This is a genomic window from Clostridium sp. JN-9 (genome assembly GCF_004103695.1).
Taxonomy (GTDB): domain Bacteria; phylum Bacillota; class Clostridia; order Clostridiales; family Clostridiaceae; genus JN-9.
On sequence record NZ_CP035280.1, the window covers coordinates 1,153,427 to 1,211,097 of the forward strand.

At 31.9% G+C, this 57,671-nt stretch carries 52 protein-coding genes and 1 pseudogene (2 of these 53 running past the window's edge); 30 read left to right on the forward strand and 23 right to left on the reverse strand.

The genetic code is table 11. The features are described 5' to 3' along the window. A protein-coding gene (locus tag EQM05_RS05510) for an HIRAN domain-containing protein (protein ID WP_128749108.1) crosses the window boundary here: on the forward strand, positions 1 to 1,847 show its 3' portion. The gene continues 97 nt to the left of window position 1, outside the view; only the last 1,847 of its 1,944 coding nucleotides appear in the window; its start codon lies off the left edge, out of view; the stop codon is at positions 1,845 to 1,847. Between the two features lie 108 nt (positions 1,848 to 1,955). After that, positions 1,956 to 2,921 carry a hypothetical protein gene (locus tag EQM05_RS05515; RefSeq protein ID WP_128749109.1) on the forward strand — a complete coding sequence of 322 codons (966 nt, stop codon included), beginning with the start codon at positions 1,956 to 1,958 and terminating at the stop codon, positions 2,919 to 2,921. Between the two features lie 100 nt (positions 2,922 to 3,021). Here the strand turns inward: EQM05_RS05515 and EQM05_RS05520 are convergent, their stop codons facing one another. Then, the gene (locus EQM05_RS05520; protein ID WP_128749110.1) at positions 3,022 to 3,471 is read right to left on the reverse strand and encodes a hypothetical protein; all 450 of its coding nucleotides are present in this window, start codon (positions 3,469 to 3,471) and stop codon (positions 3,022 to 3,024) included. A 227-nt stretch (positions 3,472 to 3,698) separates the two neighbouring features. Here EQM05_RS05520 and EQM05_RS05525 point away from each other — a divergent pair, with 227 nt between their 5' ends. The 3 genes from EQM05_RS05525 (at position 3,699) to EQM05_RS05535 (ending at position 5,602) form a co-directional block, all read left to right on the forward strand. Next, the gene (locus tag EQM05_RS05525) at positions 3,699 to 4,124 is read left to right on the forward strand and encodes a thioesterase family protein (protein ID WP_347560230.1); all 426 of its coding nucleotides are present in this window, start codon (positions 3,699 to 3,701) and stop codon (positions 4,122 to 4,124) included. A gap of 86 nt (positions 4,125 to 4,210) precedes the next feature. Next, entirely contained in the window at positions 4,211 to 5,113 is a 903-nt protein-coding gene (locus EQM05_RS05530; protein ID WP_128749111.1) for an alpha/beta hydrolase, read from the forward strand. A 225-nt stretch (positions 5,114 to 5,338) separates the two neighbouring features. Beyond that, complete coding sequence (locus EQM05_RS05535; RefSeq protein WP_128749112.1) at positions 5,339 to 5,602, forward strand: YkuS family protein; 264 nt, start codon at positions 5,339 to 5,341, stop codon at positions 5,600 to 5,602. 102 nt (positions 5,603 to 5,704) lie between these two features. On the opposite strand, the gene EQM05_RS05540 is transcribed toward EQM05_RS05535, so the two are convergent. After that, entirely contained in the window at positions 5,705 to 6,202 is a 498-nt protein-coding gene (locus EQM05_RS05540; RefSeq protein WP_128749113.1) for a hypothetical protein, read from the reverse strand. A gap of 321 nt (positions 6,203 to 6,523) precedes the next feature. Between EQM05_RS05540 and EQM05_RS05545 the strand changes: the two genes are divergently transcribed. The 4 genes from EQM05_RS05545 (at position 6,524) to EQM05_RS05560 (ending at position 13,141) form a co-directional block, all read left to right on the forward strand. Then, complete coding sequence (locus EQM05_RS05545; RefSeq protein ID WP_128749114.1) at positions 6,524 to 7,447, forward strand: transposase; 924 nt, start codon at positions 6,524 to 6,526, stop codon at positions 7,445 to 7,447. A gap of 566 nt (positions 7,448 to 8,013) precedes the next feature. Continuing rightward, positions 8,014 to 9,234 (forward strand): methyl-accepting chemotaxis protein, encoded by a 1,221-nt coding sequence (locus tag EQM05_RS05550; RefSeq protein ID WP_128749115.1) that lies wholly within the window; start codon positions 8,014 to 8,016, stop codon positions 9,232 to 9,234. Between the two features lie 331 nt (positions 9,235 to 9,565). Then, the gene (locus EQM05_RS05555; protein WP_128749116.1) at positions 9,566 to 11,284 is read left to right on the forward strand and encodes an ABC transporter ATP-binding protein; all 1,719 of its coding nucleotides are present in this window, start codon (positions 9,566 to 9,568) and stop codon (positions 11,282 to 11,284) included. A 3-nt stretch (positions 11,285 to 11,287) separates the two neighbouring features. Further along, a complete protein-coding gene (locus EQM05_RS05560) occupies positions 11,288 to 13,141 on the forward strand; it encodes an ABC transporter ATP-binding protein (protein WP_128749117.1) in 1,854 nt (617 codons plus the stop codon). Positions 13,142 to 13,285: 144 nt separating this feature from the next. Here EQM05_RS05560 and EQM05_RS05565 read toward each other — a convergent pair whose 3' ends face one another. Next, positions 13,286 to 14,269: an EamA family transporter gene (locus EQM05_RS05565; RefSeq protein ID WP_128749118.1), complete on the reverse strand. Its 984-nt coding sequence runs from the start codon at positions 14,267 to 14,269 to the stop codon at positions 13,286 to 13,288. Between the two features lie 160 nt (positions 14,270 to 14,429). On the opposite strand from EQM05_RS05565, the gene EQM05_RS05570 reads away from it, so the two are divergent. Further along, a complete protein-coding gene (locus EQM05_RS05570) occupies positions 14,430 to 15,347 on the forward strand; it encodes a LysR family transcriptional regulator (RefSeq protein WP_128749119.1) in 918 nt (305 codons plus the stop codon). Between the two features lie 458 nt (positions 15,348 to 15,805). Here the strand turns inward: EQM05_RS05570 and EQM05_RS05575 are convergent, their stop codons facing one another. Next, positions 15,806 to 17,434 (reverse strand): IS1182 family transposase, encoded by a 1,629-nt coding sequence (locus EQM05_RS05575; RefSeq protein WP_128748411.1) that lies wholly within the window; start codon positions 17,432 to 17,434, stop codon positions 15,806 to 15,808. Between the two features lie 590 nt (positions 17,435 to 18,024). Next, positions 18,025 to 18,393: a DUF6483 family protein gene (locus EQM05_RS05580; RefSeq protein WP_128749120.1), complete on the reverse strand. Its 369-nt coding sequence runs from the start codon at positions 18,391 to 18,393 to the stop codon at positions 18,025 to 18,027. A 465-nt stretch (positions 18,394 to 18,858) separates the two neighbouring features. Here EQM05_RS05580 and EQM05_RS05585 point away from each other — a divergent pair, with 465 nt between their 5' ends. Both EQM05_RS05585 and EQM05_RS05590 read left to right on the forward strand, forming a co-directional pair. Continuing rightward, the gene (locus tag EQM05_RS05585; RefSeq protein WP_128749121.1) at positions 18,859 to 20,763 is read left to right on the forward strand and encodes an acyl-CoA dehydrogenase family protein; all 1,905 of its coding nucleotides are present in this window, start codon (positions 18,859 to 18,861) and stop codon (positions 20,761 to 20,763) included. Between the two features lie 44 nt (positions 20,764 to 20,807). Next, on the forward strand, positions 20,808 to 22,007 hold the full coding sequence (locus tag EQM05_RS05590; RefSeq protein WP_128749122.1) for an FprA family A-type flavoprotein: 1,200 nt from the start codon (positions 20,808 to 20,810) through the stop codon (positions 22,005 to 22,007). 70 nt (positions 22,008 to 22,077) lie between these two features. On the opposite strand, the gene EQM05_RS15695 is transcribed toward EQM05_RS05590, so the two are convergent. Beyond that, positions 22,078 to 22,230, reverse strand: coding sequence for a hypothetical protein (locus tag EQM05_RS15695; protein WP_164917204.1), 153 nt, complete (start codon positions 22,228 to 22,230; stop codon positions 22,078 to 22,080). 210 nt (positions 22,231 to 22,440) lie between these two features. Here EQM05_RS15695 and EQM05_RS16135 point away from each other — a divergent pair, with 210 nt between their 5' ends. Together EQM05_RS16135 and EQM05_RS05600 are read left to right on the forward strand one after the other, a co-directional pair. After that, entirely contained in the window at positions 22,441 to 23,694 is a 1,254-nt protein-coding gene (locus EQM05_RS16135) for a transposase (RefSeq protein WP_128748581.1), read from the forward strand. 302 nt (positions 23,695 to 23,996) lie between these two features. After that, positions 23,997 to 25,031 carry a low specificity L-threonine aldolase gene (locus EQM05_RS05600; RefSeq protein ID WP_128749123.1) on the forward strand — a complete coding sequence of 345 codons (1,035 nt, stop codon included), beginning with the start codon at positions 23,997 to 23,999 and terminating at the stop codon, positions 25,029 to 25,031. Between the two features lie 42 nt (positions 25,032 to 25,073). Here EQM05_RS05600 and EQM05_RS05605 read toward each other — a convergent pair whose 3' ends face one another. From EQM05_RS05605 to EQM05_RS05620, 4 genes are all read right to left on the reverse strand, one after another. Further along, complete coding sequence (locus EQM05_RS05605) at positions 25,074 to 25,817, reverse strand: hypothetical protein (RefSeq protein ID WP_128749124.1); 744 nt, start codon at positions 25,815 to 25,817, stop codon at positions 25,074 to 25,076. A 21-nt stretch (positions 25,818 to 25,838) separates the two neighbouring features. Continuing rightward, positions 25,839 to 26,453 (reverse strand): matrixin family metalloprotease, encoded by a 615-nt coding sequence (locus EQM05_RS05610; RefSeq protein ID WP_164917205.1) that lies wholly within the window; start codon positions 26,451 to 26,453, stop codon positions 25,839 to 25,841. Positions 26,454 to 26,553: 100 nt separating this feature from the next. Continuing rightward, a complete protein-coding gene (locus EQM05_RS05615; RefSeq protein WP_205694172.1) occupies positions 26,554 to 27,771 on the reverse strand; it encodes a hypothetical protein in 1,218 nt (405 codons plus the stop codon). Then, complete coding sequence (locus tag EQM05_RS05620; RefSeq protein WP_128749127.1) at positions 27,765 to 28,649, reverse strand: C39 family peptidase; 885 nt, start codon at positions 28,647 to 28,649, stop codon at positions 27,765 to 27,767. The genes EQM05_RS05615 and EQM05_RS05620 overlap by 7 nt, the downstream gene beginning before the upstream one ends. Positions 28,650 to 29,008: 359 nt before the next feature. Between EQM05_RS05620 and EQM05_RS05625 the strand changes: the two genes are divergently transcribed. The 8 genes and pseudogenes from EQM05_RS05625 to EQM05_RS05660 all read left to right on the forward strand — a co-directional run bounded on the left by EQM05_RS05625 (position 29,009) and on the right by EQM05_RS05660 (position 34,825). Beyond that, the gene (locus tag EQM05_RS05625; protein ID WP_128749128.1) at positions 29,009 to 29,332 is read left to right on the forward strand and encodes a metalloregulator ArsR/SmtB family transcription factor; all 324 of its coding nucleotides are present in this window, start codon (positions 29,009 to 29,011) and stop codon (positions 29,330 to 29,332) included. 14 nt (positions 29,333 to 29,346) lie between these two features. Then, positions 29,347 to 29,715: an arsenite efflux transporter metallochaperone ArsD gene (gene arsD, locus EQM05_RS05630; protein ID WP_128749129.1), complete on the forward strand. Its 369-nt coding sequence runs from the start codon at positions 29,347 to 29,349 to the stop codon at positions 29,713 to 29,715. Between the two features lie 25 nt (positions 29,716 to 29,740). Next, entirely contained in the window at positions 29,741 to 31,486 is a 1,746-nt protein-coding gene (arsA, locus tag EQM05_RS05635; RefSeq protein ID WP_128749130.1) for an arsenical pump-driving ATPase, read from the forward strand. A gap of 5 nt (positions 31,487 to 31,491) precedes the next feature. Continuing rightward, positions 31,492 to 31,749, forward strand: a pseudogene (locus EQM05_RS05640) (arsenate reductase ArsC); the annotation flags it as partial. Between the two features lie 100 nt (positions 31,750 to 31,849). Next, entirely contained in the window at positions 31,850 to 32,431 is a 582-nt protein-coding gene (locus EQM05_RS05645) for a class I SAM-dependent methyltransferase (protein WP_128749131.1), read from the forward strand. A 105-nt stretch (positions 32,432 to 32,536) separates the two neighbouring features. Then, positions 32,537 to 32,683 (forward strand): aspartyl-phosphate phosphatase Spo0E family protein, encoded by a 147-nt coding sequence (locus EQM05_RS05650; RefSeq protein ID WP_128749132.1) that lies wholly within the window; start codon positions 32,537 to 32,539, stop codon positions 32,681 to 32,683. A gap of 234 nt (positions 32,684 to 32,917) precedes the next feature. Further along, on the forward strand, positions 32,918 to 34,138 hold the full coding sequence (locus EQM05_RS05655) for an Nramp family divalent metal transporter (RefSeq protein ID WP_243108161.1): 1,221 nt from the start codon (positions 32,918 to 32,920) through the stop codon (positions 34,136 to 34,138). A gap of 96 nt (positions 34,139 to 34,234) precedes the next feature. Continuing rightward, positions 34,235 to 34,825 carry an undecaprenyl-diphosphatase gene (locus EQM05_RS05660; protein WP_128749134.1) on the forward strand — a complete coding sequence of 197 codons (591 nt, stop codon included), beginning with the start codon at positions 34,235 to 34,237 and terminating at the stop codon, positions 34,823 to 34,825. A gap of 29 nt (positions 34,826 to 34,854) precedes the next feature. Here EQM05_RS05660 and EQM05_RS05665 read toward each other — a convergent pair whose 3' ends face one another. The 6 genes from EQM05_RS05665 to EQM05_RS05690 form a co-directional block, all read right to left on the reverse strand. After that, entirely contained in the window at positions 34,855 to 36,090 is a 1,236-nt protein-coding gene (locus EQM05_RS05665; protein WP_164917207.1) for an MFS transporter, read from the reverse strand. 267 nt (positions 36,091 to 36,357) lie between these two features. Then, positions 36,358 to 37,629 (reverse strand): helix-turn-helix transcriptional regulator, encoded by a 1,272-nt coding sequence (locus EQM05_RS05670; protein ID WP_128749136.1) that lies wholly within the window; start codon positions 37,627 to 37,629, stop codon positions 36,358 to 36,360. Between the two features lie 272 nt (positions 37,630 to 37,901). Then, the gene (locus EQM05_RS05675) at positions 37,902 to 38,486 is read right to left on the reverse strand and encodes a cupin domain-containing protein (RefSeq protein WP_243108163.1); all 585 of its coding nucleotides are present in this window, start codon (positions 38,484 to 38,486) and stop codon (positions 37,902 to 37,904) included. A 610-nt stretch (positions 38,487 to 39,096) separates the two neighbouring features. Beyond that, positions 39,097 to 40,725: an IS1182 family transposase gene (locus EQM05_RS05680; RefSeq protein WP_128748411.1), complete on the reverse strand. Its 1,629-nt coding sequence runs from the start codon at positions 40,723 to 40,725 to the stop codon at positions 39,097 to 39,099. 106 nt (positions 40,726 to 40,831) lie between these two features. Further along, entirely contained in the window at positions 40,832 to 41,527 is a 696-nt protein-coding gene (locus tag EQM05_RS05685; RefSeq protein WP_164917208.1) for an FTR1 family protein, read from the reverse strand. A 103-nt stretch (positions 41,528 to 41,630) separates the two neighbouring features. After that, positions 41,631 to 42,422 carry a glycyl-radical enzyme activating protein gene (locus tag EQM05_RS05690; protein WP_128749139.1) on the reverse strand — a complete coding sequence of 264 codons (792 nt, stop codon included), beginning with the start codon at positions 42,420 to 42,422 and terminating at the stop codon, positions 41,631 to 41,633. 151 nt (positions 42,423 to 42,573) lie between these two features. On the opposite strand from EQM05_RS05690, the gene EQM05_RS05695 reads away from it, so the two are divergent. Beyond that, complete coding sequence (locus tag EQM05_RS05695; RefSeq protein ID WP_128749140.1) at positions 42,574 to 43,326, forward strand: DeoR/GlpR family DNA-binding transcription regulator; 753 nt, start codon at positions 42,574 to 42,576, stop codon at positions 43,324 to 43,326. A gap of 111 nt (positions 43,327 to 43,437) precedes the next feature. Then, positions 43,438 to 45,843, forward strand: a complete 2,406-nt coding sequence (locus tag EQM05_RS05700; RefSeq protein ID WP_128749141.1) for a glycyl radical protein — start codon at positions 43,438 to 43,440, stop codon at positions 45,841 to 45,843. 88 nt (positions 45,844 to 45,931) lie between these two features. Here the strand turns inward: EQM05_RS05700 and EQM05_RS05705 are convergent, their stop codons facing one another. Beyond that, positions 45,932 to 47,851 (reverse strand): oligopeptide transporter, OPT family, encoded by a 1,920-nt coding sequence (locus tag EQM05_RS05705; RefSeq protein ID WP_128749142.1) that lies wholly within the window; start codon positions 47,849 to 47,851, stop codon positions 45,932 to 45,934. A gap of 252 nt (positions 47,852 to 48,103) precedes the next feature. Between EQM05_RS05705 and EQM05_RS05710 the strand changes: the two genes are divergently transcribed. The 3 genes from EQM05_RS05710 (at position 48,104) to EQM05_RS15700 (ending at position 50,132) form a co-directional block, all read left to right on the forward strand. Continuing rightward, a complete protein-coding gene (locus EQM05_RS05710; protein ID WP_128749143.1) occupies positions 48,104 to 49,021 on the forward strand; it encodes an ABC transporter ATP-binding protein in 918 nt (305 codons plus the stop codon). Next, on the forward strand, positions 49,014 to 49,808 hold the full coding sequence (locus EQM05_RS05715; protein ID WP_128749144.1) for an ABC transporter permease subunit: 795 nt from the start codon (positions 49,014 to 49,016) through the stop codon (positions 49,806 to 49,808). Before EQM05_RS05710 ends, EQM05_RS05715 begins: the two co-directional genes overlap by 8 nt. Positions 49,809 to 49,991: 183 nt before the next feature. After that, complete coding sequence (locus tag EQM05_RS15700) at positions 49,992 to 50,132, forward strand: hypothetical protein (protein ID WP_164917209.1); 141 nt, start codon at positions 49,992 to 49,994, stop codon at positions 50,130 to 50,132. A gap of 264 nt (positions 50,133 to 50,396) precedes the next feature. Here the strand turns inward: EQM05_RS15700 and EQM05_RS05720 are convergent, their stop codons facing one another. Continuing rightward, a complete protein-coding gene (locus EQM05_RS05720) occupies positions 50,397 to 50,627 on the reverse strand; it encodes a DUF3892 domain-containing protein (protein ID WP_128749145.1) in 231 nt (76 codons plus the stop codon). 267 nt (positions 50,628 to 50,894) lie between these two features. On the opposite strand from EQM05_RS05720, the gene EQM05_RS05725 reads away from it, so the two are divergent. Beyond that, positions 50,895 to 52,574 carry an ABC transporter ATP-binding protein gene (locus tag EQM05_RS05725; protein WP_128749146.1) on the forward strand — a complete coding sequence of 560 codons (1,680 nt, stop codon included), beginning with the start codon at positions 50,895 to 50,897 and terminating at the stop codon, positions 52,572 to 52,574. A gap of 37 nt (positions 52,575 to 52,611) precedes the next feature. Here EQM05_RS05725 and EQM05_RS05730 read toward each other — a convergent pair whose 3' ends face one another. The 4 genes from EQM05_RS05730 to EQM05_RS05740 all read right to left on the reverse strand — a co-directional run bounded on the left by EQM05_RS05730 (position 52,612) and on the right by EQM05_RS05740 (position 55,329). Beyond that, positions 52,612 to 53,058 (reverse strand): hypothetical protein, encoded by a 447-nt coding sequence (locus tag EQM05_RS05730; RefSeq protein WP_128749147.1) that lies wholly within the window; start codon positions 53,056 to 53,058, stop codon positions 52,612 to 52,614. 346 nt (positions 53,059 to 53,404) lie between these two features. Continuing rightward, a complete protein-coding gene (locus tag EQM05_RS05735) occupies positions 53,405 to 53,893 on the reverse strand; it encodes a hypothetical protein (RefSeq protein ID WP_128749148.1) in 489 nt (162 codons plus the stop codon). Between the two features lie 221 nt (positions 53,894 to 54,114). Further along, positions 54,115 to 54,270 (reverse strand): hypothetical protein, encoded by a 156-nt coding sequence (locus tag EQM05_RS15705; RefSeq protein WP_164917210.1) that lies wholly within the window; start codon positions 54,268 to 54,270, stop codon positions 54,115 to 54,117. A gap of 234 nt (positions 54,271 to 54,504) precedes the next feature. Continuing rightward, positions 54,505 to 55,329: a CPBP family intramembrane glutamic endopeptidase gene (locus tag EQM05_RS05740; protein WP_164917211.1), complete on the reverse strand. Its 825-nt coding sequence runs from the start codon at positions 55,327 to 55,329 to the stop codon at positions 54,505 to 54,507. Between the two features lie 533 nt (positions 55,330 to 55,862). Between EQM05_RS05740 and EQM05_RS05745 the strand changes: the two genes are divergently transcribed. Further along, on the forward strand, positions 55,863 to 56,057 hold the full coding sequence (locus EQM05_RS05745; RefSeq protein WP_128749150.1) for a hypothetical protein: 195 nt from the start codon (positions 55,863 to 55,865) through the stop codon (positions 56,055 to 56,057). Between the two features lie 106 nt (positions 56,058 to 56,163). On the opposite strand, the gene EQM05_RS05750 is transcribed toward EQM05_RS05745, so the two are convergent. Further along, entirely contained in the window at positions 56,164 to 57,303 is a 1,140-nt protein-coding gene (locus EQM05_RS05750; protein ID WP_128749151.1) for an MFS transporter, read from the reverse strand. Between the two features lie 164 nt (positions 57,304 to 57,467). Here EQM05_RS05750 and EQM05_RS05755 point away from each other — a divergent pair, with 164 nt between their 5' ends. After that, on the forward strand, positions 57,468 to 57,671 hold the 5' portion of the coding sequence (locus EQM05_RS05755; RefSeq protein ID WP_243108130.1) for a BlaI/MecI/CopY family transcriptional regulator. It continues 363 nt past the right edge of the window; only the first 204 of its 567 coding nucleotides appear in the window; it begins with the start codon at positions 57,468 to 57,470; the stop codon falls past the right edge of the window.

Genomic DNA, 57,671 nt, shown 5'->3' on the forward strand with positions numbered 1-57,671 from the left:
GGTTAGAGGATTCCTATTATATCTTTTTCGGTGAAATATTACCTGATAATATTCAAAAAGCTAAAGCTGAGAATTTATTAAAGATTTTAAATAATTATTTAGAAAATGAATCTGAACACAACAAATTATTAAATTTTTTAAATGAGGATAGATTTATAACTTATTATTTTGAATTCTGCAGACTTTTAAAATTATATATACTTGAGGATTTAATAAATGTAGAAAAACTTGCAGATATAGGTATAAAATTATCAACCTGCAGCAGCAACTATGAAGAAGTGAAAGTGGGCATTACGATACTTGGACTTTGTGAACCTGAGAACTCCAGAAAGATTGTGGAAATACTAGGTATGCACAGTGAATTTACCTTTTATTCAGTAACATCTACAGGAAACTGGGATCATTACAATACCTTTGTTTTTAATCTTGCCAAAAGAACCTGTGGCTATGGAAAAGTTCACTGCTTAAAAAATCTATATGCCTTGAATGATGAAATTAAGCAGTGGATTATTGAGCAGGGAAGCATGAATGTGGTTTTAAAAGAAATATCTGCAGTTTTATGCACTAAGAAAGTTAATATAAGCTGGTACCTAAAAAGCAGAAATATAGGTAGAAATGAGTTATCAAAAGTTTCATCAATTATATATTATATACTTTCAGAAGATGATTATGATATTTATGAAAATGAGGATAGCCTTGAAACAGTGAAATTGTATATAAAATATGCAGAAAAATATGCACATTGCTTTCATGATCTATGTGCTGTTGCATATATTGAAGAAAGAATGAGACCTTATTTAACTGATGATGAAGCATCTTCTAAAAGAAAAAACGGCTGGACAATTACCATTGAAAAGGAGATTAAAAATAAATGCTTGTCCATATTAATAAATGATAAATGGAAAACAATTTTTAAAGAATCCCTGAAAAAAGCGGATGAGCCTGGTAAAGTCTATATGTTTATTTCAGAGGTAATTGGTTTGAAGTTAACTTTTGATGAACTTATGCCTATTTTAGAAAAGGATAAATATAATATAGATGTTTACTTGTATCTTTCAGAAGGCAAAAATGCAAATAATATGAAACAGTTGATTAACTATGCTTATAAGACACTTCCTCTTAAAAAAATATTCAGTGGTGCTGTGAGTATAGATGAAGAACATATCACAACTGATTGCAAACCTGATATATGCATATACTGTATTCTCCGCAATTTAAGTTATTGCAGCTTTGTAGACATGGAATTACCAACTATGGCCCTTAAAGCCAGATTTCCTGAAAACAGAGAAGAAGCAGTACATTATTTAAAAAAACATAAAGAAAACTGGAATAATGAAACAGTAAGTAAAATCAAGGAGGCCATAGGGGAAGAAAAAAGCCAGTCTATAAAAAGAAAAATGAAGGAATTATTGAATATAAATGGAACTAAGAAAAGGGAATATACTAATGTAAGCAATTTACTGGTTAAACCCTTTTATAAGGATATTTATCTTTTTTCCACTGATATTGCAGGGGTGCTTTACAGGGATACAAGTGTAATTGAGGATAATATAAAAATTAATGATATGCTTTTTTTAAAGCATGATACTAATAATCCCTATGATGAAAATGCTGTTATGGTTACTGATAATACAGGATATATTTTAGGCTATATACCAAGGGGTGCTAACAAACAGCTGAAAAATCTGCTGAAAGGTGGGAAATATCTTTATGGAAGGCTTAAGAAATGCAGTTTTGATGATAATTATATGAATATAGATGTATATTTAAGCTATAAGGATGTACAAGAAAGTATTAAAGATACAATAACTGCCATGGATGGGGAAGCTGACAGCTTAAAGCAGTGATGGCAAATCTGATTTGGATTTTAGCTTATAATTATCACAAATAACCACCTTCTGCATAGTATATTGTAGGACAAGTCCTATAATAAACAAAATAAGGAGAGGTTAAAATTGCCTATGATGCAGACTCAGGATTTAATAAATGCTGCTCTTAGTGTTCGAACCACACTAAGGGTTACTAATATAAATGATAATGGTACAGGCTCACTGAGGCAGGTTATAAGTTCAGCAGCAGCAGGTGACATTATAGTATTTGATGATAAAATTTTACCAGGTATTATTACGCTGACCAGCGGATCAATAACAATTGATAAAGCTATAACTATTCTTGGACCAGGAATGGACAAGCTAACAATAAGCGGCAATAGCAGCAGCCGTATTTTTATTGTAAGCGGCGCTGCAGTAACAATAAGTGGTATAACATTTGCAAATGGCTTTGACAATATAGGAAGCGGCGGCGGAGCTATTTTTAATGAGGACGGTGCAGCACTTACCCTAAGAAATACAAGTTTCAATAATAATAATGCTCCTATAGTGGGTGGTGCTATTGCAAATATGGCATCCACTGCCAACATCGAAAACAGCACTTTTATTGAAAACAGTGCAAATTTCAGCGGTGCCATTGGAAATCTCTCAGGGACGGTTAACATCAAAAACAGTACTTTGACCAACAATAGTGCTGCTGTTAATGGCGGGGCCTTTGCAAACGATGGTACGGCTAGTATTTTAAACAGTATATTCAAAAATAATATTGCAGGAAATAATGGTGGTGCTTTTGCAAACCAGGGAACAGCAACCGTAATAAACTGCACATTTATAAATAATATTGCTGGCAGTAACGGCGGTGCTGTAGCAAATATAAATTCGGGGACGGTTAACATTTTTAACAGCATTTTTATTGGCAACTTTGCCGCAAACAGGGGCGGTGCTGCTGCCAATGTGGATTCAGGCATAATCAGTATTACAAACAGTACTTTTACCAACAATGCAGCAGGTAACAATGATGGAGCTATTGCCAACATTGATGGAGGTACAGTAAATACTGTAAATAATACTTTCACCAATAACATTCCTTAAAAATAAGAGAGAATAGATAAAAAGGCGGTCAATTCTGGCCGCTTTTCCAATATACCTATTCACTCTTACTTCTTAGATCTTACCTCTTAGCTTTTAGCTCTTACTTATTCCCCACTTCATATGAAACTTTATTTATCTTCTGGCAGTCTGCTGAACTAAAATCGGGAATTGGCCAGTTGATTTCACTTGAATGATATATTCCGTCATTGTGCTGATTTTTCTCTAAATATTGATTTTCACTGCCTGTAATTGTTACGGATTTTGAAGCGGAATATCTGACAGCTGCTGGTCCCTGCGATGTTTTACCGTCAGAGTCTACAAAATTTCTATCCTTTGGTATGTACAAACCCTGAAAGTTTCCACTTCTTGGGGTAGCTTTACCTGGATGAAGAATATACCATGAAGTGACAAAATTCCCGCCATCTGCAGCTCTGGCAGGACCGTATACAAGCATATCTTCAGATGTTGAATTTGTAACTACAACACCATTACTGTCTTCGGATTTTATTTGTTTATACTCTTTTTCAGTCATCGCACCTTCATTAATCATGCTGCGATTACCTCCTCGTATTGAATTATTTTATATACTTTTCAAAAAAATACTATATAAATAATTTACCCATAATTCTACAAGAAATACTATAATAACAAAAGTAAACTTGTGTGTGAAAATGTACAATAAATGAAATTCTATAGTATAATTATACATGATCCTGGTTTTGTAATTTACTGAAATTGTAAAGCAAATAATTTGCAGATATTTTAGCAGGAAGGAAAGTGAGAATTTTGATATCAAACACTAAGATTTCAGTGAGATATGCTGAAACAGATAAAATGGGAATTGCTCATCATTCAAATTATGCAATTTGGTATGAGGCCGCCCGCACAGATCTTATAAAGAAAATTGGATTAACATACACTGAGATGGAAAACATAGGTGTGGCAGTGCCTCTTGTGGAACTTCATTGTAAATATATAAGTGCAGCGTATTATGAAGATGAACTTACCATTGAGGCTAAGCTTACTAAGATTACCCCGGTAAGACTGGAATTTGAGTATAATGTTTATAAGGATGATTTTCATAAACCCATAAACAAAGGGAAAACAGTGCATGCCATGGTAAACAAGGAAATGAGGATTGTAAATGTAAAGAAAAATTTCCCTGATTTATATAAAATGCTGGAATCAGCAGTGGAAGAGTAAAAATACATACTTAAAATTGTAAAGAAAGGAAGTGCGTTTAAGCGGGAGAATTCAAATAGACATGCATTCTTTCACTTAAGAAAATTATGTTAACTAAAAAAATTCAGCTTTGGGAACACAATAATCATATAAGTCTAACTGCCTATATTTTAGATAATCCAAATGAATTTAAGGCCGATAAAAAAAGACCTGCTGTAATCATCTGCCCCGGCGGCGGATATCTTGGAATCGTGGACAGGGAATCAGAGCCTGTGGCAATGAGATTTGCAGCTAATGGCTATCATGTATTTGTACTTAGATACAGCACATATTATACTGAAAAGATAAGTGACTATAATAACCTTCCAAATGGCAATGAAAAGTCAGCATTTCCTGCACCATGGTTTGATCTGGCTAAGGCAATGGTGATTATTAAGGAAAATGCAGATAAGTGGTGTTTAGACAGTGATAAAATAACTTTATGCGGATTTTCAGCAGGGGGACATTTAGCAGCTTACATGGGAGTTCACTGGCAGGATGATATATTAAAGAAAAAATTTAAAGTTCATAGTAAATTTTTTAAACCAAACGCACTTATTTTAGGGTATCCGTTATTAGATTTTAAGGTTATGAAAGATAATCTTCTTGAAAATCCAAATGAATTTCAAAAAAGGTATTTTGAAATTTCAAGTAAAGCTGTGTTTGGAAATTTCAATCCGTCAGATAAGGAATTAACAGAGCTGAGCCCCGTAAACTATGTATCCTCAAATACGCCTCCGTCATTTATATGGCATACAGCTGATGACAGCTTTGTATATGTGGAAAATTCAATAAAATTTGCATCACAATTGACCAGAAACAAAGTACCTTATGAATTGCACATTTTTGAACAGGGTCCGCATGGCTTGTCATTATGTGATGAAACCACAGCAGGTGACGAAAGCCATATTAGTCCTCACTGCAGTATATGGTTTGACTTGGCAATGGAATGGATGAAAAAATATATATAAAATAAGCTGTGAAATTTTGTTTCACAGCTTATTTTTAAACTTAAGGGGGCTTTAATAAATTATACAGATAGCTTATCCATATGCTTATATAATAACTCAGTAAGATAAAAATATTATTACAAAGTTAATACATTTTAGTTAATAATCAGTTAATATGAACTTTATAAAAATATATATGCATATCCATATATGTCAATGGGGAAAATAAAACAGAGGTGATTATATATGAAAAAGATAGGCGTAGAAAAAGGACTTTCAATGATTGCTGATTATTTAAGATCCAATGGGTATTCAGTAGAAACATTAGGAGAAACATTAGAAAACAACATTTCAAAGTATGAAAATCTGGATGCAATTGTTACAGCAGACTATAATACTAATATGATGGGATTCAGTGATACTTCCACAAAGGTGCCAGTTATTAATGCCAGCGGATTAACTGCAGAAGAAGTAAAGAAGAGTATTGATAATAAAATTACAAAAGCTTAGCAGAAAGCCCACTGTTTTAGCTATGGGATGAATGCTTAATACAACTTGAATAAAAATGTGTTTACTCTATATAGAAAGTAATATATGAATAAACACATTTTTTTATTGCTGGCACATAACAATAATTTTATAAGGTACTGTCTGTGCAGGTATACTTTTAGTTGAAGGCCCATAAACCACAATTAAATTTCGGCTTTTAGGGTTACCAGTAAACATTTGATTGTTTTCAAGCAACATTGTAGTACATGGAGCAATGTTTAATTTAAGAGAATTATCACTGCTTATCAGTTCATCATTGAAGTAATCCACCTTAACGTTTTCATATGCTGAATCTTTAGCCATAACAAGTGCTTTGAACTGAGGTGGAAATATGAGAATAGCAGGTGCATTTGCATCATAAAAACCAGTTACATTATCGCCTGCAGACAATGTTATATGATACACAAAATAAGTATCAGGACCAACAGTAAAATTAACAATATCGTCAGAGCTGTTTTGGACAGTCATAAGCTTATAGCATCCTGCATCTTTTCCTGAAGATGACATTGGATAGTCATTAATCATGGTAATGGTGCCATGGAAGGAAGCAAATTTTTTCATTCTTAATTCACAGTCCTTTATTTTAAAATATATTCTATATAGATTATGTATTATGTAGGTTTTCTGTTACTTTTTTGAAGGGACGGTTAACAACTTGACGACTTTAAAATTTTAAAGGGACGGTTAACAATTGATTAGCTTCTGATTTTTGAAGGGGACGTTTAACAACTGATTAATCTTCAACTTTTAACCTTTAACTTTCAACTGCGGACTGAAGGAGAAGCGGATAGTTAACAATTAACTAGCTTTTAGAATTTACTGGAATAAGTGCCTCACTTAAAGTCAATACTATTAAGGTAGTAAAAATTAACAGTAAGTGAGGTGCTTTTCTTGCCGAGAACTGAAAGAATAAAATTTGAAGATGCAATATATCACGTGATGGTGAGGAGTATAACGGAAGTTCCATTATTTAAAAAAGATGATGACAAGGAAAAATATTTGAATCAGATGAAAAATTACCAAATAATATATGGATTTAAGGTTTATGCATATTGCATGATGAGCAACCACGCTCATTTTATAATAGATTCTAATGGGGCTGATATATCGAAAATAATGCATGGATTAAATTTTAAATATGCAGTAACATTCAATCGAATTCATGATAGACATGGTCATGTGTTTCAGGATAGGTTCAAGAGCAAAATAGTAGACACAGACAGATACTTAATCACTTTATCAGCTTATATTCACAATAATCCACTGAAAATAAAGGGTTATGAAACATGCCCGGAAAAATATAAATATTCAAGTTTAAGAGTATATTTAGGCATTGAAAAAGATAAAACTGATCTTTTAGATGAAGCATACATAATGCAAATGGTAGGTACAAATGTAAATAAAGCGAGAGAAAACTATCTCAAGCTTGTGTATATGTGTGATAAAGAGAAATTAAAAAAGGAAATAGAATTTGAAGATGAAAAAACTGAGTATAGAAGCGAAAGAAAAATATTAGTAAGAAACTTTGACCCTGAGAAGATATTAGAATTCATATCACAAGAAACAGGAATAGATAAAGTTATGCTTTATGTTAAGAATAACAGAAATAATAAGTCTGCCAGGGCTTTAGCAGTATTATTAATGAGAAGTCTTTGCAATTTTAAAATGAAGCATATATGCGAAATCCTTGGAAATATAACTGAGTCAAGAGTATCAAAGCTTTGTTCAATTGGAGTCAATCTTATATCTACAGAGGATAGGTATAAGGATATCATAAATAAATTTATTCTACAGGAGACGTCTTAAGAAATATAGTTTAAGTTAAAAAACCTTATAAAAACTTTTTATTTTTTTACATAATAATAAAAGGCTTTATTATTATGCATTTTTTTATTTAAATAGATTTCAAAGTAAATCAGCTATGCAGCTTCTCAAAAAACTGTAGAAGCATCAGTATTTTTGCTTGCTTAAATGGCGATTTACTAAATGAAATTATATAGTACAAGCTAAGGATAAAAAAATTATTTACTTTGCAAAAAAAATACTACATTCTGATCTTTTGTTGGACACAATGTAATAACTTTAATGTAAGTTATATAGATAAAAAGTTTTTTGAGGTATTACCGAAATATAAGGCCAGTAAAAAACCGATTAAATAAATCTTTTTTAGTAAAAATTATATTTTTACAATATAAATTATTCTTATTAATAGTTAACCGTCCCCCTTTATCACATTCTTATTATTGGTTAACCGTCCCTTTTTTTCGTTAATAAAAGGAATTTCGATACACTTGTCGAAATAATCCATATAAGTTATTATTTAAAAATATTTAGTTCTTGCATGAGGATGAATTTAGGGGGATGAATTTATTATGGCTAGGATATTTAGGAATAAAACGATTCGAAGATACTCGATTATAGGTATCATATTTGGATTTATGTTTCCTTTACTGGCAACAATCCTTGAAATGCATACTAAAAATATGGTTTTGAATTATGAACACATAGCTTTATTGCATAAATCTAGTGCATTGCTAAAGATGATTGACAGCGCACCAATATTTCTTGGACTATTTGCTTTCATTGCAGGTATAAATCAATATAAGGCAGAAGAAAACAACGTAAAATTAAATGGAACATTAAAAAATGAAATAGAGGTTAAGAAAAAATTAAGCCTGATTATTGATGAAATAGGTAAAATAAATTGTGCAATGTGTGAAGTATCAGCCACTCTATTTAATGTTTTTAACGATACTAAGTGCAATGTGGAAGGAATAGACAGCAACTTAAGCAAAGTACTGAATGCCACAGAGGATACAACATCGAGCATAAACGAATTTCACAGCAGGATTAACTGTTATGTTAACTCCATAGAGGAGATAGAAAAAAGTACTGAGAACGGCAATGCAGTATCCATTTCTCTTACTAAACTTGCATATGACGGAGAAAAATATGTAAATAGCAGCATTGAAGATTTAACAAATATAAATTCCTGTGTGGGACAGGTAAGCTCAACTGTAAATGAGTTAAACAGCAAGGTTAAAGAAATAAACAAAATAGTTTATGTAATTGACGATATATATAAACAGACGGACCTACTTGCATTAAATGCGGCAATCGAGGCAGCAAAGGCAGGGGAATATGCAGGCGGCTTTTCCGTGGTGGCAGAACACATAAGAATACTGGCGCAGCAAAGCAAAGACAGGGTAAAAGAAATAACAGATTTAATTAAGGTCATAAGCGACGTTAGTAAAAAATCCGTTTCCTTTACTGATAATATTGTAGAAATGATAAATAATGAAAATAAAAATGCAAACAACACAAAATATGTATTTAAAGATATATTTGAAAAAATTGACACAATAAATTCTATAATTAATAATCTAAATAAGGAGATGAAAAGCCAGGTTAATGACAGCCAGTATATTTTAGGATCCTTAGATAATATTATAGCAGCATCCAAGCAGACTGCTGAATTATCCCAAAACTCTGTATCAATTTCTAAGGATAATAAAACAGAAATAGACAAGCTGTCAAGCTCAGTTCAGTCTTTAACTAAGTTATCAGACAAATTGAATTTAATATTTAAATAAAGCCCTTACAAACATTTTCATCACTTGCGGCAAAGATACTTCCATTTCCAAAGTGGTGAGTATTGATATGCTGAATACATTGCTATAACAATTGCACTATACTGAGGAGAAAAATGAAGCTTTTACAATATAAATCATTCTTATTAATTGTTAACCGTCCCTTTTTACTTTTTATCTCGCATTCCTATTATTGGTTAACCGTCCCTTTTTATCTCTTTTTTTATATAAAATAAGGATGTATAATATTATCTATGTATAAGACTTAAAGTAAAGAATAAAGAAAAGAACATAAGAACTTTAAGGTAATAAGGTAAAGAGGGGAACAACAAATATGAATTTATATAGTAAATATTTTAAAAAATATAAATTACCTTTTTTGATTGCGGTTTTCTGCGTTGTTTCTGAAGCTGTATGTGATTTGCTTGGACCTACGCTTATGTCCAATATAATAAATTATGGGATTGATCAGGGACAGCTTCCTAAGGTTTATTATTGGGGATCACTTATGCTTTTGGTCACCGGTATAGGTGCGTGCTTTGCAGTGACACGAAATATACTGGCCAGTAAAGTATCACAGCGTATGGGTGCAGATTTAAGGTATGATTTATTTGAAAAAATTATTTACTTTTCGGAGCAGAGCACAGACAAAATTGAAAGCGGTTCTCTTATTACCCGTATGACTAATGATACCAACCAGGTTATACAGTTTGTAAATGGAATTATGAGAATATTTATGAAGGCACCAATAACCTGTGTTGGCAGTATAGTACTTGCAAGCATTCTTAATTTCAGGCTCAGCCTTATAATTTATGGTATTGTAGCAATAGTTGCAGTTTTAATTATTGTAAGTATGAAGCTCAGTTATCCACGTTATTATAAATTGCAAAAAGCCATGGACAAGGTAAACTCAGTGGTTCAGGAATATCTAATAGGAGTGCGCTTGGTTAAGGCTTTTGGAACATATGGCAAGGAAACTGATAAATTTGAAAATGCCAATATAAACTTAATGGAGAATGGAATATCCTCTCAAATGATTATTACACTGGTATCTCCTCTAATGACATTAACCGTTGGAATAGGTACAGTTATTGTAATATACATAGGCAGCAGGCTGTTTACTTTAAATCTTGCAAGACCCGGGGATATTACTGCATTTACAATTTATATGGCACAAATTTTAACATCACTGGTTATGATAACAAACATATTTAATACCTTTGTAAGAACTAAGGCTTCCACAGCACGTATTAGTGAAGTGCTTAATTGTGAAGAGGACTTTTCTGACAACGGTGAAATAAAGAAATTAAATGGTAAAATAGAATTTAAAAATGTAACCTTTGCATATCCTAATGGAAGCGGAGTGCCTGCTTTAAAGGATTTATCATTTCATATTAATAATGGTGAAAGCTTAGCTATTATAGGACCTACAGGCAGCGGTAAATCTACAATAGCATGGCTGTTATTAAGGTTTTATGACGTAAACAAAGGTAAAATTCTTATTAACGGCTGTGATATTAAAGAATTAAGTATTGACTCAGTACGCAATAATATTGCCATGGTACCACAGAAGCCTATGCTGTTTTCAGGCACTATTGCTGATAATATAAGATGGGGAAACAGTGAAGCTGATGATGAAATGCTGCACCAGGCTGCTCATGAGGCACAGGGAGATTTTATTGAAAATATGAAGGAGGGCTATAACAGCCTTTTAGGCAGTGCTGCTGTTAATGTTTCAGGAGGGCAGAAACAGCGTATTTCCATTGCCCGGGGAATACTTAAAAATTCTTCAATACTTATACTGGATGATGCAACAAGTGCACTGGACGCTGTAACTGAAGCTAAAGTCAGGGAAAATCTCAATTCTAAAACTAGGAATCAGACAGTTATTACAATTACTCAGCGCTGCGGCACAGCTATGTTTTCAGATAGGATTCTTGTTATGGACAACGGTGTTAAAGCTGGATATGGTACTCATAATGAGCTAATGAAGAATTGTGAAATATACAGAGATATTTATAAGACACAAATTGAAAGCAGTAAGGAGGCGTAGTAAATGGCAAATCAATATACTGCACCTGAAGTAAAAGTGCCATCTATGAATGGAAGACCAATGGGTGGAGGTGGCAGCCGCTTTAGACCTGGTGCAAAACCTAAAAATGCCAAGGGTACGCTGATGAGAATTGTAAAAATATATGCAAGGTGGGGAAAAACCATTATTCTTGCCATTATCCTTACAGTTATTTCATCCCTTATTTCAGTTGCAATTCCGTATTACATAGGAAAAACATTTAATACATTGAAAATTCCAACTAAAACTGTAGATACAAATACTCTTATGTTGTTTTTAATGATAATTGCAGCATTGTATGGAACTAACTGGATTATTTCATCCATCAATGGTGTTATTATGTTAAAAATTTCGCAAAAGCTGGTGTTTGCACTTCGTACTGAATTTTTTGAAAAAATGCAGAAACTTCCGCTGGAATTTTACGATACACGATCTCACGGGGACACCATGAGCAGAATTACAAATGATGTGGATAATATAAGCTCAACCATTGCACAGGCAACAACTCAGTTAATATCCAGCGCCTTAACACTGGCTGGTTCCTTTACTGTAATGATAATTCTGAATGTGCCTCTTACTTTAGTTGTTATGATTTGCATACCCCTTGTAGTTATTTTGACACGTACAATAACAACAAGAAGCCGTGCATATTTTTTAGAACAGCAAAGGAGCCTGGGTTCACTTAATGGAGTAATTGAGGAAAACATACTTGGACTTAAAATGGTAAAAGCCTTTGGAAAGCAGCAGGATGTTCTAGAGAATTTTAAAGAAATTAATGAAAAGCTTAATATAAGCAGTACCAAGGCACAGATAGTGTCAGGCTACATGATGCCTTTAATGAATGTTATCAACAATTTGATTTTTACCATGGTTGCTTTTGCAGGAGGTATACTTTCAGTAGGCTACGGCTTGGCCATTGGCACAGTGGTGAGCTTTTTAAGCTATTCAAAGCAGTTTGCACAGCCCCTTAACTCCGTGGCAGGTATGTTTAACACCATACAGTCTGCTCTGGCAGGTGCGGAACGTGTATTTGAAATATTGGACAGCAAAGAGGAAACTGCTGATATGGAAAATGCCATTTGTATGGATAAACCAAAGGGCAGTGTCACCTTTGAAAATGTATGTTTTTCATACAATAAATCCACTCCTGTACTTAAGAATGTAAGTTTCAGTGTGAATGCAGGTGAAGTAGTTGCACTGGTAGGAGAAACCGGTGCAGGCAAAACCACTATTGTTAATCTTTTAACTCGTTTTTATGATGCTGACAGCGGGAGAATTTTAATTGATGATGTACCAATTACTAATATAAAAAGGGACAGCCTGAGGAAGTGCTTTTCAGTAGTACTGCAGGATACATGCTTCTTTACAGGGACAATTATGGATAATATACGCTATTCACAAAAGGATGCTACAGATGAACAGGTTATAACAGCAGCCAAAATAGCTCATACTCATGATTTTATTGATAAACTTCCTAAGGGGTATCAAACAATAGTATCAGGAGCTACGGATAATTTAAGCCAGGGACAGAGGCAGCTTATAGCAATTGCAAGAGCAGTGCTTTGTGACAGCCCTATATTGATTCTGGATGAGGCAACCAGCAGCGTTGACACGAAAACTGAAAAAGATATTCAGCGTGCTTTCTTAAGCTTAATGAAAAACCGCACAAGTTTTTTAATTGCACATAGGTTGTCCACTATTAGAGATGCAGATCATATTATGGTAATAGGTGATGGACAGATATTGGAAAAAGGAAATCACAGAAGTCTTATGGATAAAAAAGGGCAATATTATAAAATGGTTATAAGTCAAATGGGAAAATTACCTGATGAGCTATAAAAAAAGATGAATTTGTGGGACATGTTATATATCATATAAATTGTTAACCGTCCCCTTTTTACCTTTATTAATTGTAAACCGTCCCTTTAAACTAAACTTAAAAAAAGCTCCCACGCAAGACTTTTGTCTAAGTGGGAGTATTTTTTATTCTGCTGCTAATTTTTCATTATCTTCCTCAGTTCCAACATTAGCTTCAACAGCTCTTTGAGCTAATAGTTCTGGAAGTATGGATGAAAGTGAACCAAACAATATAAATAAAATACCAACAATCATATTAAATGGAATAGCCTCATGGAGTATAATAAGTGCTAGTATTGGCGCTAAAATTGGTTTAAAGAAAAATACCAAAGAAGTTGTCTTTGCAGAGGTTTTTTCCATTGCCATAAAGTAGCAGGCAAATCCTACTCCTGTATTAATAATGAAAATAAATAATGCTATAGGAAGTACGCTTAAAGAGTACCCTTTAAATATAGGAACATTTGCAAATATAGCTAGTCCATTTGAAAAGAACCATTGTGCCACTGAAGGAATATGAGTGACTCCAATTAAAACAAGCAGCTCAAGTCCTCCAAATAAGAAACCAAAACAGGTAACCACTATACCGCCATATTCGGCACATTTCTTTTTGCCGCAGACTCCATAAAGAGCAAAGGTTAAAGTAGCTGCAATTGACAGTGTAATGCCGGTTACGCTAAGTTTAACATTTAATGGATTTATAATTATTATTGTACCAATAACCTCAAAAATCAAAGCTATTACATTGTTTTTATGAATGGCTTCCTTTAACAGGACAAATGCAAGTATTGTTACAAAAACAGGATTACTGCTGAATAAAACAGCAACTACAGAAGCTTTTGTATTTTGCACTGCCAGCTGATACAGCATCATGCTTATAAAAATGCCTATAAATCCTAAAAAAGCAAAATATAATAAATCTTGTTTTGAAACGGAAGAATGTTTCTTTTTAAGTGCATGAACAGCAAATGGAACTAAAAATAATCCGCCTATAAAAAATCTTGTAAAGGTAAGCTGTATAGGATTAAAGATTCCAGATACAAGCTTCAATGCTATTTCCATTGTACTAAAAATAATGGTTGTCAAAAAAATGTATAAGTATCCCTCTTTCATATTAATTGCCTCCAATTTTTCTACAATTATTAAGAATATTACGAATTTTTGGACCTTTTTTTCCACCGCTTTCTAGTATATAATATTCATATATGTATGTCCAATACATATTTACTATTTTTTTTATGCAGTAAAACTATATTTTAGCAGGTGAGACAAAATGGATTTTAAAGAATTGCAGTATATTTTATGTATTGCTAAAAATAACAGTATTTCAAAAGCAGCCAAGGAATTATATATATCACAGCCGTCTTTAAGCAAATATCTTCAGAATTTTGAAAGAAAGCTTAATATAAAGTTCTTTGACAGAGCAGGAAATAATTTTATTTTAACTTATGCAGGGGAAACATATATAAGGTATGCTAAAGAAATATTAAGAATAAAGAAGGATCTAGATGATGAATTTTTTGACATAGTACATCATAAAAAAGGAAGACTGAATGTTGCCTGTGGAATAGTAAGGAGTCCATATCTTATACCGGAGACTGTTCCCAGGTTTAAAGAAAAGTATCCCAATGTAGAAATAAACTTTTTAGAGGAAACTGAATCTAATAAAATAGATAAGCTTTTAATCAATGGTGATGCAGACATAGGAATATTTAATTATTCAGGGCACAACCCAATGCTGGATTGTGAACTTCTTAAAAATGAGGAAATCATAATGGTAGTGGGGAGAAATCACCCTCTGGCTTACAAAGGAAAGAAAATAGAAGGATGCAGATATCCATGGATTGATATTAAAAGATTTAAAAATGATAGATTTGTAATTAACCAAACAGATCAAAGGAGCGGGGAGATAGCAATTAATCTTATTAATAAGATGAATACAAAGCCTGATATTGTAATGAAAACCAGAAGCGTTGAATGTGCTATCCGTTTAGCCTCCTATGGTTTTGGAATTTACTTTGGCCTGGAAACTCATTTGAAGCATATTAATTTGAAAGAAGCCCCAGTTTATTTTTCCATAGGAAACCCTAAAATGACAGATAAACTTTTTGCAGTGTACAGAAAAAACAGTTATCAGCCACAATATGTACAGGATTATATTAGTATGGTAAAGGAAGCGGTTTGTGGATAAGTAAGAGGGAAGAACTAAGAAGTAAGAAGTAAGTTGTTTTGCATCCTTCATATGTCGCACTAAATTACCACTATGGCACAGTATAAGGCTGGTTAATATTAAAATTGATATTAATTATAGAAATACCATAAATCCTATGTTATAATCTTCTAGTACAATTCAATATAGTTTAATGTGGGCTACTGGTATCACTCATCCCTGCTGAAGGGAGGTGATACATATGAGTAACGACGTTTTAATGTTGCTATTTCAAGGTGGTTTATTCTTAATTGGGGGCTGTCGCATTAGCATAAAAAAATATGCTAACGCGGCAGCATTTTTTTTGTGTTTTATAGAAAATTTAATGATATTTTAGTCCCCAATGAGCTTGATAATTAAAAAAAGACGCACTTTAATAAGCCTTTCATATTAAGGCTTTTTTTGATTTGCAGAGTTTTTAAAATTTTAAAGTTTGATAATTATGCACCTTTTTTAAGTGGAAAAAGATGCGTTTCAGTTCTATCTAACTGAATTTTATTATGTAGCTTATTTATATTATGTGCCATTGCTAACAAAATACTTTCTGCCAAAACATTCTTTTTACCTTTGCATAGATATCTACGAAATCCCATATCCTGTTTTATCTCTCCAAAAGAGCCTTCGGCTTGAATACTTCGATTCATTCTCAACTCGCAACCATCATCACTTATAATTCTTTCAAGATCCTCTTTGCGAAGCATGTTGAATAGTTTTGAAGTCTCAAGATTTTTAACCCTTTCTTCTAATGGCGTTTTACAGTTATGTCCTCTTATGCATTTACTCTTGTAAACACAGTTACTGCAGTCCTCACAAGTATAGATTGTTTTTTCACTTATATAGCCAGTCTTACTTTTCCTTTTTACTATTTTATTTACTGTTAGTTTCTTATTATTTTTGCAAGTATAATAATCGCCCAATTCAGTATAATCCATGTTTTCTATTCTGCTTATATCATGTTTATATTTTCTTGTTTTTGATATTTCATAATTTGCTGGTTTAATATATGATAGCTGTCCATTTTCTTTGATATAAAGATAATTTTCTTCACTCTCGTAACCTGAATCCGCATCAATTTTAAAATACTTAAAGTACAAGGAATTCTCCATGCTTTTTATAAATGGAATCAATGTTGTTGTGTCCCCAGGCTTATCGCAAACAGTAACCCATACTATATATTGGGAATCTACTCCATTCTGAACATTGTAACCTGGTTTTAACTGACCATTTTTCATAGCATCCTCTTTCATCCTCATAAAGGTTGCATCTTTATCTGTCTTGGAATAGCTATTACGTTTACCGCAGGTATGGATTTTCTGTGTATATTCTTTTAACTTTCTAAGGTATTCCTCAAGTTTTTCAATAGAACGTTGAATAGGAGTTTTCCTTTTACCACATCCATGTACAAATTCAATATTTTCTTCCTTTTTCAAGGCGTAAAGCTTTTTGCGTAGCTTTTTTACATGTTTCATTTTTACTTTGTTTTCGTATACAAGCTTTATTCCATACAATTCCTCACATTCGGCTACAAAATCAGCTAATTTAGAAAGTAATCTCTCCAGGTTTTTTGAAACTGCTTTTTTCCAGACGAAAGTATACTTGTTAGCACATGCCTCTATCTTTGTACCATCAATAAATATAGTATCTCCTGATATTTCTCCAATCTCATAAAGAAAATTTGACATTTCAGCCATTATTGTTTCTGAGCACGGGGCAAAATGAATACTACGAAATCTTGCAAAAGTAGAATGATCTGGTGCTGGTGAACCTTCTAAAAGGTACATGAAATTTACATCTCTTTTGCAGGATAGCTCCATTGCTCTTGATGAATAATTATGATTCATATAGGAGTAAAGTACAATCTTCAGCATCTGACGTGGCGTAGCCTGATTTTCCCTTATTCGGGAATAAGTCGAATATAAATCTGTTAAATCCATCTCCTCTACAAATTGACTTAGCAAACGCACTGAATCATTATTGGGAATCATGTACTCAATATTTAATGGAAGTTTTAATTGATAATTTCCACGATATAAAGTATAATTTTTGTGTGAATTAATGTATTTTCTCATATGTTAATTTTACTATAAATCTTTCACTCTTTCGAGTGGAAGATTTATTTTTATGTAAAAAAGCTGCCGCACCAATTATTTTAGTGCAACAGCCCCTTACTTATAGAAAAAATCTCAAAAAAATAGTAGCCCCAGTCACAATTGGATAGCTACTATTTTTAATAAAAATTTAGTGATACCAGTTGCCTAAGCAACTAGAATTGTATACTATAGGGTGTTAGCAGCACCCTATTTTTATTTTCTATACGTTTATTTATATTATATCAAAATTTATATAAAAATAAACATTTATTTTTGAATAATACAGCTTTAATTTTTAATTTAATTTTTATTTTTGTTCATAAACACTTTCTTCAGGATAAATAAATGATTGATATAATTTGTTCATTTCATTGACTTGATTACTGCCAATTGAGTACCAATTACTATCGAAATACAATTTTCCGCCTATAAAATAAAATAACTGATAACGAAATCATTATTTTTTTATATATATTCACCTCCTAACTATTTATTATTCGATTGTAGCATAATATAAGAAAATTATGAAATAACTATTTTAAAATTTAAAACATTATATTATTATATAGCTAATTCTTTTCATATAATTTTCGTATATCTTTTAGACCTTGCTGGATTTCATGTTTTGAAAAATTATATTCGAGAAGTTTCACATTATCCCACTCACTAAGTTTTTTATAGAAAAATAATGCAGTTTCTAAATTTTTTTTGGTTTTCCGAGTTTCTATAATTTCAAAAAGAATATTTTCAGCTTCGTTAACTTTGCCTTCATTTAGGTATTTTTTTATCATGAACTCTAATAATTCATCTTCTGAAATCGTTATATTATAATTTTCTATATCAACATCGCTTTTCACAGCATCTTTTCCTGCAAAAAGAGCAACGGCTGTATTTACTACTGATTTTATAATTCTTAAAATATAATCTTTTTCAAACATTTATCACTAAGTCCTTTCATTTATTGCAGTGAATAAGGTTGTGATGTAATAATTTAACTTTTTGTTTATTTCGTCATATCCTACCATTGTAACACAGTATTAAGAAAGATACTGTTACCTTTCAGTTACAGGTAACAGTGAGCTGGTAACCATTGGTTACTAATATGAAAAAAGGTGGAATTTGTAACATTATTAATTATTATGTAAAAAAAATTTAAATAATTATTATTTTCTAAGAAGGAATTTTTAAATTTATGTCGAATTATAATTATTAAAAGATAATAAATGAATTATTACTGGATAATAACTCTTTATTGTGATAAGATATTATTAGACTATTAGGACAAATTTTCAAATAGCAGATTTACTTTACATTTATATGGTATTTAAGTTCTGCTGTTGTTTAGAATTATGCCAAATCTTACGTTTTTATTTAAAACGTATTCAATATAAGGAGGGAGATATATGTTTTTTAAGACTACTGAAGAACATGAAAATTTAAGGAAGAAAATCAGAGAATTTGCTGAAGAGGAAGTAAAGCCTATTGCATTTACTTTGGATCAGGAAAATGAATTCCCATGGGATGCTGTTCATAAGCTTGCCAAAATGGGAATGATGGGAATACCATATCCAAAGGAATATGGCGGGGCTGGTCTTGATGTAATCAGCTATGCTATTGCTGTTGAGGAGCTGTCCAGGGTTGATGGCGGTACAGGAGTTATTCTTTCAGCCCATACATCATTGGGTACATATCCTATTGCTGCCTTCGGAACAGAAGAACAGAAGCAAAAGTATTTAGTTCCAATGGCAAAGGGAGAGAAATTAGGAGCATTTGGTCTTACTGAAGAAAATGCAGGAAGTGATGCCGGTGGCACAGAAACCACTGCTGTATTGGATGGAGATCATTATATTTTAAATGGTGAAAAGATATTTATTACAAATGCTGGAAAAGCTGATGTTTATGTTGTTTTTGCTGTTACAACACCAGATATAGGAACTCATGGCATTAGTGCATTTATTGTAGAAAAGGGTTGGGAAGGATTTACATTTGGTACACACTATGACAAAATGGGTATTCGTTCTTCTGCAACTGCAGAACTTGTTTTCAATAATGTAAAAGTTCCAAAGGAAAATCTTTTAGGCAAAGAAGGACAGGGCTTCAAAATTGCAATGGCTACCTTGGATGGCGGTCGTATAGGTATTGCAGCCCAGGCTCTTGGTATAGCACAGGGTGCTTATGAAAATGCTTTAGAGTATTCAAAAGAAAGAGTTCAGTTTGGAAAACCTATATGCCAGCAGCAGGCTATATCTTTCAAACTTGCAGATATGGCTACAAAGCTTAGAGCATCAAGACTGCTTATTTACAGTGCAGCTGAGCTTAAGCAGAATCATGAAAGATACAGTATGGAAGCAGCTATGGCAAAGCAATATGCATCTGATTCCTGCTTAGAGATAGTAAATGATGCTCTTCAAATCTTTGGAGGAAGCGGATACCTGAAAGGCATGGCAGTTGAACGTGCATACAGAGATGCAAAGATTTGTACAATTTATGAAGGAACAAATGAAATTCAGCGTGTGGTTATTGCAGCTAATATCATTGGTAAAATGCCAAAGAGTGATGCTGTAAGAAGTTCTCACAGAGAGCCTGCTACAGGATATCGTAAGAAGATTATATTCAAGGATGGAACAATTGAAGATCAGGTTAACGCTCTTGTAGATGCTCTTAAGAAGGATGGATATGATTTCACAGTTGGAATTCCTATAGATACACCTATTACTAAGGCTGAAAGAGTAGTTAGCGCTGGTATGGGTGTAGGTGAAAAGAAGAATATGAAGCTTATAGAAGACCTGGCAGTTCAGGCTGGTGCAGCTATAGGTTCATCTCGTCCTGTTGCTGAAACGCTTAAGTATGTACCATTGAATCGTTATGTTGGTATGTCTGGCCAGAAGTTTAAAGGAAATCTATATATTGCCTGCGGTATTTCCGGTGCAGGTCAGCATTTGAAGGGAATAAAGGAAGCAAGTACAATTGTTGCTATAAATATTGATCCAAATGCTAAGATATTTAAAAATGCAGACTATGGCATAGTAGGAGATATGATGGAGGTTATTCCAGTGCTTATTAAAGCTTTAGATAATGGAGAAGCTAAGAAGCCGGCTCCACCAATGAAGAAGATGAAGAGAGCTATTCCAAAGAAAGTTACCCCAACATGGAAACACTATGTATGTAATGGATGCGGATATGAGTATGATCCTGGTGTTGGAGACCCAGATGGAGAAATTGCTCCGGGTACTTTATTTGAGAATATTCCTGATGAATGGAATTGCCCAGCCTGCGGTGAAGGAAAAGACATGTTTATTGAAGTCTAATTTCAATTTTAAATAATGAGTTTTAGTGAAGGAGGATTTAATATATGTATTGTGTAAGAGAAATAACTGAGGATCTTTATTGGGTAGGTGGTAACGATCGCCGCCTGGCCCTGTTTGAAAATGTTCATCCAATTCCAAGAGGAGTTTCATATAATTCCTATCTTCTGTTAGATAAGAAGACAGTGCTTTTTGATACTGTGGATTGGTCAATCTGCCGTCAGTTCCTTGAAAATATTAAGGAAGTTTTAGGTGACAGACCACTTGATTATATGGTAATCAATCATATGGAGCCTGACCATGCAGCCTGCATTGAAGAGATACTGCTTAGATATCCCAATGTAAAAATTATATGCACAGAAAAAGCATTTATGTTTATGAACCAGTTCGGATTCCATATAGATGGAAAGGTAACAAAAGTTAAAGAAGGCGACACCATGTCCTTTGGAAAACATAATGTAGTATTTATTTATGCTCCTATGGTACACTGGCCTGAAGCTATGGTTACATTTGATACAACAAATGGTGTATTGTTCTCAGCTGATGCTTTCGGCTCATTTGGCGCACTAGACGGAAAAATGTTTAATGATGAAGTTAACTTTGATAGAGACTGGATTGATGATGCCAGAAGATATTATACAAATATAGTTGGAAAATACGGCCCTCATGTTCAGTCTTTGCTTAAAAAAGCAGGCACTATTGACATTAAGACTATATGCCCTCTTCATGGACCAGTATGGAGATCTAACTTGGGATATTATCTTGATAAATATGATAAATGGAGCAGATATGAACCTGAAGAAAAGGGTGTACTGATTGTTTATGGAACAATGTACGGCAATACAGAGGCTGCTGCTAATGACTTGGCCACAAGGCTTGTTAAAAAGGGAATGACCAATGTTGTTATGTATGATGCTTCAAAAACTGATGTTTCTTATTTAATTTCTGAAACATTTAAATACAGCCATTTGGTACTTGCATCTGTAACATACAATCTTAAGATTTATCCTCCAATCCTGAATTATTTATCACATATGAAGGCATTAAATCTTCAAAAACGTACAGTAGCTCTTATTGAAAATGGTTCATGGGCTCCTCAGTCAGGCAAGCTTATGCATGAGTTATTGGATGATATGAAAGATATGAATATATTAGATAATGAAATGACAGTAACTTCCGCAATGAAACCAGATGACAGCGACTCAATGGATGCATTGGCTGACAGCATTATTCAGTCAATGAAGTAGTCTTAAAAACATAACTCCGGAAAACCTGCTTAAGGGTAACTTTATAGTTATTCTTAAACAGGTTTTTTATTTAATTAAGTTTTTTTAAATCCCATTTTCCTGTAGATACATTTGTATTCTTTTCATTTTTTATATTTTTGTTAATTGCAAATGTGACTCCAAATAGGACATATCCTATTGCTGTGTAAATTTCAACCTGGCTGATCATTTTATTAGCTGACATTAATTGATCCCTTAGAATCTACTAATTAAACAGAAGTTTAGCACCTAAAAAAGTTTTAGGGCGCAGCCCGCTGATTTATATTGATTTGCTAGTATTTAATAAAAACATTGTAAAATCCGATTTCTACTGGAAATTATAAAAAAAATTTGCATAATAAAAGCATCCTTTTTATAATAGTTTTGCACAACACAATAGAAAGGATGCCTTAAGATGAATAAAAGTTATTTAAAACAAATGCTCACCTATATTAATAAAGTATACGATATAGGTGAAAAAATCAATACCTTAGAGGATAAAAAGATAAAATCTCTAGTAAAAATTTCAACAATCACCTTTGTAGTTTTGTTTGGATTTATGCTTCAAATAAGAAGTTTCAACAGGTTAGAGCATTGGCTTAAAAAAGGTAAATTTAAAAAAGTATTACCTAAAAACACTAAAATGATTCACATTGATGCCGTTAGGCGCTGCTTAAGTGATTTTGATTTGAATGGTTTGAAAAATATTCATGATAGTATAATTAGAACTACGATAAAAAATAAGATATTTAGAAATGGTACCATAGATGGCTTAAAGGTAGTTGCTGTAGATGGTGTAGAATTATTTGAAAGTGCTAAAAAATTTTGTGACAAATGTCTTTCACGAAAGAATAAGGATGGCACTACTCGTCATTTCCACAGATCTGTAGTTTGTACTACCGTAGGTTCGGATCCCCATGTTATTTTAGGACAAGAAATGCTTGAACCTAAGAAAGATAGTTCGAATAAAGATGAAGGTGAAATCACCGGAGGTATAAGATTAATAAAAAAATTATATCGTAAATATCACCATTTTGCCGATATTATAGTAGCTGATGCTTTATATTGTAAATCTACTTGGATAAAAGAAGTCCTTTCAATAGGAATGAATGCAGTAGTAAGAGTTAAAGATGAGCGTCTTCTCATTGTAAAGGATGCATTAGCTCTATTTAAGCGCCGTGAGGCTGATAAGAAATGGATTGTAAAGCAGGGAAGTAAAGACTATACCAAAATTAAAGCTTGGGATGAAGATAATTTTGAAATATCAGATCCGACTATCAAAGTTAGATTTATAAGGTTTATAGAAGAAATTCATACTGGAGATAAGGTAGAAATTAAAGAAGGCTGGATTATAACAACAGACAAATTTGCCTCAGTAGAAACCTTGTGGAAGATAATGCACAAGAGGTGGGATATAGAAAATAATGCCTTTCATCAGCTTAAAACAGAATGGCATTTAGATCATTGCTTTCTTCATAGCCCTACGGGCGTAGAGACAGTACTGATGTTTATAATTATAGCGTTTAATCTGATGCAGTTATATTTTTTTAGATGTATCAGAGGTTTTAGAAAGAAACGGATGCTTCAAATAGATATTATTGAAGATATAAAAGATGAAAGATTTACTATAGATGACAACTGGAATAATCCAATATTTAAAAAGACTTAATATAAAAATAAAATTGGAAATCGATTATTAAAATTTCTTAGGGTAAGGGTAATTATAACTATTTTTTCGACATATCGGTCTGTTGATTTACCAGCCATGTAAGAAAGTACAATAAAATACAATTCCAGTAAAAGTAAATCTTTTACTGGAATTTAGATGCGAAATCTCTGCTAATTAAATTAGTAGATGGATAATCAATAGTTTTTGTTTTATAATTAATACATGGGTTAAGTATAGTTAATAAATTTTAATATAAAGCAACTAATTTTTACTAATCTAAAAAAGGAAGGGAAGGTTTTAGAATGATAAGATTTGAATGTGATTATGCAGAGGGTGCTCATCCAAAGGTTTTAGAGCTTTTAAATAAAAGTAATTTTGAGCAGACCCCTGGTTACGGCGAGGACATTTATTGCGAAAAAGCACGCAGCATTATAAAAAAATTATGCAAATCAGATAAAGCAGAGGTGCACTTTCTTGTGGGAGGCACTCAGGCAAATACAACAGTAATAGCATCCATATTAAGACCACATCAGGGAGCGGTTTGTGCTGAAACAGGACATATAAATGTTCATGAAACAGGCGCCATTGAAGCTACAGGACATAAGGTACTTACATTGCCAAGTACAGATGGCAAAATTACAGCTTCTCAGGTTCAAAAGCTATATGATGATCACTGGAATGATGCTTCTCATGAGCATATGGTACAGCCTGGTATGGTTTATATTTCAAACCCTACAGAAAATGGAACACTTTATACCAAGGATGAATTGACAAAATTAAGTGAGGTATGCCATAAATGTGATCTTCCACTTTATCTTGATGGTGCAAGAATGGGTTATGGCTTAATGGCTGAGGGCAATGATTTAACTCTGCCTGACATAGCAAGCCTTTGTGATGTGTTCTACATAGGAGGCACAAAGGTTGGTGCATTGTTTGGAGAAGCTGTTGTTATTACAAACACAGCACTTCAAAAGGATTTCAGATATTTTATAAAACAGCATGGAGGAATGATGGCAAAGGGACGCCTTCTAGGAATTCAGTTCATTGCTCTTTTGGAGGATAACTTATATTTTGAAATTTCAAAACATGCAGATGAGCTGGCATATAAAATAAGGGATGCATTTAAGGAGAAGGGATATTCGTTACTTTTTGATTCTCCAACCAATCAGCAGTTCCCTATTATACCTAATGCTCAGCTTAAAGTATTGGAAAAGAAATATGTATTTTCATTTTGGAAGCAGGTGGATAAGGATCATAGTGCTGTTCGCTTCTGCACCAGCTGGGCAACAAAGGAAGAAGATGTGGAGCAGCTGCTTGAGGATATACGTTCATTATAATAACAATAAAAGGGGGATAGTGTTTACCCCCTTTAAACAATATTATTTACTTTTTATACGTATTCCTAACTCTTTTCTAAAATCATTAATATTACTTATTTTATCAAAATCAGTATCTTCCTTCACTTTGGTAGATACAAATCTTTGAATTTTATTATCTTTTATATTGAATTTACCAAGATAAGATCCAAGAACTACGTAATATTTTTCTGCAAGATTATAAAAGTTTCCATCCGATTGTTTTCCGAAAATCAGTATTTTATCTTTGGGTTTCATAGTTTCAGAACCGCCGAGAGAATACTTAACTTTTATATTTTTATCTTCATCAGTGGGCTTGATACCAAACTTATCTGCAGCCCCTGTATACTTTATAATCTTTTCTTTTGTTGTTATCCCACCTGATTCTATAATCGTTAAAACATCGCCGTCTTTTGCATTATTATTATAAGATTTTGTAACTTTTACTTGCGACTTTGTGCGAGGAATACCGTTATAATCAAAGTAGCTTACATCCAAAACCTCACCTTCTATTACTATTTCTGCATCGGTTACTAAATTGTTAAAAAATACGTATCTTGATGACATATTTGCTTCTGAAACTATGGTCTCAATTTTTTCATTTTCTTTGCTTGCAGGATTATTTGTTTTAACATCATTTTGTATAGTTATATGCTCTGATTTATTTGGGCTGCATGTTGTTGCTTTCTCGTTATTGTTTTTTGATGAACAACCATTAAAAATCAATAATGAGCTCAAAATACATATGCTAAGCAATCTTTTTTTCATATCTTTTACTCCTTATCCACTTTAATATAAATGATTAATTCCGAATAAGTCATGAGATGTAGGGCTTGAAACAGTTAATTCATCTCCATATGGGTACATTAAAACGATTGGTCCCCAGTCTTGGTTATGAGCCAATCCCATAACATGACCCATTTCATGGGCTATAACACCTTGCTTCCTCTGTTGGGATAAAGTATTAAATGATACTGTATTGAGGTGGATTTGTGTCCATGCCCAATTACTACCATCAGGATTATATGGGTAAATCCTAGTACCAGATAACCAAAAAAGAGTCTCTCCATAAATATATTCTTCGGCAGGATAATAGCTTCCATTGTATATATCCATAATGCTTTCTGATTTAGTAGTTGTTCTTTGGAAAGATATTGGCGTAGTAACTATATTACTTGTATAAATCCAACTGTTCATAGCATTTACTGTTAATGTTTCATTCCCAGCGTTAATTGCAGAGCTGTCTATAAAGTAGTATCTGTTATTATATCCGTAATTACCCACGCCCCCATTTAATGTTCTATCATACCAAGTATGATAATCTGCTGCATAAATTGTCATGGAAAACATGAAAGTAAAAAAGATACTTAGAATGACTATTCGTGATTTTTTTAATTTTTTCATCTTATCCCTCCACATTATTATCATAAAGTTAGAAAGAGAATTGAGATAACCGTGGCATAATGCCCTGGCATTTTTAATAGTATATAAATTAAAAGATTTATCAATTAAGCTCATTTAAATTTAAGATATTAATTTTAGTTAAATAAATACCATTTTTTTTAGCATCTTCTTGTCGAGTATTACTATCTTGAATAATAGGAGTTGTCCAATATAGATAATTTTCGTTTGTAAAAGTACTAGAATATGAGGCATCATTATCTTGTAATGTCACAACTTTTTTCAATTTCCTATCATATACCTGTACTTTATAATATTCTGTCCAAGCAATGAGTCGAGAACTCATAGTTAAAAATTGTATAGCATTTGAATCATCTGTTTCTAATAATAATTGATCTTTACCATTTTCAATAAATCCTATTACCCACTTATTTGGGCTTGAAAATTTATGCCCTGACCACGCTATAGAATCACCACTGTTTGCAAAATATTCAACTTCATCTTCAGTAGATATCTGTTCCGATTTATTATTTCGATTCCAAAATAACGCACTCTTAGAATTTTTGTTATTACCATCCTTACCCATCCAAATTATAAAGCCTTTAGTTATATTTGGATTTGCACCTTGGGATATTAAATCAGTAACTTTATTATTAAGTAAATTATATTTTTTTATATTTATAAGAGGCGCATTATTGCTTCCTATGCCTATTACCTGACTCCATATGAATTCATCTCTATAGAGTTTAGGATTAGGTTCTGGTCCGGGGTAACCGTTATCATTAGAATCTTTAGGTGTTTCAAAAACTACTTTATCTTGATGCGTAACCCTATTATATGCATGTATTTTCCAAATTAGAAAACTTTGGTCAAGGGATTCCGTCCAGACAACCCATTGGTCATTTATATCTGCAGATCCGTGCTGAGATTCTTTATTTAATTTAGAAATACTAGTGTAAGTATTATTAATAGAATTATATAATATTACTTCCTCAGGTTTATTGTTTTGAGAAGGTACTGTAGCTACTATAACTCCATCATTTGACATAGAAAGGGGAAACCATCCTCTTTTGTCCTGAAGCATGCAATCAATGGATTTTATATTTGCATTATTCCATGCATCTTTTAAAGAAACTATAGGTAAGGATGATTTAATTGAATATAATGGTGTTGTTGATTGACCTTTAGTTTCTTGTATACTATTAGTTATTGAACTTGTATTGCCTTGATTCGTTATAACTGTTTTAGGTGATCTATTCATACATCCAGTAAAGGACAAAACTAAGATTAAAGATACAATGGTAAAAAAACGCCTTACCATATTATTCCTCTTCCGTTAACAATTTGAGCAATTGTAGTAGAAGCTAAATTTGAATATTGTGGAACATTACCCGACCATGATATAGAACTAGCTCCATAAACAGAATCTGCATAATGGGTTGTACTACCATAGTTAGAATAACCATCTATTGCAAACCAATGAAATATTGTCCTATTAGTAGGATGTCCAACTAAATGTGGTCCTCCGGGAACTTCCCAAGCATCTCCAGCAACACCATAACCATTATCAATATCATATACAACATCATTTTGAAATGTAGAAGCATCAATATTTGTTCCATAAGTAATATACCAATAACCATTTTCATATGAATTTAAAGTTGCTTGCATGGGATATATAGAGCCATTATACCAATCAGTACCGTTTGTAGTAGTGCCAAGACTACTAGCTGCTGTATTTTGACTTATATAGACACCCTTAGAACCTAAAATTTCTACAGCGGTTGCAGGGCCGCAGTAGTAAGAATTTATTTGTGACTGTTGTAATAATGAACTTATACTATTCCAAGAATATGAACTCGTTGCTTGTACACTTAAAGACATCAATTGAGTATTAGGTTTGCTTGAATTTAAGGTTAATGCTCTTTTTTTACTGCCATATTTGTCTTGAAAATTCTTTTCTGATGAGTTAACATATGATCCTGAAATTTTCCCAAGCTTAGCATCCATATGCATCTTAGCTAAGTTTTGTTTTTGGTCAGCTATCAATTTAGATGTCGGATCTAACGGGTAAACAATACATGGCTTTGACCCATCAGGATTTAATATTATCTGTTCAGCAAAAGCAGTTGAATTTGTTACTGTTAGTAAAATACTAGAAGCCAAAACTGATAATACTAAAGATTTAATCCTTTTCATAAACACATGCCTCCCAAAATTTTATTATAGTTACATTATAATGCAATTTTGTAAATAAATCAATTCATTTTTATAAATTATTAGAATTTTCAAAGAATTTATGATACATTCAGTTATTTATAATATAGACGTATAAATAGGTATAGTTTTTTTCAGCGTTTATACTTTTGATTATTTTATATAAACATTACCACATAGAAGTTATTGCAATAGATAACGTGGAGTGAATATTATATACATATATAGAGGATAATAAATATAGTGAACAAATTTATCCGATTATTCATAGACTATATTGACATTACATTGATATTGATTTATATTATATATAGACAAGTATCTATATAAGAGGTGGTTACATGAACTCAGGGTATGAAGAAAACTCTAAAATAATCAAGGCATTATCTGATGCAAACAGGTTAAAGATAATTGATATATTATCCTGTGGAGAAAAATGTGCCTGCGAAATACTTCAGCATTTTGACTTTACACAGCCTACACTCTCACATCACATGAAGGTGCTTATGGACTGCGGATTGGTTAATTGTACAAAAGAAGGATTATGGAGCAATTATTCACTTAACACTACTAACTGTAATAAATTAATATTATTTCTTATGAGTATTGTGACAGATACAGATGAATGCATCTGTAAAGATAAATCAAAATGTAATAATAAATAAAGGAGAGATATATTATGAAGAAAATGGTTATTTTTGATCCAGCTATGTGCTGCTCAACAGGAGTATGCGGACCATCAGTAGATAAAAACCTGATAAGGGTTTCAACCTTAATAAACAATCTTAAAAATAAAGGAATAATAATTGAAAGGCATAATCTTGCCACAAGTCCACAGGTGTATTTGGATAATAAAATAGTCAATGAGATGTTAAATAAATATGGAGCGGATATACTTCCTATTACTATGGTGGATGGTGAAGTGGTTAAAACAAAAACTTATCCCACTAATGAAGAGTTTAGTAGATTCCTTGGAATACCTGAGGATTATACAAAAGTTACTATAAAAAAGCCTTCTAAGGGCTGCTGTGGGGATGGCTGCTGTTAATGATAAATTAGAAAAGAGGGATATAATGTTTAAAAATTTCAATGTAAGTGATTTAAACTTAACAAAATACCTGTTCTTCACAGGAAAAGGCGGAGTTGGAAAGACCTCCACAGCCTGTGCAGTGGCAGTAAGTTTAGCTGATGCAGGAAAAAAGGTACTGCTTGTCAGCACAGATCCTGCTTCAAATCTTCAGGATGTTTTTAATACTGACTTAAACAATAAGGGAATTCCTATAAATGGAGTGCCTAATTTAATAGTTGCAAATCTTGACCCTGAAAAAGCAGCTGCAGAATACAGGGAAAGTGTTATAGGACCATATAAGGGCAAGCTGCCTGAATCCGTTTTAAAAAATATGGAGGAACAGCTGTCAGGCTCATGTACAGTTGAGATTGCTGCATTTAATGAATTTTCCACTTTTATTACAGATGAAAACACTGCTTCTAAATACGATAATATTATATTTGATACAGCTCCAACAGGTCATACTCTAAGGATGCTTCAGCTGCCATCAGCCTGGAGTAATTTTATAAATGAAAGCACTCATGGTGCATCCTGTTTAGGGCAGCTTTCAGGCCTGGAAGATAAAAAGGGTATGTATAAAAGTGCAGTGATTAATTTGTCTGATAAAGAAAAAACTACACTTATACTTGTATCAAGGCCTGAGATATCACCATTAAAGGAAGCTGAAAGAGCTTCAAAGGAGCTTCAGGATATAGGAATCAATAATCAGATTTTAATAATAAATGGAGTACTTCAGCAGCATGATGATAAGCTGTCTGATGCTATTTTTCATAAACAGCAGGCAGCATTAAAGCATATACCAGAAGGAATTAAAAATATTGAAACCTTTGAAATTCCACTAAGGCCTTACAATGTAACAGGATTGGAAAATGTAAGAGCATTTTTGAAGGATAATCATGTAAAGTTTGATGAGGAACAGTTAAATTCAAATAATATGCCTAAATTGAAAGATATTATAGAGGATTTATATAAAAATCATAAAAAAGTAATATTCACCATGGGCAAAGGCGGAGTTGGAAAAACAACTATTGCTGCAGCAATTGCTTTAGGGCTGGCCAAAAAAGGTGAAAAGGTTCATTTGACCACCACTGACCCTGCTGCACATTTAAAGTTTGTGCTAAATGAAGGCCATGGCATTACATTAAGTCATATAGATGAAAAGAAAGAACTTGAAAAGTACAGAGAAGAAGTATTAAGCAAATCAAGGGAAACCATGAGTGAGGAAGATATTGCATATGTGGAAGAAGACTTAAGATCCCCATGTACACAGGAAATTGCAGTGTTCAGAGCTTTTGCTGAAATAGTTGAAAAATCAGAAGATCAGGTGGTAGTCATTGACACTGCACCAACAGGACATACATTACTTCTTTTAGACTCAACTCAAAGCTATAACAAGGAAATTCAGCGTACACAGGGTGATGTGCCTGAATCCGCAAGAAAGCTTTTACCTAGGCTGAGAGATGAAAATGAAACAGAGGTTATAATTGTAACACTGGCTGAAACTACCCCTGTTTTCGAAGCTGAGAGATTACAAAAGGACCTTGACAGGGCAGGAATTCGCAGTAAATGGTGGGTAATAAATTCAAGCTTTTATGCAGCAAATACAACAAATCAGGTGCTTCATGCAAAGGCCAGCAGCGAAGTTCAGTGGATTAACAAAGTTAAAGAAATATCAAAAGGCAATTTTGTAGTTATAAAATGGATGGCAGAAGAGATTAGGGGAGAAAAGCTTAATGATTTAATAAAGTAGAAGAATTATATAATGTGGATATGAATGAATCTCAAAAACCAAAATTAATTGATGATTTGCCTAAGATTGATATAGCAGTTAAAATGGGCTGTAATGTAGTATGCCCAGTTTTAACTGCAAAGTATACAGAAGACTGGGGATTGGATGATCCAACAGGTAAAAGCCATGAAGAATTTATTAAAACTGCAAAATTAATTGAAGAAAAGGTTAAAGATCTGACCATAAGAATCAAAAATAATGAAATAGATTTGAAAGGACATTAAATATGGTGAATACCCATCATTAAAGGAAATGATAAATGCAATTGATGAAAATAAGGATGCATAGTCTTAAGTTGCAATTTAATTAAGGAGAAATAAAATAATGGCACATAAGTTTGATTCAAAGAATAAGGATGAACTTGATACTGAAAGAAGAAGGAAGATGCTGTCACCAGAAAAAACTCTTACTAGTCTGGGGTTACATGAAGGAGATATAATGGCCGATATTGGCTGTGGAATTGGATATTTCAGCATTCCGGCATCTAAAATAGTAGGTAATAATGGTAAGATTTTTGCACTTGATATTTTGCCTGAAATGCTTTGTCAGGTTGAAATAAAAGCGAAAGAAAACAATTGTAGTAATATAAAAACTGTATTGACTGAAGAAAATGATTTGAAGTTAGAAGAAGAAACAATAACTTATGCATTCTTAAGTGTTATATTGCATGAAACTGAACAATTGGATAAATTCTTAGAAAATGTAAAAAAGATTATAAGTCCTAAAGGTAAAATTGCTATTATAGAATGGAAAAAAATTAATAGCAAGGATGGGCCTCCAATTGAACATAGGTTAGATAAATTAGAGATAATAAAATTGTTAGATATACTTGGATTTTCAGATATATCCATATTGGATATATCTGAAAATCTTTATGGGATAACGGCACAAAAGACTAAGGATTAAACTTAAAATTTTTTAACAATTTATGATGTTGTAAAAATAACATTATTGTACTATAATAACAATTGTTGTTTAAATACGTAATTTTTTGGAGTGAGGTATTCAGGGATGAAAGAGGAAATTGAGATGCTAAGGAAGGAACTAAATATGTTAACGGAAGAGGCTGAGTGTTTACATTCTGACAAGGTAGTGGAACTAAGTCAAAGATTGGACAAGCTTATATATTCATACTACAAAAGCACAATAAGCATATAATTATTCTGCAAAGTATAATAACCCAAAAGGGTTATTTTTTTTATTCACTAAAAATTTCCGTATGTGTAACCTTTCTAATGTTATTTTCATAATTATATCATGTAATAAAACTTAGTCTAGACTAAAAATCTTAGTCTGCATGAACAATGTATTAAGGAAGGTGGATATTTAGTGAATAGCGAAAGAGTCATAGAGAAACCCAAAAGTTACAGTAATGTAAGAAATACTTTTGGCATAGTTGGTAAATTGAAAAATTTATCAGCATTTCTGGGGCCTGCATTTGTGGTAAGTGTTGCATATATTGATCCAGGTAACTTTGCTACTAATATCAGCGGCGGGTCAAAATTTAATTATGATCTTGTTTGGGTTATTTTGTGGAGTAACCTAATGGCTATATTTCTTCAGATAATGTCAGCAAAACTTGGAATTGCCACGGATAAAAACTTAACTCAAATGTGCAGAGAAGTATTTTCAAAGGGAGCCAACTGGTTCTTTTATATAGTGGCAACACTTGCGGCAATGGCTACTACAATGGCTGAATTCCTAGGAGGCGTGTTGGGCTTTTATCTGCTGCTTGGTATACCTTTACTGTATTCAGCAGTACTGACAGCAATAGTAACTTTTTTTATAACCTATCTCCAGAAATATGGGCAGAGAATTGTTGAGATTGTCATTACTTTACTTATTGCAGTGATTTGCGTAGCCTATACAATAGAGCTTATTTTTGCAAAACCTGACTGGCAGCAGGTTGCTGTTCATACGCTTATACCATCACTTCCAAATGGTGAGGCTGTGCTCATAGCTGTTGGTATGTTAGGGGCTACTGTAATGCCTCATGTTATATACCTCCATTCACAATTGGTGCAGTCCCGTAATATAGGACTTTCACTGGAGGAAAAGAAAAAGTATCTGCATATGGAAAAAATAGACGTGTTTGTTGCCATGAACATTGCTTTCATAGTGAATGCAGCTATGGTTGTAGTGTCAGCTTCTGTATTTTACAGCAGAGGTATGGCTGTGGATTCCATTGAGCAGGCACACAGGTCATTGGAGCCTCTTTTGGGTTCTCTTTCAAGCGGGGCTTTCGGGGCAGCACTTTTGGCATCAGGGTTTTCCTCATCTACAGTAGGTGCAATGGCAGGAGAGACAATTATGGATGGATTTGTGGATATTAAAATTCCTTTAAATATGAGAAGAATAATAACAATGCTGCCAGGAGTAATTGTTATTGCGGCAGGTGTAAACCCAATGAAGGCATTATTGATAAGTCAGGTATGTTTAAGTTTTGTGCTTCCTGTTGCAATAATCTCAATGCTGAAAATCACCTGCAGAAAAGACTTAATGGGGGATTTTGTTAACAAGCCCTTTGTTAAGTTTTTGGGATGGCTCATTGCAGTTGTGATTATAGGTATGAATGCAGTTTTGCTGTATTTGACATTTAAAGGTAATATATAAATAAAATTATTTTAATAAAATTCTAAGAAATTTCTAATGTGATTTTAATGTTAGCCGTATATTATGTAAACATAAAAAGAGAAAGGACAGTTTAAAATGAACATGGAGTTTTTTAGATTAATAAATAATTTAGCAAATAAAAATGCAGCCTTAGACAGCATAATGATTTTCTTTTCAAAATATGTGCCATATATATTTATGGCAGTTACAGCTTTAATTTTTATTTTAGGTGTAATTAAGAATAATGAAGAATACAGAAAAGCCTCTGTAAATACTTTTGTGCTTACGGTAATTAATTTATTTATAGCCTTCATTGCAGGAAGCATATATTATGTAGATAGACCTTTTGTTCATAATAAGGTAAATTTGCTTATGCCTCATTCAAAAGACGCATCATTTCCAAGTGATCATGCCACAGGAACTATGAGTATTGCCTTAGGCCTTGGAAAATACAATAAAATGCTTGGAATACTAATGGCAATACTTTCAATAATTGTAGGCTTTTCAAGGGTATATGTTGGACATCATTATCCTTCAGATGTAATTGGTGCATATATTATAGTGTTTATCACAAGCTATTTATATAATCTGATATTGAAAGATAAAGTAGAAATTCTTTACTTAAAAATAGAAAAGTTATTAATTGGTAAATTAAATTTTATGAAAGAAAGTCTATATAGTAAATAATATATAGGCTTTTTCTATTATAAGGAGTATTAATAAGAAGTAAGTTTTTTCCTTAATAATAATATACTTATGAATAATATGAAAGCAGATATTATCAGACATATATCAGCTGGTAATTTATCAAACAATACACCGAACACTATTTGACCTAAAGGTACTGCAATCATAAGTCCCATGCTTATTGCTGAATTAATCCTTCCTAATAAATTTAAAGGTATTTCTTTTTGAATCATTGTACTTAAAGCAATGTTTCCAATTCCAGTTATTAGTTGAATCATAAACCCTATAATCAGTAAACTAATAAATGAAGAAAAATTTCCCCAAATTAATCTTAAGTCAACAAATAAGGCCATAATAGCTATTAATATAGAATTTATAAAAATGTCAAAGAATAGGATTTTACCAAGTGTTAACTTTTTTGATACTGAGCTGCAAAGAAATGGTGCAAACACCATAGAAATTATAAAAAATGATTGTAGAATACCATATTGGTAATCTGTCACTTTTAATATTTGTTTTGAAATATAAGTTATTCCAACAGAAAATATGGGACTATAAGCGAAGTTAACAAGGGCTCCTAATATAATGATTACAAGTAATATATCTTTATTTTTTATGAATTTCAGTCCTTCCAAGAAGTCATTAAAAAATACTTTTAGGCTGATGCTTTCAGGCTTTTGATTAGCAGTTGGTATGTTTAAAAACATTTCGCACACTGCTGACATTATAAAACTAAAGGCATTTATAATTAGTATTATGGATAATCCATAAAATCCAAATAGAACCCCAGCAATAAGAGGAGCAATTATATTACCTATATTCATTATTAAAGAATTTATGCCATTTGCATCTACTAAATAATCCTTTTCTATAATGGTTGGTATTATTGTGTTCAGGGCTGGATTATAAAATACTGATATTATGGCAAGCATTATTACAAGGATATATATAGAGGTTAATGATATGCTGCTATAAGCATAATATATATATACATAAGGCAGCAAAATAAGTCCATTAAGTAAATCTAAATAAATAATCATTTTTTTACGATTAAACCAGTCTACTAAAACTCCAGCAAAAGGGCCTAGAACAATTTGCGGGATTATTGTAACTGCCAATACAGATGCAAATTTAGTAGCAGATCCTGTAATCTTCAATACATACAAAGATAGTGCAAAGCTTTGCATTTCAGTTCCTACAAGAGATAATAATTTTCCTGTCATTAATAATGAGAAATTTTTCTTTTTTAAAATATAAAAATTCATCATACTTCTCCTAATTTATATGTTTATTATTGGTATCTACATTTTTAATTATAACACTTTCCTTTATAAGTGCAACACGATATATAATGTTATGTTACACTTAATTGAAAATATTTTATACATTTTTATAAATAAAAGGACCCAAGCCTTTTTATAGACTTGAGCCTAGTTATTGCATACAGATAGGGATATTTACTTAAATATAGAGTGCATTTTCATAAAAAATTTATTTTCATGTATAAGATTATGCGTGAAAGCGTAACTTATTTATAAATAAGTTTGTGACAATTTTAGACACTGCATTGCATTTTCATTATCGTTTTCATTTAAGAATATTATTGACAGCTTAATATATATGGAGATAAGTTCATTTGTGTTATTTTTATCCTTTAATAAACCAGCAATTTTGAAGTAAACTTTTTTTAAGTTTGAAATGTCATTTGTATCTTCATATATATGTGCCAATGTATAATTGCCTTTCAATAAGTATTCATAATCCGAATATTTCTCTGCATCTTTTAAGCCTTTCTCGACTGTTTTAATAGCTTCTTCATAATTAGAACTTTTAATAAAAAGCTCTGATTTTTCAATAAGTGTGTGGCATAAATTTGGTTTATCTGCGGCATTTCCAATCTCTTCAGCTTTTTCAAAATAGTCCAGACTGGTTTTTAGATTATTTTTATCAATGTAAAGTAAACCTAAATTGTTATATATTGATAATAATATAGGACTTTCTGCTTTTGAAATATCTTTAATTAATGAGTTATAAATACAAATAGCTGTATCATATTTTCCAATAGCTTCATAGCAATTTGCTTTTAGAATATTTGCATAGAAGTATAAATTGTTATTTTTATTTGACATAAGCAGGAACTTATCAACATTATCTATTGCATTTTGAAACTTCCCGATTTTTTTATAACACAGCGCTATATCATATAATATAAATTGCTGTATCTTTTTATCTTTGTACATTATTGAATAATTTTTGCTTAGGTTAAAAAATGTCAAAGCATCCTCATACTGAAAAGCATCTGCTTTGCAAAGTCCTATTCTCCAGTATAGACAAGGAATCATCTCATTGTTATTGATGTCCATATAGATAGATAAGGCATTATTATAATTAGTAAAGGCTTCATTATAATCTTTCTTATCGAAACAAGAATCTGCCATTTTATTATATAATTCAGCTTTAACATTTTGCAGTTTAAATTCAGCTGCTATCTGAAAAATTTCTTTTGAAATATCATTAACGTTTAAAGTTTCAAGCTTTTTTAAGCAATATAATTCAGCATCCTCAGCAGGTGATCTCAATAAATACTGGCTGTCAATTTCAAATTTTAGATTCAGTTCTTTAGCTTTTTTATTAAATTTTTCTGCTATTTTTGCAGCAGTATCCTTAGTTAACGTTCTTTGGCTAGTTTCAATCATGCTGATAAGCCCACGAGTAATATTTTCATCCTGCAGGTCTTGCTGCTTCATTTTTAAATATTTTCTTGTTTCTCTAACCTTTTGGTTTGGAGTTAAAAACTTCACCATAATCACCTATCTTTTTTATATTAAATATTAAAACAAGCAATTTTATCATGTAACAAGCATTTAAGAAAAGTGTTATATAATAAACTAAATAGATTATTTATATAATGCAATTTTAATAGATATATACATATATTTTAGTATATAGTATATTACAAAATATGCAACAACATTTCTGAGTTTTTTAATTAATATATAAAAACAGCTGTTGTGATAAATTGGTTTTATCACAACAGCTGTTTAATATTTTATTGCATATTATGAATGATGTCTTATTACTCCCGTGCCTCTGCCTCTGCATCTGCCTTAGTTTCATGGATTGTACCATGTGGATGCTGAGGAGGAGCATATATGGAGTATACCTTAAGCGGGATATTTCCGGTATTTATAACATTGTGCCATGTACCAGAAGGTATCATAATTGCAAATTCATCTGATACATTTGCCTGAAAATCAAGTCTGTCTTTATTTTTTCCCATTCTTACAAGACCCTGACCATCTTCAACACGTATGAATTGATCAACATTTGGATGGATCTCCAGTCCTATGTCATCACCCACATTTATGCTCATTAATGTAACCTGAAGATGTTTCCCTGTCCATAAAGCTGTACGGAAAGTATTGTTTTGCTTAGCAGCCTCATTAATATTTACCACATAGGGGTAAGGCCCAAAATCCTGAAGTTCAATTGGAGGCTGTTTTTGTGAGTATGGCATGGCATTAGACATTAAATCATATCTCATTCCATCAGTATAAGGCATATACTGATTCATACAGCCTGGGTCATACTGATTATTCATATAGCTTGGGCTATACATTTGCATGTTAGTGAAGTAAGGACATGGATAAGCATTATACATAGTTTTAGGGCGGTGTTTTGTCATATCCATAAAATATGGACATGGACATGCGTTATAAGCATTATACATATTTAACTGCTCATTCCTTTCAAAGATTTACCATATTATTATATGCACAATACTTAATTATTGTGACACAGTAAAGGAATACTGTGATGCAAAACTCTTACAGTTAAAAGTTATGAGTGGGAAGTTCATAGTTATTGATGATTTTTCTCCGTTACACTACGTAAAATCTTTAATTTATACAAGTTGGCAATGTTTTGCTTTAGCAAAACAAGCCTAAAAATAAATTAGTTTTACGACGTAAGGAGGAAAACTTACCTTAACTTTTAACTCTTAACCTTTAACTCTTAACTCTTAACCTTTAACTTTTAACCGTAAAATTGCATCGCAATTCTTTATGTGACTTATTTAAAAAAATGGGGCTGTCGCATTAGCATAAAAAAATATGCTAACGCGGCAGCATTTTTTTTGTGTTTTATAGAAAATTTAATGATATTTTAGTCCCCAATGAGCTTGATAATTAAAAAAAGACGCACTTTAATAAGCCTTTCATATTAAGGCTTTTTTTGATTTGCAGAGTTTTTAAAATTTTAAAGTTTGATAATTATGCACCTTTTTTAAGTGGAAAAAGATGCGTTTCAGTTCTATCTAACTGAATTTTATTATGTAGCTTATTTATATTATGTGCCATTGCTAACAAAATACTTTCTGCCAAAACATTCTTTTTACCTTTGCATAGATATCTACGAAATCCCATATCCTGTTTTATCTCTCCAAAAGAGCCTTCGGCTTGAATACTTCGATTCATTCTCAACTCGCAACCATCATCACTTATAATTCTTTCAAGATCCTCTTTGCGAAGCATGTTGAATAGTTTTGAAGTCTCAAGATTTTTAACCCTTTCTTCTAATGGCGTTTTACAGTTATGTCCTCTTATGCATTTACTCTTGTAAACACAGTTACTGCAGTCCTCACAAGTATAGATTGTTTTTTCACTTATATAGCCAGTCTTACTTTTCCTTTTTACTATTTTATTTACTGTTAGTTTCTTATTATTTTTGCAAGTATAATAATCGCCCAATTCAGTATAATCCATGTTTTCTATTCTGCTTATATCATGTTTATATTTTCTTGTTTTTGATATTTCATAATTTGCTGGTTTAATATATGATAGCTGTCCATTTTCTTTGATATAAAGATAATTTTCTTCACTCTCGTAACCTGAATCCGCATCAATTTTAAAATACTTAAAGTACAAGGAATTCTCCATGCTTTTTATAAATGGAATCAATGTTGTTGTGTCCCCAGGCTTATCGCAAACAGTAACCCATACTATATATTGGGAATCTACTCCATTCTGAACATTGTAACCTGGTTTTAACTGACCATTTTTCATAGCATCCTCTTTCATCCTCATAAAGGTTGCATCTTTATCTGTCTTGGAATAGCTATTACGTTTACCGCAGGTATGGATTTTCTGTGTATATTCTTTTAACTTTCTAAGGTATTCCTCAAGTTTTTCAATAGAACGTTGAATAGGAGTTTTCCTTTTACCACATCCATGTACAAATTCAATATTTTCTTCCTTTTTCAAGGCGTAAAGCTTTTTGCGTAGCTTTTTTACATGTTTCATTTTTACTTTGTTTTCGTATACAAGCTTTATTCCATACAATTCCTCACATTCGGCTACAAAATCAGCTAATTTAGAAAGTAATCTCTCCAGGTTTTTTGAAACTGCTTTTTTCCAGACGAAAGTATACTTGTTAGCACATGCCTCTATCTTTGTACCATCAATAAATATAGTATCTCCTGATATTTCTCCAATCTCATAAAGAAAATTTGACATTTCAGCCATTATTGTTTCTGAGCACGGGGCAAAATGAATACTACGAAATCTTGCAAAAGTAGAATGATCTGGTGCTGGTGAACCTTCTAAAAGGTACATGAAATTTACATCTCTTTTGCAGGATAGCTCCATTGCTCTTGATGAATAATTATGATTCATATAGGAGTAAAGTACAATCTTCAGCATCTGACGTGGCGTAGCCTGATTTTCCCTTATTCGGGAATAAGTCGAATATAAATCTGTTAAATCCATCTCCTCTACAAATTGACTTAGCAAACGCACTGAATCATTATTGGGAATCATGTACTCAATATTTAATGGAAGTTTTAATTGATAATTTCCACGATATAAAGTATAATTTTTGTGTGAATTAATGTATTTTCTCATATGTTAATTTTACTATAAATCTTTCACTCTTTCGAGTGGAAGATTTATTTTTATGTAAAAAAGCTGCCGCACCAATTATTTTAGTGCAACAGCCCCATAGATCATATTACTTTTTAATATATTTCCTTAGTTCACTTTTTATAAATAAAAAACCTATTGGTATACCATAGATCAGCTGACCAGCTAATTCAATGGAATTTCCTACACTTGGGAATAATTCTAAAAGTGATTCTCCAAATAAGGATGCCCCAATAAAAATAAGAAACAGATTTAAAAAAGTAAATATAATACTGATGTTTAACTTAGCTGCAGATTTAAATATTAAAAATGCTCCAATTAAAGATATACTAAAGCCTATAACTCCCCCGGTGATAGTTTGCAGTAAATTTGTGTGCAGAAACGGCAGGAAGAAAATCAGTATCTCAAGGCTTTCTCTGAAGATTGTTACAAAGGCTAAAGTAAATAAGCCATATGAGGTAAAATTACTTTTCATTGTGTCATCATAGACTTGTACACCTTTTGACTGCTTTTTAATTATTACCAGGCTGTAAAGAATTAATCCTGACAAAAATAACATTGTTGATCCCATAAAAAGATTGTTTGCATATCCTTTAAGTTTCGCTGTAGTGTTATATGCAGCAATACCTGTTAGGAGTGTTGCAGCTAATCCAACAGCACCGCCTGTGCAGATATTTCTAAGAAGTTTTTTCTGGTTGATCTTATATAAATATACTGCAAGGGGAACGAGTATTAGAAACATCTCAAAAAATTCTCTGCATGTAATTATCATTGACATTATCATGCTAGCACCTCCTCTTGCTTTGTACATATTATGATGGACAAGGCTAAAGGGTGAGAGAAATTTTGGACATGCTATAAATTTTTATTTATTATAAAATTAAATTTTAGAAATAACAGTTAAATCCATTTTCAATAAATATATTTTTATATTCCGATAAATCCTCTTCATGGAGCTGAGGCACATTTTCAAAAGCATATGGCATATTTAAAAGTGTATATTTTTTTTGCCCATATTGATGAAAGGGAAGGAGATTCACTTCTTTAGCACCTAAAGGATTAAGCAGTGTGCAGAACCCCTCAGCATCCTCCAAACTTGAATTTATACCTGGAATCACAGGAATACGTACAATGACTTCCTTTCCCATGTTTATGGCAGTTTTCAAATTTTCAATAATAAGGTCATTATAAACCTTTGTTGCTTTAAAATGTTTTTCTCTGTCATAATGTTTTATGTCGAATAATAATAAATCTACATTCTTTATAAATTCTGAAAATATTTCTTTTGAAGTAAATCCTGTGGTTTCAATGGCTGTGTGAACATTTTCATCCTTTAATAGCTTTAAAAGCTGGGCAGCAAATTCATGCTGCATTAATACTTCGCCCCCTGATAAGGTAACTCCGCCATTGGATTCCTCATAAAAAACTTTATCCTTCATTACTTCATTCATAACCTCATTAACAGTTAAAAGTTTTGCTTCTTTGGGTAGAGAATTATTAGAATCTGAACAGCTTGTTTTATCACATAAAATTTGTATTTTAGTATCCTGGGATTCAGGATTTGAGCACCACATACATCTTAATGGACAGCCTTTAAAAAATACCACAGTTCTAATACCAGGTCCATCGTGTATGCTGTATTTTTGAATATTAAAAATGCAGGCCTTTATATTGTTCATACATATCATCTCCTATGGCAATTCATTTTTACAGTTTAATGTTAACATGAAAAATTATAAGTGTAAATAAATAATTGCATATGAAACTATAGTATATTTCAAATGAATAGTATGATATAATTACAATTGTATTTACGTTGGAGGTGTTTCTATGGGAAACAGATATTCAAAGCTTCTTGAAATTGTGAATGAAAACAAACGTATAGAGGTCAGTAAACTTGCAGAACTTTTGAATGTGTCTCAGGTGACTATAAGAAAAGATCTTGATATATTAGAAGAAAAAGGGTTATTAAAGAGAGAACATGGCTATGCAGTTATGACTTCCAGTGATGATATTAGAAGCAGATTAGCTTTTAATTATGATATAAAGCTTGAAATAGCACATATGGCAAGCCAGCTTGTATGTGACGGTGAAACAGTTATGATTGAATCAGGCTCCTCCTGTGCTCTTTTTGCTAAGGAGCTTGCATATAATAAAAGGGATGTAACCATTATAACCAACTCTACATTTATTGCCCATTTTATTAGAGAAGGAAATGCTAAAGTGGTACTGCTTGGTGGGGATTATCAGCCTGAATCACAGGTTTTAGTGGGTCCCCTTACAAGAAAGTGTGTTAAAGAATTTTTCGTAGACAAATTGTTTATAGGAACTGACGGTTATAATTCTAAAATAGGGTTTACAGGGAAAAACTTAATGCGTACAGAAACTGTAAAAGCTATGGCTGAAAGTGCCAATAAAATAATAATATTAACGGAATCATCAAAGTTTAAAGAACGTGGAGTAGTGGCTCAGTTTAAAGCAGAGGAAATTAGCTGCATATTTACTGATATTAATATCCCTGAAGATGTGTTAGAAAGTTTAAAAAGTAAAAAAGTACATGTGCACATGGCAGAAGTTCATTAATACATTTACACAATAATGTTGACACTTAATAAATAACATATATAATTAAGTTATGAAGGAAAATAAATTAGTTTCATATGAAAGCATATTATTGTATGGGGGGGAATATTTATGAATCATTTTGGAGAATTAACAAAAAGAATGAATAATTTCCGTGAGGACTTATTAAATGCCAAACCAATGGTGTGTGTGGAAAGAGCTAAGCTTACTACTGAAAGCTACATGGAACATGCTGATAAGCCAATGGTTTTGCGCAGAGCATTATGTGTTGAAAACATATTAAAAAATATGAGTATATTTATTGAAGATGATACATTAATTGCAGGCAATCAGGCCTCATCTAACCGTTCAGCACCAATTTTCCCTGAATATGCAATGGACTGGGTTATTGATGAACTTGATGAATTTGAAAAACGTGATGGAGATAGATTTTATATTACAGAAGAAAGTAAAAAAACATTAAGAGAAATTGCACCATTTTGGAAACACAAAACATTAAAAGACAGAGGGCTTGCAGGAATGCCAGCTGAAAGCAGAGTATTTTATGATCTGGGAATTATAAAAGCAGAGGGCAATATTACCTCAGGGGATGGACATATAGCTGTAAACTATGAAAATGTTTTAAACCTTGGGCTCATCGACTACAGAAAAAGAGCAGAGGAGAAATTAAATAAGTTAGATCTTACAGATTACAGAAATTTAAATAAATCCTATTTTTACAGGGCAGTTTTAATTGTAATTGATGCTGTGACAGCCTTTGCAAAGCGTTATGCTGATCTGGCAAAAGAAATGGCAGAAAGGGAGTCCAATGCATCAAGAAAAGCAGAATTACTGGAAATGGAAAGAATATTAAATAAAGTTCCATATTATCCTGCAGAAACTTTTCAGGAAGCAGTACAGTCATTATGGATGGTCCATCTGGTTCTGCAGATTGAATCAAATGGGCATTCGGTTTCCTATGGAAGAATGGATCAGTATTTAGATATTTTTTATGAAAAAGATTTGTCACTTGGAAGAATTGCTAAAGATAGTGCTGTTGAATTACTTACAAACCTTTGGCTTAAGACATTTACAATAAATAAAATAAGAAGCTGGTCACATACACGTTTCAGCGCTGGAAGTCCTTTATATCAGAATGTTACTGTGGGAGGACAGACTACAGATAAAAAGGATGCAGTAAATCCTCTAAGTTATTTAATTCTAAAAAGTGTTGCACAGACAAGACTGCCTCAGCCAAATCTGACAGTACGTTATCACAGGGGATTATCTGATGATTTTATGAAGGAATGTGTTGAGGTATTAAGACTGGGATTTGGAATGCCTGCATTTAATAATGATGAAGTAATAATTCCATCATTTATTGAAAAAGGCGTGGATGAAAAGGATGCATACAATTACAGTGCCATTGGCTGTGTTGAAGTGGCAGTTCCAGGTAAATGGGGCTACAGATGCACTGGCATGAGCTTTCTTAACTTTCCTAAATCATTATTAATAGCATTAAATGATGGAGTTGACCCTGAATCAGGCACCAGACTTTGTCAGGGAGCAGGGCACTTTAAGAATATGACATCATTTGATGAAGTTATGAAGGCATGGAAAAAGATAATACGTGAATTTACAAGACATTGCATAATTATAGACAATTGTGTGGACATGGCCATAGAAGAGATTACAGCAGATGTACTTTGTTCAGCCTTAACTGATGACTGTATTGAAAGAGGATTAACCATAAAACAGGGCGGTGCAGTATATGACTTTATAAGCGACCTTCAGGTAGGTATTGCAAACCTTGGAGATTCTCTTGCAGCAATAAAGAAATGTGTATTTGAAGATAAAAGATTTTCTCCTGCACAGCTCTGGGATGCTTTAGTTAATAATTTTCAAGGTGAGGAAGGCATAAGAATCAAAGATATTTTAATTAATGATGCACCTAAATATGGCAACGATGATGATTATGTGGACTTATTATTAAAGCAGGCATATGACATTTATATAGATGAAATAAAGAAATATAAAAATACCAGATATGGCAGGGGCCCAATTGGAGGCTGCTATTATGCAGGAACATCTTCCATTTCAGCCAATGTGCCTCAGGGAGCAGGAACCTTGGCAACTCCAGATGGAAGAAAGGCAGGAGAGCCTTTATCAGAAGGATGTTCACCATGCCATGGCATGGATAAAAACGGCCCTACAGCAGTATTTAAATCAGTTTCAAAATTAACCACTTATGATATTACAGGAGGGGTATTATTAAATCAAAAGGTTACTCCCCAAATGCTTTCAAAGGAACAGGACAGAGAAAAGTTAATTTTATTAATAAGAACTTTCTTTAACCGCCTTGAAGGATTTCATGTACAGTACAATGTAGTGTCCAGAGATACCTTAATTGATGCTCAGAAGCATCCTGAAAAGCACAGAGATTTAATAGTGAGGGTAGCTGGATATAGCGCCTTCTTTAATGTATTATCAAAACAGACTCAGGATGATATAATTGAAAGAACAGAACAGATTTTATAGCAAAGATGGATTCTATTAAAAAATCAGCTTCGCATGTTTGATGTGAAGCTGATTCTTTTAGATAAGGCAGGTGTTCTACCGCTTATTGTTATTCAACATCTTTTACTTTACTTTTTAATATAGGTATTATAGTAGCTATTACTAAAACTGCTAATATTATATATGCCATTCCATTGGTATTAGCAAATCCACTTGGGCCAGCTCCTTTTATAACACCTGTTACTTGTAGTATTATGCCAACAAGTCCTATTATAGAACCACCAGCAACAAGCCCAGATGATAAACTTATACCATTAGAAACTTTAATTTCTTTTTCCTTTTCAGTTTTAGAAACTTTTTCTACAAATACACGAATCAATGCACCTATTAATATTATAGAAGTTGTAGATACTGGTAAATAAAATCCTATAGCAATTGTCATTACAGGAAGCTTTAATAAGAATAAAACAATTCCTATAACAGCACCAGCAATTATCATAACCCAAGGTAATTTACCTGACATTATACCACCAGTCAATGTTGCCATTAAGTTAGCTTGAGGTAATGCAAATGGCACATTATCACCAGTCATAGAAAGCTGGCTTGAGAGTAATAATATAACAGCAGTAACTACTGCAACACCAACTACACTTGCTATAGCAAAGTATTTTTGCATTTCATTTTTGTCACCGCCAATTACGAATGTAACTTTTTGTGATTGGCAATAGCCGCCAGCTGCGGATATAGCAGTAACTATAAATGTACCAAATAAGAGTAAGGATCTGTTGTTTTCAGGACTTTTCCATCCCATTGCAACGAATAATAATGTTACAATAACTATAGAAGCTATAGTCATACCTGATACAGGAAGATTTGAAGTTCCTATAGTACCAGTTAAACGACCAGAAACTATAACAAATAAAAGTGATAAGAATAATGATAAAATAGAAGCAATTATTGCCATTGCTATATTACCACCAGATATTAAGAATCCACCTATAAATCCTATTATTATACCTCCAAGTATTATTACATTTTCAGCAGATGAACTACCAGCAGAAGATGAAGACTTGGCATTAATAGTTTCCTTTATAGAAGCTACTATAGTAGGGATAAGCTTTACAGCTCCTATTAAGCCGCCAGAAAGCATCATACCAGCTCCGATATATTTTACATAACTACCGGCTATATTTTTAACCTGCATAGCGTTTACACTAACATTAGGATCATTCCATACAGCTGGACCACCTTGTCCAAGAGAAGCAAAGTAGCCTATTAAAGGCATAATAGCAAAGTTAGCAAACATAGTACCAGCAAACATAGTTAAAGAAACATCTAAACCAACTATGTATCCTATACCTAATAATAGAGGATTAGCTTCAACTTCAAATTTCCACTTGTAGAAGGATTCGTTTACATAGCTTATAACGTTATTAGCTACATTTAAAAATGAGTTGCCTAAAACAGTTATAGCGCCGCCTATTCCAAATCCTATCCCCATGTACTTCACTGATTCTCCAGCACCTTCTGAAGCAACAAGTGTCTCAGATATAGCCATTGACTCAGGGTACATTAATTTACCATGTTCTTCAACCATTAAGTAATTGTAAATAAGAGAAGCTATTCCTATACCGAATAAGGCTCCACCTACACCAACAGCAAAACCTTCTAAGAAAGTAACTTTTGAACCTATTAGAAGTACTGCTGGTAAAACAAATATCATACCACTGGCAACGGATTCTCCGCCACTTGACATACCTTGAATTAAATTTTTGCCAAGGATACCTTTTTGTTTAGCAAATATGGCTATAAATACTGAACCTATTATGGAACCAGGTATACCAGCTGCAACTGTAAGCCCTGCTTTCATACCTGAATAGGCAGTAGACGCTGCAAATAGTGCGGCTAAGATAATACCAACTATTAACACAGCACCATTTCCGCCAGATTTAGAGCCACTAGCAATGAAAGGAACGTAGTCTTTACCAGCTACGCCACCATATGCATCTTTAGATAGTTTATTATGCATAATATAAACCTCCTTTTATAATTTTAACGGGATTATTATAACACAACTATTTGCAAAAGCGAATTTTTTATAATTTTATAAATAAAGGAATTAATTTATAAATAGATAAAATTCATTCATAAATATAAAATTTTGCATAAATACCTTACATATTGTGGCCAGATTCATGGAAATAAATATAAATATGACATTTTTACTTTATATTCTGAACTTTTTATCATATAATAAGTTTGAAATTATGAGGTGAAAAAAATGAATGCTGTAAATATAGAAAATCTAAAAAAATCCTTTGACGGCAGATCCAATGTCTTAAACGATATAAGTTTATCTATACCCAAAGGTGAGATATTTGGTTTCCTTGGCCCAAATGGATCAGGAAAAACAACCACAGTAAGAATACTAAATGGAATTCTTTCAGCCACTTCAGGACATGCAGAAATTTTAGGCATACCTGTTGGCGGAAAAAATATTGAAATTCATAGATTATGCGGAGTTATGACAGAAAGCTCCTCCTGCTATGAAAATCTAACGGCAGAGCAAAACTTAATTTTTTTTGGAAGAATGCATGAAATTGATGAAAAAATACTTAAAGAGCGTACTGATTTTATATTGAAAAGACTGGAACTGCAGGATGTAAAGGATAAAAAGGTAAAATCCTTTAGTACAGGAATGAGAAAGAGGATTTCCCTGGCAATAGCATTAATACACAGTCCTCAGATTTTATTTCTTGATGAACCTACATCAGGCCTGGATCCGGAAAATGCACTAAACGTTTCCAAACTTATAAAAGAATTAGCAGAAGAAAACCAGGTTACAATTTTTCTTTGTACCCATCAATTAAAATATGCTGAAGATATTTGTACACTATATGGCTTTATAAATAATGGCAGCATACTTGGACTGGGAACATTTAATGAACTTGCAGCAAGGAAAAATGCAAGCCTTACATTAAAAATCAGAGGGAAAGATATTCCTGAAAAACTTGGATTTATATATGAAGGCAAAAATATATACAGTAAATCCATTTCAGGGGACAAAGATGTTAATTCTTTAATGCAGGGTATAGTGATAGGCGGGGGAGAAATTTATGAGGCTGTACAGCAGAAATGGTCCCTTGAACAGTTGTATTTTAAGTATATACATGGCCTTAAGGAGAATGATTATGAATAGAAATGAAAAAGCATTGATATATAAAGATATAAATGAAATAACAAGTTCCAAAAGGGTTATTCTGCCTATGACTATTGTACCCATTATTTTAATTGTAATAATGCCATTGGCAGTATTGATTGGTGCTAAGTATATTGGAAGTGATTCAAGTGCATTTACAAAGATGGCTCCACTTCTAAAAAAGCTGCCTTCAGAATACACTATGTATACTCCTGCCCAGCTTTTGATAAAGATATCGCTTAACCTTATGTTTCCGCCATATTTTCTTATAATTCCAATAATGTGTTCAGGTGTTATTGGCGCCAGCAGCTTTGTTGGAGAAAAGGAACATAAAACCATGGAGTCACTGCTTTATACACCAATATCCATGGAGCAGCTGCTTAGGGCTAAGGTTCTAGGGGTTTTTGTGCCATCTTATATTGTGACTTTGATATCATTTATTGTTTTTGGAATCATACTTAATATAGGTGGCTTTATTTATTTTGGAGGACTTATTTTCCCTGATATAAAATGGCTTATAATCATACTTTGGATTTCTCCTGCCATTAATTTATTATCACTTATATTTACTGTAATGGTATCTGCAAAGTCTGAAACATTCCAGGAGGCACAGCAGGTAAGCGGCCTTCTTGTGATTCCGGTGATCCTTGTGTTAGTAGGTCAAATGACAGGTGTACTTTTATTAAGTTCACTTGCAATGCTTATAAGCGGCGGTGTTATTTTTATACTTGATTATATACTTATAAGGAGAATTTCATCCAGGTTTATTCCTGAGAAGCTGATTTGAAATATTAGGGTCACAGACCCATGGGCGTAAATGTAAGTAATTATAAAAGGGGCTGTCGCATTAGCAGTTAAAACTGCTGATGCAAGGCTCATTTTTTATTGAAGGCTGAAACTAAAGATTAAAGAATAAAAAACAAATAATGTAGATTTTCTGCTTTGGCAGAAAATCTTAAAATCTAATTGATTGAATGAATCATGCGTTTTGATAACTAAAGATGATGCTAATTACGGGTTAAATATTAGTGTTAAAAAAGGATTTGAAAAATCCAAAGCCGGTAGGCTGCCCTCTAAAACTAAAGAACAAAGAACAAAGATTAAAGACTAAATAATGTGGATTTTCTGCCTCGGCAGAAAATCTTTAATTGTAGTTTTGCCCAAAGGCAAAACAACAATATTTGTTCTCTGTTCTCTAATCTTTGTTATTTAATCTTTGTTATTTAATCTTTGTTCTTTTGATGAAGTCCTATTCATATCAACATCATTATTTAAAAGAGCCATATGTGTCTATAGAAAGTAAATATCTAAACACCGTAGCAGTCCCAAAAATCTTTGAGGATTGGATATTTTGTGACAGCCCCTTATTTTAAGTCTAGAAAATTGGTTTATTGTCTAAATTATCACTAGCATCGCCATTAGGGTTGCTTCTTAAATATTCCCTTCCATTTTTTGATTTTGCTACATTTACACCATCAATTAGTTCATCCTTTGCCATCATTATTGCCTCGTCTATGGAGTATACATTTCCGTTTTCAAGCATTACATCAGTTATGTCTCCCTGGGAATTCTTCTTTACCTTTGTAATTTTTGATTTATCACTCATAGATAACACCTCATTTATATTTTTATGTTTATATTATTCGTTTTAATGCTAAATAATATGCAAGGTACTTGTTACCTTACAAAATATGGAGGTAAAGTTGACAATTTTTATTATAAAAACATTGAAACTTGAAGGAATTTACGTACATGTATGGAATATATTAATTATGAAACATAAATATAATTGTATTGTTTCATAACTAATGGCTGCCAAGGGGAACCTTGATAATTTGCTTGGAATCATAACAATCTGGGGGGGTTAGTTATAATGTACAAGTATTTGATTAAGTATAAAATTTTATTTATCACTAGTATTTGTTTAATCATAACATCATCAATTTTTGAAATAATCAAAGCTTTTATTTTTGGTAGAATTTTCGATATTATTACTTTGAAGCAATTTGAACAATTTAAAATGTTTATCTTTTATACTGCGTTATTTTTAGTGCTGAAATTTACAATTTCATTTTTGCGGGATTATTCCTATGGTGTATTAACCAAGAAGTCTTTAGTATTAATAAAAAAGAGTTATTTTTCTGGTGTATTAAATAAAAACTTAGAGGATTTTGGTAAAGAAGATAGCTCTAAATATCTATCATCATTAACAAATGATATTAATATACTAAATAATGACTTTTTTAAAAGCCTTAAAGAAATAGTTGGAAGCTTATCATGTTTTGTTTTTTCAATTATTGTCATGTGGAGAGTTAATGTATGGTATGTGGTTATATCACTATCACTTAGCACTATTCCTTTTCTTATTGCAATGCTTATGTCAAAAAAGCAGATAACAGTAAAAACAAATTATTCATCACAGCTTTCAGCATTTGTTAGTAAAACAAAAGAATACTTAACTGGATTTGAAACAATAAAAAATTATGGAATAGAAGAGAAAATAAAAAATTCCTTTAACATACAAAATAATAATTTAGAGCAAGCCTTTCTTGCAAATAATAAAGTTGAATATTTTATTGAAAATATTACAGGATTTGTTTTATCATCAACATTCTTTACAGCTATGTTTTTCGGAGGCTATCTGGTTATAAGTGGAAGCATAACCCTGGGTACAATGATGACAGTAACACAAGTTATGAACTATATAATAGATCCATTGGATTTATTTACAGTATGTACAAATAAAATAAGATCATTAAAAACCATATGGGGTAATATAACAAGCATTATTGATTATTCCAATGTGAAAGATAGCAGCAATAAGATAGATACAATACATACCAGTATAAAATTAAATAATGTTTCATTTGGATATTCCAGGACAAATAAAATATTAAAAAATATTAATTTAGAATTCGAAAAAGGTAAAAAATACGCTATAGTTGGGGAAAGTGGATGTGGAAAATCTACTCTTATAAAACTTATATCAAAATACTACAATAATTATGAAGGAGATATTATTGTTAATAATATGAACCTTAACACTATATCCTACTCCAGCTGGAGAGAAAACTTTTCTATAATAACTCAGAACATATTTATGTTTAATGATACTATTGAAAATAATATAACATTGTGCAGCAAATTTGATAAATCTGACATTGAATATGTTATAAATGAGTCCGGTTTAGATGAAACAATTGGAGAAATGAAGAATGGATTGAATACCATGGTCAAAGAAAATGGATATAATCTGTCAGGTGGACAAAAGCAGCGAATTGCTATTGCCAGGGGATTAATAAGAAATCCATCACTATTAATATTAGATGAAATGAGCTCTGCATTAGACAGCAAAACCAGCTATGATATTGAAAGCAATATTTTAAATTTGAATGATGTTACTGTTATAGTTGTAACCCATAAACTTAATACCGATTTACTTAAAAAATACGATAAAATTATAGTCATGGATAAAGGCGAAATAGAAGAAGAAGGCAGCTTTGATGAATTAGTAGAATGTAATGGAACGTTGACAAAGTTATTGGCATATTAAGTTTTCAAAGGAACTGTCTAAACCTTAAAACAGTCCCTTATTTTTTCGCTTCAAAATGCAGCAGGGTGTCTATTCTTCTTTCAAGTATTTCATATATATCTTCACATTCCTCATTTAATTTATAGATCAGGTGTATAGTATCTCGAAGCTTTGATTCCTTCCCATGAACAATTATTGAATTGGTTAAAGTATTTATGGAGCCTGATAAATTAAAAGAAGCGGCGCTTATATTATTCAAGGTTATAAGCAATGGATTTACGTTGTTGTTAAAATAATTCAACTGCAGCGGATTGAGAGGAAGCTGGGTTAATTGGTTCTTTATTGAATTAATTTCTACAAGAGCACTGTTTAACTTGTTTATTTGTTCATCCAAAGTTGGCTGGGAGTCAGTGATGGAGCTTGAAGCCTGAGACCGTGAAGTCCCTGCCTTTTCGCTGCTGGACATAGTTAGTTTCGGATTAGGCTGTATTTCCTTACTTCCCATAGTTTCCTCCAATTTACGTTTTATATTGTAATTAAATAACTTTATTAATATGCTATTCACTTGAGCATTTATTTATGAATGAGCTTGCTATTTAGGTACCTGTTACCTTACAAAGAGTGGAAACAGAGTTAACAATTTTTGCTTCTAGTGTAGCAGCAAAATATTCTAATCTTATACTTTATTAATGTAAGTTATGATCCTCGCTAATTACCATAGATGTTATGCTCATCCACAAAGGATCATTTAATTTACCAAAAAACTTTATAGCTTATTTTCTGTTTTCCAAAATTTTTAGCCGACTGATAATTTGAAGCCCAACTTCCCCGGGGTTCATATGTGGTATTGCTTATTTCTTTATAAGAAGTACTTCCCTATAATTCAATGAATTATAGAGCTTTCTTAATTCTTCGGTAACTTTTGAATCTGTGTATTTATATACAAATTTAGCTGTTTCATTTCCTTTATATTTATATACATAAATCTGATTCTTCGATACACCTATTGAGTATATATAGCTCTTCGCTTTTTCTGTATTGTTAATAAAGGAAATGGTAAAGTCAGGGTCTTTCTCCTTTTGATTGCTCTCTATGCAACTTATCGTTTTTAAATAGATAGCAATATCTTGCATATCCTGTGTGTTAGTAATTATTTTACTCCTACCAGACTCATTTTGGTTGCTTCTAATCGTAAAATTTGAGAATTCAATCCTTTTAGTTGTATCTATCGTGATATCCTCAAATGGTTTTACTATTTGTTTAACATTTGGTTTTGTACATCCACTTAATAACAATATAAGGCAAGAAACAAGAACAATCATATTGAATTTTAATTTCAAGGTGATACCCCCCATTTTTGCATTATAAGAAATAACCTATATTGATATACAATAATAATGTATTTATACAAATCATATAAATAATTTTAATAAAACAAAGCGTTAAATAAAGCTGATACTTAGCACTGGTAAAAAAGAAAAGACTGCAATTATCATGTAGTCCTTATAATCTTAATAAAAAGACTTTTTCTAGATTTTTGAATTTATAAAGCTATTTATTATCAGTCATTAAGTTTAAAATTACCTGATTGATCTGAATATAATTTTTCTACTTTGTCTTGTAAAGTTTTATTTAAATTACGAGAAGCTTTGATTTTTCCTTTATCTATTTTATAATTTTCCTTGATATAGTCCTTTAATAACATATGCTTTTTCATAAGGATAATAAGAATTGTTAATTTGGATATTAGGATAAGGATCTCCAACAGCAAAACAGTATGCCTTTGCGTGCCAACCTGTAGTTCCAAAAGCATAATAGGTTATCTCAATATATGGAAGCGTAACTGTAGAATAAGTGCGATTGAGCCATACCCGTGCTGCTGAAGAATTCCATTCACTTATTTAGCTACCTATGAAAAATTCAAGAATATTCCAAAGCAATATATTTATCATTAAACAATATCAATCAATGCATGAAATAAAATACATGGTGTAAGTGATTTTGTTTTGTAATAGATTATACCAAGTATGAAACCCATAATTATCTGAGAACCCATGAGAACTATTGCTATAAATCCTAATCCTTTATATACACCAAAATGGAGCAGCCCAAAAATAACCGATTGTACTATATTGATTTTCCAATACTCAAATCCATATCCTTTTAAGCCTGTTATAAGCAGACCTCTAAAGATAACTTCCTCGTTAAATGCAGGATAAATAAATACCCTTAAACTATAATATAGATATGCCAAATCATTTTTGTTGAAACTTGAATAATATTTCAGAGCACTTTTACCTTGAATAATTAACCTTGGAAAAAGTAAACATAAAAAAGCCAATATAATAACTAATAATTCCTTGAAAGTAACTGACCATTTAAAAATGCTGAACTTTAAGTGGAATAAATACATAATTAGTATGCAGCAAACCAGAAATACCTGAATAGCAGTATTTACTAAAAAACCTAAGTTTCTGCTAATCCTATATGTAAATATATAAATTACAGATATATATATTATTAATATAGGTATAAAAGATAATAATGCATTTTTATCAGAGTAGATTTGATAGTTAGGACTCATATCCTTCAAAAACAAACAAATAACTGTCATACACAAAATTATTGCTGATGCTGATAACATACCGGTTTTAAACTTAGAAAAATATAATTTATTATCATTTCCATATATCATAGGTGAGATGATTATAAATACTAATATGGTTATTATGAATAAAAAAAGTAAGATATTTTTACAACTAAAAATTTTCTTCATTTTATCCCCTAACATCTACTTGCCAATTATAAAAACTTATATTATCTTTGCTTTTATAAATATTTCATATAACATTTATTTGTATCTTAAAAATATTATGTACTAAATTTAATAATGAATAATAGAATAACTGGTATTAAAAAGAGAAATATTGATATTATAAGCATTAAAAATGAGATTAAAAAAATAGTTTTACTTCTTTTCATGTGCTTTTTCAAATATAGACCTCTTATTAGGAATGCTATAGAGCTAAGTATAAATAAATAGGGCACGTATGCTAAGACCAAATACATATTTCTTTCAACGTTTACTAAATTTGCACACCTCTTTATTATAAAATGTTTTTATAATAAAAACTATCTTTATAATAATTTATTTTACCATATATTAGCAGCAAAAACCATTTCAATTTTTGTAAGGTACCTATTACTTTACAAAAACTAGGAACGAAGTTGACAATTTTTGTCTCTATAGATTATACTCTAAAAAAGAAGTTAAATATGATAAATTAACTGCGAATGGAGGGGATTTCTATGGAACGTTTATGTCCGAAGTGTAAGAACAAATTAACAAAATGTGTAGCAAGAACAGGTACAATGTTCAATTTAGCTGCCTATAAATTTCCAGTAAAACCTTTTAGTAAAGAATATAGTGATTTATTTCCGTACGTATGTCCAGTCTGTGGTTATACAGAATGGTACGTAGAAAATCCAGAAAAATTTAAGTAATAGGTTTAAAATAATCTTAAAATGCGAAAGGGAAGTCAAATGGCTCCCCTTAAAAATCACCTTATTCTAAAACATAGCTAAATATTAATAATTGCTTTACATCTTTTTAAACTGTTACTTTTCTTTTATAAACAATAAATAAGATATAAGCACATAGGCACATAATAGTACAGGTTATAAAAGAAGCAGGCGTTGAAATATCTGCGGTTTTACCAATAATAATATTTGCTCCTGCGCCAATTAAATCTCCACACATAGCATATACAGATAAAAGGGTTGCCCTATCCATTGTGGTAATACTTTTATTTTCAATGTCTAAAATTATAGGTGAAATTATAGATGCACTGCCACATAAAAGAATTATGGATAGTATAGTTAAAGCAGCATTAGAGGCAAAAACAAGTATTGTGCAGCAAATACTAATAATCATATATAAAATTTGAATACTTTTATTCTTACCTAATTTATTGCTTAATTTGTAAGCTTTAACTGAGCTTAAACAGACTATTTGCATGACAGCTGTTAGGATTCCAAAATATTTAATATCAATTCCGCTTCTCAGATATTGAGATTGATTTAAAAATACACTTACAGCTTGAACTACTTCACTTATTAGTGCTGCAGAAAGTACCAGTATTATAATATTTTTATTTTTTAAAGCTGTTAATAAACTTTGTTTTAATTTTGGCTTTTTTTCATGCTCAATTTTTGTATCTTTTATAAATAAAGTTAATATTGCTGCTAATCCATAGGGAATGATAGTCCAAAATGCTGTACTATCCATAGAATATTTAACAAGAAATGAAGATACTAATGAAGCAATTAAAAAACCAACTGTTGAAAAAGCATTATACCTGCCAAATATCTTTTCACTTTCATCATCCTCTATAGATGAATATATTAATGCAGTATCACAGCCTGAAAGTCCCGATATAGACAATGATAATAGAACTCTTTCCAGAAAAAACATTTCAAAGGAATAAGCTTTGTAAAAAATTATCTTTGATATAAAAAATAAAAAGTTTGAAATAACAAGAGTTTTTTTATATCCAAATTTATCTGAAAACCATCCCCAAGGTATTTCAAAAATAATCATTAATACCCAAGATATAGACTCTATTAAAAATATACTGGACATAGATAGTCCTCTATTTTGTCTATATATTGTAGCAATAGGTCCATAAAAAACAAAACCTTGAAGAAATACAATAATATACATTAAATAGACATTGATTTTCCTATTCAATTTTAATACACCTCCAAAATTGCATAACAAAAAAGCCTGATTTAAAGGTTAATTTAAAAAAATATACTGTAATTTTAAAGTGTATTAAATTGGCATGTACATACAAGTATCTCCTCTAATGTTAAATTATATAATTATTTTATCATACTTCTTATAAAAGTGGGATGTTATTATTTTCTGGCGGAAAAGGTTATACCAGTATTTGTAAGGTACCTGACCCATGGGGAAACCTGGAAACCAAGTTGATAATTTTTATTGGATTAATTTACAGAGTTTTCTTGACAAAAGCTGTTTACAGACGTAAACTTAAATTAAGATTTACACTTGTAAACAATTTTGAAGGGAGAAGAATAGATATGATACCTAGT

Coding starts and splice junctions, on each gene's coding strand:
- EQM05_RS05535 (WP_128749112.1), top strand. CDS start 5,339: ATGAAAAAGATAGGCGTAGAAAAAGGACTTTCAATGATTGCTGATTAT.
- EQM05_RS05705 (WP_128749142.1), bottom strand. CDS start 47,851: ATGCATAATAAACTATCTAAAGATGCATATGGTGGCGTAGCTGGTAAA.
- EQM05_RS05620 (WP_128749127.1), bottom strand. CDS start 28,649: ATGAAAAGGATTAAATCTTTAGTATTATCAGTTTTGGCTTCTAGTATT.
- EQM05_RS15705 (WP_164917210.1), bottom strand. CDS start 54,270: ATGAAAAAGCATATGTTATTAAAGGACTATATCAAGGAAAATTATAAA.
- EQM05_RS05720 (WP_128749145.1), bottom strand. CDS start 50,627: ATGAGTGATAAATCAAAAATTACAAAGGTAAAGAAGAATTCCCAGGGA.
- EQM05_RS05665 (WP_164917207.1), bottom strand. CDS start 36,090: ATGAATTTTTATATTTTAAAAAAGAAAAATTTCTCATTATTAATGACA.
- EQM05_RS05710 (WP_128749143.1), top strand. CDS start 48,104: ATGAATGCTGTAAATATAGAAAATCTAAAAAAATCCTTTGACGGCAGA.
- EQM05_RS05575 (WP_128748411.1), bottom strand. CDS start 17,434: ATGAGAAAATACATTAATTCACACAAAAATTATACTTTATATCGTGGA.
- EQM05_RS05540 (WP_128749113.1), bottom strand. CDS start 6,202: ATGAAAAAATTTGCTTCCTTCCATGGCACCATTACCATGATTAATGAC.
- EQM05_RS05615 (WP_205694172.1), bottom strand. CDS start 27,771: ATGGTAAGGCGTTTTTTTACCATTGTATCTTTAATCTTAGTTTTGTCC.
- EQM05_RS05645 (WP_128749131.1), top strand. CDS start 31,850: ATGGCACATAAGTTTGATTCAAAGAATAAGGATGAACTTGATACTGAA.
- EQM05_RS05650 (WP_128749132.1), top strand. CDS start 32,537: ATGAAAGAGGAAATTGAGATGCTAAGGAAGGAACTAAATATGTTAACG.
- EQM05_RS05560 (WP_128749117.1), top strand. CDS start 11,288: ATGGCAAATCAATATACTGCACCTGAAGTAAAAGTGCCATCTATGAAT.
- EQM05_RS05605 (WP_128749124.1), bottom strand. CDS start 25,817: ATGAAAAAAAGATTGCTTAGCATATGTATTTTGAGCTCATTATTGATT.
- EQM05_RS05690 (WP_128749139.1), bottom strand. CDS start 42,422: ATGAACAATATAAAGGCCTGCATTTTTAATATTCAAAAATACAGCATA.
- EQM05_RS05685 (WP_164917208.1), bottom strand. CDS start 41,527: ATGATAATGTCAATGATAATTACATGCAGAGAATTTTTTGAGATGTTT.
- EQM05_RS05675 (WP_243108163.1), bottom strand. CDS start 38,486: ATGTATAATGCTTATCCATGTCCTTACTTCACTAACATGCAAATGTAT.
- EQM05_RS05715 (WP_128749144.1), top strand. CDS start 49,014: ATGAATAGAAATGAAAAAGCATTGATATATAAAGATATAAATGAAATA.
- arsA (WP_128749130.1), top strand. CDS start 29,741: ATGTTTAAAAATTTCAATGTAAGTGATTTAAACTTAACAAAATACCTG.
- EQM05_RS05570 (WP_128749119.1), top strand. CDS start 14,430: ATGGATTTTAAAGAATTGCAGTATATTTTATGTATTGCTAAAAATAAC.
- EQM05_RS05520 (WP_128749110.1), bottom strand. CDS start 3,471: ATGATTAATGAAGGTGCGATGACTGAAAAAGAGTATAAACAAATAAAA.
- EQM05_RS15695 (WP_164917204.1), bottom strand. CDS start 22,230: ATGTCAGCTAATAAAATGATCAGCCAGGTTGAAATTTACACAGCAATA.
- EQM05_RS05565 (WP_128749118.1), bottom strand. CDS start 14,269: ATGAAAGAGGGATACTTATACATTTTTTTGACAACCATTATTTTTAGT.
- EQM05_RS05625 (WP_128749128.1), top strand. CDS start 29,009: ATGAACTCAGGGTATGAAGAAAACTCTAAAATAATCAAGGCATTATCT.
- EQM05_RS05745 (WP_128749150.1), top strand. CDS start 55,863: ATGGAACGTTTATGTCCGAAGTGTAAGAACAAATTAACAAAATGTGTA.
- EQM05_RS05725 (WP_128749146.1), top strand. CDS start 50,895: ATGTACAAGTATTTGATTAAGTATAAAATTTTATTTATCACTAGTATT.
- EQM05_RS05670 (WP_128749136.1), bottom strand. CDS start 37,629: ATGGTGAAGTTTTTAACTCCAAACCAAAAGGTTAGAGAAACAAGAAAA.
- EQM05_RS05680 (WP_128748411.1), bottom strand. CDS start 40,725: ATGAGAAAATACATTAATTCACACAAAAATTATACTTTATATCGTGGA.
- EQM05_RS05585 (WP_128749121.1), top strand. CDS start 18,859: ATGTTTTTTAAGACTACTGAAGAACATGAAAATTTAAGGAAGAAAATC.
- EQM05_RS05600 (WP_128749123.1), top strand. CDS start 23,997: ATGATAAGATTTGAATGTGATTATGCAGAGGGTGCTCATCCAAAGGTT.
- EQM05_RS05555 (WP_128749116.1), top strand. CDS start 9,566: ATGAATTTATATAGTAAATATTTTAAAAAATATAAATTACCTTTTTTG.
- EQM05_RS05695 (WP_128749140.1), top strand. CDS start 42,574: ATGGGAAACAGATATTCAAAGCTTCTTGAAATTGTGAATGAAAACAAA.
- EQM05_RS05700 (WP_128749141.1), top strand. CDS start 43,438: ATGAATCATTTTGGAGAATTAACAAAAAGAATGAATAATTTCCGTGAG.
- arsD (WP_128749129.1), top strand. CDS start 29,347: ATGAAGAAAATGGTTATTTTTGATCCAGCTATGTGCTGCTCAACAGGA.
- EQM05_RS05730 (WP_128749147.1), bottom strand. CDS start 53,058: ATGGGAAGTAAGGAAATACAGCCTAATCCGAAACTAACTATGTCCAGC.
- EQM05_RS05660 (WP_128749134.1), top strand. CDS start 34,235: ATGAACATGGAGTTTTTTAGATTAATAAATAATTTAGCAAATAAAAAT.
- EQM05_RS05530 (WP_128749111.1), top strand. CDS start 4,211: ATGTTAACTAAAAAAATTCAGCTTTGGGAACACAATAATCATATAAGT.
- EQM05_RS05550 (WP_128749115.1), top strand. CDS start 8,014: ATGGCTAGGATATTTAGGAATAAAACGATTCGAAGATACTCGATTATA.
- EQM05_RS05590 (WP_128749122.1), top strand. CDS start 20,808: ATGTATTGTGTAAGAGAAATAACTGAGGATCTTTATTGGGTAGGTGGT.
- EQM05_RS05610 (WP_164917205.1), bottom strand. CDS start 26,453: ATGAAAAAATTAAAAAAATCACGAATAGTCATTCTAAGTATCTTTTTT.
- EQM05_RS05580 (WP_128749120.1), bottom strand. CDS start 18,393: ATGTTTGAAAAAGATTATATTTTAAGAATTATAAAATCAGTAGTAAAT.
- EQM05_RS16135 (WP_128748581.1), top strand. CDS start 22,441: ATGAATAAAAGTTATTTAAAACAAATGCTCACCTATATTAATAAAGTA.
- EQM05_RS05740 (WP_164917211.1), bottom strand. CDS start 55,329: ATGAAGAAAATTTTTAGTTGTAAAAATATCTTACTTTTTTTATTCATA.